Annotated in this window: 47 protein-coding genes and 1 tRNA gene (1 of these 48 cut by a window edge); 26 read left to right on the forward strand and 22 right to left on the reverse strand. The window is 75.4% G+C overall.

The window, feature by feature from the left end; all coding sequences use genetic code 11:
* Window positions 1-168: 168 nt before the first annotated feature.
* Both ispD and ispF read left to right on the forward strand, forming a co-directional pair.
* Entirely contained in the window at window positions 169-915 is a 747-nt protein-coding gene (gene ispD / locus ABIE39_RS16175) for a 2-C-methyl-D-erythritol 4-phosphate cytidylyltransferase (protein ID WP_354052579.1), read from the forward strand.
* The gene (gene ispF / locus ABIE39_RS16180) at window positions 912-1,481 is read left to right on the forward strand and encodes a 2-C-methyl-D-erythritol 2,4-cyclodiphosphate synthase (RefSeq protein ID WP_175009009.1); all 570 of its coding nucleotides are present in this window, start codon (window positions 912-914) and stop codon (window positions 1,479-1,481) included. The genes ispD and ispF overlap by 4 nt, the downstream gene beginning before the upstream one ends.
* 2 nt (window positions 1,482-1,483) lie before the next feature.
* Here ispF and ABIE39_RS16185 read toward each other — a convergent pair whose 3' ends face one another.
* Window positions 1,484-2,053 carry an LpqN/LpqT family lipoprotein gene (locus ABIE39_RS16185; protein WP_186810434.1) on the reverse strand — a complete coding sequence of 190 codons (570 nt, stop codon included), beginning with the start codon at window positions 2,051-2,053 and terminating at the stop codon, window positions 1,484-1,486.
* A 158-nt stretch (window positions 2,054-2,211) separates the two neighbouring features.
* Here ABIE39_RS16185 and ABIE39_RS16190 point away from each other — a divergent pair, with 158 nt between their 5' ends.
* A complete protein-coding gene (locus ABIE39_RS16190; protein ID WP_081599891.1) occupies window positions 2,212-2,850 on the forward strand; it encodes a TetR/AcrR family transcriptional regulator in 639 nt (212 codons plus the stop codon).
* 58 nt (window positions 2,851-2,908) lie between these two features.
* On the opposite strand, the gene ABIE39_RS16195 is transcribed toward ABIE39_RS16190, so the two are convergent.
* Window positions 2,909-4,318: a D-arabinono-1,4-lactone oxidase gene (locus ABIE39_RS16195; protein WP_354052582.1), complete on the reverse strand. Its 1,410-nt coding sequence runs from the start codon at window positions 4,316-4,318 to the stop codon at window positions 2,909-2,911.
* A gap of 44 nt (window positions 4,319-4,362) precedes the next feature.
* Here ABIE39_RS16195 and ABIE39_RS16200 point away from each other — a divergent pair, with 44 nt between their 5' ends.
* The 3 genes from ABIE39_RS16200 to rlmB all read left to right on the forward strand — a co-directional run bounded on the left by ABIE39_RS16200 (window position 4,363) and on the right by rlmB (window position 8,384).
* Window positions 4,363-5,631, forward strand: coding sequence for an alanine racemase (locus ABIE39_RS16200; protein ID WP_209829860.1), 1,269 nt, complete (start codon window positions 4,363-4,365; stop codon window positions 5,629-5,631).
* Window positions 5,632-5,705: 74 nt separating this feature from the next.
* On the forward strand, window positions 5,706-7,136 hold the full coding sequence (cysS, locus tag ABIE39_RS16205; protein WP_354052583.1) for a cysteine--tRNA ligase: 1,431 nt from the start codon (window positions 5,706-5,708) through the stop codon (window positions 7,134-7,136).
* A 228-nt stretch (window positions 7,137-7,364) separates the two neighbouring features.
* Complete coding sequence (rlmB, locus tag ABIE39_RS16210) at window positions 7,365-8,384, forward strand: 23S rRNA (guanosine(2251)-2'-O)-methyltransferase RlmB (protein WP_175009004.1); 1,020 nt, start codon at window positions 7,365-7,367, stop codon at window positions 8,382-8,384.
* A gap of 69 nt (window positions 8,385-8,453) precedes the next feature.
* Here the strand turns inward: rlmB and ABIE39_RS16215 are convergent, their stop codons facing one another.
* The 5 genes from ABIE39_RS16215 to ABIE39_RS16235 form a co-directional block, all read right to left on the reverse strand.
* On the reverse strand, window positions 8,454-9,698 hold the full coding sequence (locus ABIE39_RS16215; RefSeq protein WP_232422933.1) for a DUF4032 domain-containing protein: 1,245 nt from the start codon (window positions 9,696-9,698) through the stop codon (window positions 8,454-8,456).
* A gap of 128 nt (window positions 9,699-9,826) precedes the next feature.
* Window positions 9,827-11,503, reverse strand: a complete 1,677-nt coding sequence (locus ABIE39_RS16220) for a discoidin domain-containing protein (protein ID WP_354052585.1) — start codon at window positions 11,501-11,503, stop codon at window positions 9,827-9,829.
* Between the two features lie 229 nt (window positions 11,504-11,732).
* Window positions 11,733-12,857 carry a sn-glycerol-3-phosphate ABC transporter ATP-binding protein UgpC gene (locus ABIE39_RS16225; RefSeq protein WP_175009002.1) on the reverse strand — a complete coding sequence of 375 codons (1,125 nt, stop codon included), beginning with the start codon at window positions 12,855-12,857 and terminating at the stop codon, window positions 11,733-11,735.
* Between the two features lie 279 nt (window positions 12,858-13,136).
* Complete coding sequence (otsB, locus tag ABIE39_RS16230) at window positions 13,137-13,991, reverse strand: trehalose-phosphatase (RefSeq protein ID WP_209829863.1); 855 nt, start codon at window positions 13,989-13,991, stop codon at window positions 13,137-13,139.
* Window positions 13,988-15,502 (reverse strand): alpha,alpha-trehalose-phosphate synthase (UDP-forming), encoded by a 1,515-nt coding sequence (locus ABIE39_RS16235; protein ID WP_354052588.1) that lies wholly within the window; start codon window positions 15,500-15,502, stop codon window positions 13,988-13,990. Before ABIE39_RS16235 ends, otsB begins: the two co-directional genes overlap by 4 nt.
* Window positions 15,503-15,718: 216 nt before the next feature.
* On the opposite strand from ABIE39_RS16235, the gene ABIE39_RS16240 reads away from it, so the two are divergent.
* The 4 genes from ABIE39_RS16240 (at window position 15,719) to ABIE39_RS16255 (ending at window position 19,222) form a co-directional block, all read left to right on the forward strand.
* Window positions 15,719-17,458 carry a serine/threonine-protein kinase gene (locus ABIE39_RS16240; protein ID WP_354052589.1) on the forward strand — a complete coding sequence of 580 codons (1,740 nt, stop codon included), beginning with the start codon at window positions 15,719-15,721 and terminating at the stop codon, window positions 17,456-17,458.
* 55 nt (window positions 17,459-17,513) lie between these two features.
* Window positions 17,514-18,089, forward strand: a complete 576-nt coding sequence (locus ABIE39_RS16245) for a hypothetical protein (protein ID WP_074808210.1) — start codon at window positions 17,514-17,516, stop codon at window positions 18,087-18,089.
* An 88-nt stretch (window positions 18,090-18,177) separates the two neighbouring features.
* On the forward strand, window positions 18,178-19,029 hold the full coding sequence (locus ABIE39_RS16250; protein WP_175008998.1) for a DsbA family protein: 852 nt from the start codon (window positions 18,178-18,180) through the stop codon (window positions 19,027-19,029).
* 117 nt (window positions 19,030-19,146) lie between these two features.
* Window positions 19,147-19,222: transfer RNA gene (locus tag ABIE39_RS16255), tRNA-Thr, on the forward strand.
* A gap of 130 nt (window positions 19,223-19,352) precedes the next feature.
* On the opposite strand, the gene ABIE39_RS16260 is transcribed toward ABIE39_RS16255, so the two are convergent.
* Window positions 19,353-20,231 carry an SGNH/GDSL hydrolase family protein gene (locus ABIE39_RS16260; RefSeq protein ID WP_209829865.1) on the reverse strand — a complete coding sequence of 293 codons (879 nt, stop codon included), beginning with the start codon at window positions 20,229-20,231 and terminating at the stop codon, window positions 19,353-19,355.
* Between the two features lie 139 nt (window positions 20,232-20,370).
* On the reverse strand, window positions 20,371-21,030 hold the full coding sequence (locus tag ABIE39_RS16265) for a uracil-DNA glycosylase (protein ID WP_354052643.1): 660 nt from the start codon (window positions 21,028-21,030) through the stop codon (window positions 20,371-20,373).
* A 230-nt stretch (window positions 21,031-21,260) separates the two neighbouring features.
* Between ABIE39_RS16265 and ABIE39_RS16270 the strand changes: the two genes are divergently transcribed.
* The 4 genes from ABIE39_RS16270 (at window position 21,261) to ABIE39_RS16285 (ending at window position 24,224) form a co-directional block, all read left to right on the forward strand.
* Complete coding sequence (locus ABIE39_RS16270) at window positions 21,261-21,581, forward strand: DUF3263 domain-containing protein (protein ID WP_021482752.1); 321 nt, start codon at window positions 21,261-21,263, stop codon at window positions 21,579-21,581.
* A 79-nt stretch (window positions 21,582-21,660) separates the two neighbouring features.
* Window positions 21,661-22,311 carry a LytR C-terminal domain-containing protein gene (locus ABIE39_RS16275; protein WP_043654168.1) on the forward strand — a complete coding sequence of 217 codons (651 nt, stop codon included), beginning with the start codon at window positions 21,661-21,663 and terminating at the stop codon, window positions 22,309-22,311.
* 184 nt (window positions 22,312-22,495) lie between these two features.
* Entirely contained in the window at window positions 22,496-22,699 is a 204-nt protein-coding gene (locus ABIE39_RS16280) for a cold-shock protein (RefSeq protein WP_021482750.1), read from the forward strand.
* A 19-nt stretch (window positions 22,700-22,718) separates the two neighbouring features.
* Window positions 22,719-24,224: a phytoene desaturase family protein gene (locus tag ABIE39_RS16285; RefSeq protein ID WP_354052592.1), complete on the forward strand. Its 1,506-nt coding sequence runs from the start codon at window positions 22,719-22,721 to the stop codon at window positions 24,222-24,224.
* A gap of 41 nt (window positions 24,225-24,265) precedes the next feature.
* On the opposite strand, the gene ABIE39_RS16290 is transcribed toward ABIE39_RS16285, so the two are convergent.
* Window positions 24,266-25,726, reverse strand: coding sequence for a glycoside hydrolase family 15 protein (locus ABIE39_RS16290; RefSeq protein ID WP_502914884.1), 1,461 nt, complete (start codon window positions 25,724-25,726; stop codon window positions 24,266-24,268).
* A gap of 289 nt (window positions 25,727-26,015) precedes the next feature.
* Between ABIE39_RS16290 and groL the strand changes: the two genes are divergently transcribed.
* Window positions 26,016-27,641 carry a chaperonin GroEL gene (gene groL, locus ABIE39_RS16295; RefSeq protein WP_043654162.1) on the forward strand — a complete coding sequence of 542 codons (1,626 nt, stop codon included), beginning with the start codon at window positions 26,016-26,018 and terminating at the stop codon, window positions 27,639-27,641.
* Between the two features lie 111 nt (window positions 27,642-27,752).
* On the opposite strand, the gene ABIE39_RS16300 is transcribed toward groL, so the two are convergent.
* The 4 genes from ABIE39_RS16300 to ABIE39_RS16315 all read right to left on the reverse strand — a co-directional run bounded on the left by ABIE39_RS16300 (window position 27,753) and on the right by ABIE39_RS16315 (window position 31,576).
* The gene (locus ABIE39_RS16300) at window positions 27,753-28,046 is read right to left on the reverse strand and encodes a WXG100 family type VII secretion target (RefSeq protein WP_108049475.1); all 294 of its coding nucleotides are present in this window, start codon (window positions 28,044-28,046) and stop codon (window positions 27,753-27,755) included.
* Window positions 28,047-28,173: 127 nt separating this feature from the next.
* The gene (locus tag ABIE39_RS16305) at window positions 28,174-28,905 is read right to left on the reverse strand and encodes a hypothetical protein (protein WP_175008993.1); all 732 of its coding nucleotides are present in this window, start codon (window positions 28,903-28,905) and stop codon (window positions 28,174-28,176) included.
* A gap of 233 nt (window positions 28,906-29,138) precedes the next feature.
* On the reverse strand, window positions 29,139-30,842 hold the full coding sequence (locus ABIE39_RS16310; RefSeq protein WP_175008992.1) for an ATP-binding protein: 1,704 nt from the start codon (window positions 30,840-30,842) through the stop codon (window positions 29,139-29,141).
* Window positions 30,839-31,576: a response regulator transcription factor gene (locus ABIE39_RS16315; RefSeq protein WP_043654159.1), complete on the reverse strand. Its 738-nt coding sequence runs from the start codon at window positions 31,574-31,576 to the stop codon at window positions 30,839-30,841. The genes ABIE39_RS16310 and ABIE39_RS16315 overlap by 4 nt, the downstream gene beginning before the upstream one ends.
* A gap of 114 nt (window positions 31,577-31,690) precedes the next feature.
* Between ABIE39_RS16315 and ABIE39_RS16320 the strand changes: the two genes are divergently transcribed.
* Window positions 31,691-32,920, forward strand: a complete 1,230-nt coding sequence (locus ABIE39_RS16320; protein WP_175008991.1) for a DNA glycosylase AlkZ-like family protein — start codon at window positions 31,691-31,693, stop codon at window positions 32,918-32,920.
* A 25-nt stretch (window positions 32,921-32,945) separates the two neighbouring features.
* On the opposite strand, the gene ABIE39_RS16325 is transcribed toward ABIE39_RS16320, so the two are convergent.
* Window positions 32,946-33,545 carry an NYN domain-containing protein gene (locus ABIE39_RS16325; protein ID WP_175008990.1) on the reverse strand — a complete coding sequence of 200 codons (600 nt, stop codon included), beginning with the start codon at window positions 33,543-33,545 and terminating at the stop codon, window positions 32,946-32,948.
* Between the two features lie 121 nt (window positions 33,546-33,666).
* On the opposite strand from ABIE39_RS16325, the gene ABIE39_RS16330 reads away from it, so the two are divergent.
* Complete coding sequence (locus tag ABIE39_RS16330; RefSeq protein ID WP_175009049.1) at window positions 33,667-34,425, forward strand: glutamine amidotransferase-related protein; 759 nt, start codon at window positions 33,667-33,669, stop codon at window positions 34,423-34,425.
* A 12-nt stretch (window positions 34,426-34,437) separates the two neighbouring features.
* On the opposite strand, the gene ABIE39_RS16335 is transcribed toward ABIE39_RS16330, so the two are convergent.
* The 6 genes from ABIE39_RS16335 to ABIE39_RS16360 all read right to left on the reverse strand — a co-directional run bounded on the left by ABIE39_RS16335 (window position 34,438) and on the right by ABIE39_RS16360 (window position 44,240).
* Window positions 34,438-35,241, reverse strand: a complete 804-nt coding sequence (locus ABIE39_RS16335) for a PspA/IM30 family protein (protein ID WP_061268042.1) — start codon at window positions 35,239-35,241, stop codon at window positions 34,438-34,440.
* Window positions 35,242-35,329: 88 nt separating this feature from the next.
* Window positions 35,330-37,387: a TPM domain-containing protein gene (locus ABIE39_RS16340; RefSeq protein ID WP_354052595.1), complete on the reverse strand. Its 2,058-nt coding sequence runs from the start codon at window positions 37,385-37,387 to the stop codon at window positions 35,330-35,332.
* A gap of 402 nt (window positions 37,388-37,789) precedes the next feature.
* Entirely contained in the window at window positions 37,790-39,469 is a 1,680-nt protein-coding gene (locus ABIE39_RS16345) for a DNA repair helicase XPB (RefSeq protein WP_074808193.1), read from the reverse strand.
* Between the two features lie 91 nt (window positions 39,470-39,560).
* Window positions 39,561-42,005: a helicase-associated domain-containing protein gene (locus ABIE39_RS16350; protein WP_354052597.1), complete on the reverse strand. Its 2,445-nt coding sequence runs from the start codon at window positions 42,003-42,005 to the stop codon at window positions 39,561-39,563.
* Window positions 42,006-42,119: 114 nt separating this feature from the next.
* Window positions 42,120-43,097 (reverse strand): hypothetical protein, encoded by a 978-nt coding sequence (locus ABIE39_RS16355; RefSeq protein WP_354052599.1) that lies wholly within the window; start codon window positions 43,095-43,097, stop codon window positions 42,120-42,122.
* A 204-nt stretch (window positions 43,098-43,301) separates the two neighbouring features.
* Window positions 43,302-44,240, reverse strand: coding sequence for an NAD-dependent epimerase/dehydratase family protein (locus ABIE39_RS16360; protein WP_354052601.1), 939 nt, complete (start codon window positions 44,238-44,240; stop codon window positions 43,302-43,304).
* Between the two features lie 119 nt (window positions 44,241-44,359).
* Here ABIE39_RS16360 and ABIE39_RS16365 point away from each other — a divergent pair, with 119 nt between their 5' ends.
* From ABIE39_RS16365 to ABIE39_RS16380, 4 genes are all read left to right on the forward strand, one after another.
* Complete coding sequence (locus tag ABIE39_RS16365; RefSeq protein WP_175008986.1) at window positions 44,360-45,088, forward strand: WHG domain-containing protein; 729 nt, start codon at window positions 44,360-44,362, stop codon at window positions 45,086-45,088.
* A 131-nt stretch (window positions 45,089-45,219) separates the two neighbouring features.
* Window positions 45,220-45,603: a cold-shock protein gene (locus ABIE39_RS16370; protein WP_034651071.1), complete on the forward strand. Its 384-nt coding sequence runs from the start codon at window positions 45,220-45,222 to the stop codon at window positions 45,601-45,603.
* A 2-nt stretch (window positions 45,604-45,605) separates the two neighbouring features.
* A complete protein-coding gene (locus ABIE39_RS16375; protein WP_354052603.1) occupies window positions 45,606-46,655 on the forward strand; it encodes a DUF3027 domain-containing protein in 1,050 nt (349 codons plus the stop codon).
* Window positions 46,652-49,852, forward strand: a complete 3,201-nt coding sequence (locus ABIE39_RS16380) for a sacsin N-terminal ATP-binding-like domain-containing protein (protein ID WP_354052605.1) — start codon at window positions 46,652-46,654, stop codon at window positions 49,850-49,852. Before ABIE39_RS16375 ends, ABIE39_RS16380 begins: the two co-directional genes overlap by 4 nt.
* Here ABIE39_RS16380 and ABIE39_RS16385 read toward each other — a convergent pair.
* The gene (locus ABIE39_RS16385; RefSeq protein WP_108049455.1) at window positions 49,828-50,091 is read right to left on the reverse strand and encodes a DUF2530 domain-containing protein; all 264 of its coding nucleotides are present in this window, start codon (window positions 50,089-50,091) and stop codon (window positions 49,828-49,830) included. The genes ABIE39_RS16380 and ABIE39_RS16385 overlap by 25 nt on opposite strands.
* Window positions 50,092-50,539: 448 nt before the next feature.
* On the opposite strand from ABIE39_RS16385, the gene ABIE39_RS16390 reads away from it, so the two are divergent.
* From ABIE39_RS16390 to ABIE39_RS16410, 5 genes are all read left to right on the forward strand, one after another.
* A complete protein-coding gene (locus ABIE39_RS16390; protein ID WP_074808178.1) occupies window positions 50,540-52,054 on the forward strand; it encodes a sugar transferase in 1,515 nt (504 codons plus the stop codon).
* 41 nt (window positions 52,055-52,095) lie between these two features.
* Window positions 52,096-52,827: a hypothetical protein gene (locus ABIE39_RS16395; RefSeq protein WP_209829878.1), complete on the forward strand. Its 732-nt coding sequence runs from the start codon at window positions 52,096-52,098 to the stop codon at window positions 52,825-52,827.
* 85 nt (window positions 52,828-52,912) lie between these two features.
* Window positions 52,913-54,388, forward strand: coding sequence for an NCS2 family permease (locus ABIE39_RS16400; RefSeq protein ID WP_074808173.1), 1,476 nt, complete (start codon window positions 52,913-52,915; stop codon window positions 54,386-54,388).
* Window positions 54,389-54,397: 9 nt separating this feature from the next.
* On the forward strand, window positions 54,398-55,780 hold the full coding sequence (gene manA, locus ABIE39_RS16405; protein WP_354052607.1) for a mannose-6-phosphate isomerase, class I: 1,383 nt from the start codon (window positions 54,398-54,400) through the stop codon (window positions 55,778-55,780).
* Between the two features lie 255 nt (window positions 55,781-56,035).
* Window positions 56,036-57,223, forward strand: the 5' portion of a protein-coding gene (locus tag ABIE39_RS16410; RefSeq protein ID WP_354052609.1) for a glycosyltransferase family protein. It continues 567 nt past the right edge of the window; the window shows 1,188 of its 1,755 coding nt (coding positions 1-1,188); its start codon is at window positions 56,036-56,038; its stop codon lies beyond the right edge, outside the window.

Raw genomic sequence — 57,223 nt, forward strand, 5'->3', positions numbered from 1 at the left:
GGGGGGGGTGAACCCCGCGGAGTACATGGCGGGGGCGATCCTGGCCGTGGTGCTCGCCTCCTGCCGCCCGGGGCCGCGGCCCGCGCTGACCGCGCCACCCCCCCCGGGGGTGGGCGCCGCCCGTCCGGCGGGCCCCCTCCCCGTCGTCGTGCCCGGTAGCGTGTGCGCGTGCTGACTCTCGCCGTCCTCACCGCCGCCGGTTCCGGGACCCGGCTCGGGCTGGACCTGCCCAAGGCCCTCGTCGAGCTCGACGGGCTGCCGCTCGTGGTGCACGCCGCCCGACGGCTGTGCGCGTCCGGGGTCGTGGACGCGCTCGTCGTGACCGCGCCGCCCGGGCTGCGCGACCACGTCGCGGCGCTCCTGGCCGACGACCCCGCGGTGGACCGGGCGGTCCGGGTCGTCGAGGGCGCGGGGACCCGCCAGGCGTCCGTGGCGGCCGGTCTGAGGGCCGGCCGCGGCCTCGCGGAGGGCGGCGTGCCCGCCGACGTCGTGCTCGTCCACGACGCCGCACGACCCCTCGCGCCGCCGTCGCTGGTCCGCCGCGTCGTCGAGGCCGTGCGCGCGGGCCACGGGGCCGTCGTGCCGGGGCTTCCCGTCACGGACACGATCAAGCGCGTGGCGCCCGCGGGCGCCGACGACGCGTCCGGTGCGGAGCCCGTCGTCGAGACGGTCGACCGGAGCGTGCTGCGCGCCGTCCAGACCCCGCAGGGGTTCGACGGCGAGCTCCTGGCCCGCGCGCACGCGGCCGCCGTCCACCGCGCGGACGACGAGTCCCTCGCCGCGACCGACGACGCCGGGCTGGTCGAGGCGCTCGGCGTCCCGGTCCACGTGGTGCCCGGCGACGCCGCGGCGGCCAAGATCACCACCGCGCACGACCTGCGGGTCGCGGCGCTCACGCTCCGGGAGGACCGATGACCACCCCTGCAGGCTCCACCGGGACACCCGCCGGGACGCCCACCACCGCACCGGTCGCCGCGGGCCCCGTCCCGCTGCTCCCGCGCACGGGCGTCGGGGTGGACGTGCATGCCTTCGCGCCCGAGGGCGAGGAGCGTCCGCTCTGGCTGGGCGGCCTGCACTGGCCGGGTGAGCGCGGTCTCGCCGGGCACTCCGACGCCGACGTCGCGGCGCACGCCGCCGCCGACGCGCTGTTCTCGGCCACCGGCCTCGGCGACCTCGGCTCGAACTTCGGCACGAGCGCGCCCGAGTGGGCGGGCGCGAGCGGCGCCAGCCTGCTCGCGGAGGCGGCGCGACGGGTGCGGGCCGCCGGGTTCGAGATCGGGAACGTGGCCGTCCAGGTGATCGGCAACCGGCCGCGCCTCGGGCCGCGCCGCGCCGAGGCGGAGGCGGCGCTCGGGGCGGCCGCGGGCGCCCCGGTGACGCTCACGGCGACCACGACCGACGGGCTCGGCCTCACCGGCCGCGGCGAGGGCGTCGCGGCCGTCGCCACGGCTCTCGTGATCCGGCTCGCACCGCCCGCCTGAGGTCAGCCCGTCGGCGCGACCTGGACGCTCTCGAGGATCGCGCGCGCCTGCGCGGCCCCGTCGGCGTCGTCGACGGCGTACGACGCCGTGAGGTCGACGACCCACGCGTCGGGCCCGTCGCCCGTCCGCACGGCGACGATCTCCTGCGCGACGGCGGTCCCCGCCGCCTCGTACGTCCCGGCCACGCGGTAGGCGGGCAGCCCGGCGAGCGTCGTGGGCCCCTGCCCGTCGGGGTCGGGCACCCAGCCGGGGATCGAGGCTGCGGCCGCCGTCGTCGCGGCGCCCGCCTCGTCGACGGTCTGCGCCGACTGCTCTCCGGTGACGACGACGTTCGCGCGGAAGTCGTCGGAGCCCGTGCCGCTCGGGGCGCGCAGCAGGAACGCGCCGTCGCGCGTGCCGCGCTCCCAGCCCGCGGGCGCGGTCACCTGGACCGGGATCTCGGGGACGTCGTGCACGACCGGATCCGTGCCACCACCTGCGCCCTCGGGCCCGCCGCAGCCCGCGAGGGCGAGCGCGACGGTCGCCGTGAGGGCGAGCGTCCAGGGGGTGCGGGGCAGGCGCGGTCGGGGCACGGGAGTCCTTCGTCGGGGGTGGGGGCCGGGGCTGGTCCGGCTCGTCATTCTCGCCCGCTCCCGTCCGGCGTGCCAGGCCCGCCACCTGCCTCTACGATCGCTGGAAGCGCATCGATGTGTTTGACTTTCCCAAGAACGACACATGGGATGAATCGCACATGAACCGAATGTCCGTCGAGGAACGCCGAGCCCAGCTCGTCGACGCCGCGATGACCATCGCCGTCCGCGAGGGCGTCGAGGCCGTGACCATCCGCGGCGTCGCGGCCGAGGCCGGGGTCTCGCTCGGCGTCGTGCACTACTGCTTCGAGGACAAGGACGAGCTCCTCCAGGCGATGGGCAACAGCCTCGCGCTCGTGGCCTCCGAGCCCGTCCGGTCCGCCCTCGACGTCGAGGGCGACGTCGTGGCGCTCGCCCACGCCGCCGCCGACGGCCTGTGGAGCGGGCTGACGCCGCGTCGTCACATGCGGCTCCTCACGTTCGAGTTCGCGACGGCGGGCGTGCGCAGCCGCGCGCTGCGCTCCGTCGCGCACACGCACCTCGAGCAGACCTGGGCGATGACGCGCGGGTTCCTCGAGAACGTGGCCGAGCGGGGGAACGTCAGCTACACGATGGACATGGGGTTCCTCTCCCGGGTCGTCGCGGGGTACATCGACGGGATCGAGATCGCGTGGCTCGTCGAGCAGGACGACGAGACGGCGGTCCGCAGCTTCCACGCGCTCGCCGAGTACGTGCTCTCGATGATGGTGCGCCCCGACGGCTCGCCGGTGCGGGAGCACGGCCCCGAGCCCGTCCCCTGACGGGCCGCCGACGTCCCGTCCCTCGACGGGACACCGCCCCTGGCGGGGCGGACGCCGGTCAGCCCCGCGCGGCCGGGGCGCGGCCGAGCACGCGGTCGGTGTACCCGTTCGCGAACACGCCCTCGGGGTCCGCCGCGTCGCGGACGGCCACGGCGTCGTCGAACCGCGGGTAGAGCTCCTGGAGCCGGTCCGCCTCGAGCCCGTGCATCTTGCCCCAGTGCGGGCGGCCCCCCACCTCGGCGACGATGCGCTCGACGGCGTCGAAGTACCGCTCGTGCGGCAGGCGCGCGTACTGGTGCACGGCGACGTACGCGGTCTCGCGCCCGTGGGCCGTGGAGAGCCACACGTCGTCGGGCGCCGCGAACCGGACCTCGACGGGGAACGGCACGTGCTCGCCGGAGCGGTCCAGCCACGCGTCGATGCTCGACAGCACGTCCACGAGGCGCTCGCGCGGGACGGCGTACTCCATCTCGCGGAACCGGACCCGGCGCGACGTGACGAACACGTGGTGCGACGGCGCGACGTACGTGCGCGGCGCGAGCGCCCGCGCGGAGACGGCGTTGAGGCGCGGCGTGACGCGCGGGACCGCGGTCGCGAGCCGGTTCACCAGCTCGAACGCGCCGTTCGACAGGAGCTCCTCGTCGACCCACGTGCGCGCCCGCGCGACCGGCCCGGGACCCGTGGTGCGCAGACGCTCGAGCTCGACGGCCTCCTCGTCGGGCGCGAGGCGGTTGTTGCGCTTGGTCAGCGCCCGGCGCGTGTGGGGGAACCAGTAGAACTCGAAGTGGTCGTTGCCCCCGACGAGCCCGTCGGGGTCGTCGGGCGTCCCGAGCTGCTCGAGCACGCGGTCGAGCGGCCACGGCTCCTCCTGCGCGCGCAGGAGGAACGCCGGGACCACCTCGAGCGTCACGGCGGACAGGATGCCCGTGACCCCCAGCCCGAGCCGGCTGACCTCGAACAGGCCCGGCTCGTGCGTGGGCGACGCCTCGCGCGCCTCGCCGTCGGCCCCGACCACGCGGACGCCGCGCACTTGCGTCGCGAGACCGCCGAGGCGTGCCCCCGTGCCGTGCGTGCCCGTCGAGATCGCGCCCGCGACCGACTGCCGGTCGATGTCGCCGAGGTTGCGCATCGCGAGCCCCGCGGCGGCGAGGGCCTCGTTGAGCCGGTGCAGGCGGACGCCCGCCCCGACGGTCACGAGGATCGCGTCGCCGTCGGTGCCGTCCGCGCCGCCGCGCGCGATGCGCTCGACGAGACTCAGCCGGTCGAGGTCGAGCAGGAGGCCGTCCGTGACCGCGGCCGGGGTGAACGAGTGACCGGCACCCACCGCGCGGACGGGCATGCCCTCGGCCGCGGCGCGGGCGACGAGGCCGCCCAGCTCCGCCTCGTCGCGCGGCGAGGCCCGACGGCGCGGCGTCGCGGAGGCCGTGCGGGCCCAGTTGGTCCAGGAGAGGGCGTCGTCGCTGCTCACAGGTCGTACTGTCTCACGCCCGGCGGGTGGCGTACGTTCTCTCCATGACGACCCACACGGCACCGGGGGCGGACCGGGCCGCGGGCCCGCAGGACGGTGACGAGCGGGGCGCGACGCCCTCGCTCCTGGCCCGCCTGACCCGCGCGACCGCAGCGCTCGACGGCCCGCTCGCCGTCGTCGACCTCGACCGCTTCGACGCCAACGCCGACGAGCTGCTCGCGCGCGCGGGCGGGGTCCCCGTGCGCGTCGCGTCGAAGTCCGTGCGCGTGCGCTCGCTCGTCGCGCGCGCGGGCGAGCGCGGCTTCCGAGGCGTCATGGCGTACTCGGTGCGCGAGGCGCTGTGGCTCGTCGAGTCGGGCGTCCGCGACGTCCTCGTGGGCTACCCGTCGGTCGACCGCGGGGCGCTCACGGCGCTCGCCCGCCACGAGGAGGGCCGGCGCGAGGTCACGCTCATGGTGGACGACGCCGCGCACCTGGAGCTCGTGCGCCACGCGCTCGCCGAGACCGGTACCGGGGACGAGCCGCCCGTGCGGGTGTGCCTCGACGTGGACGCGTCGCTGCGCGTGGGACTCGGTCTCGTGACGGTCCACCTGGGCACGCGCCGCTCGCCGCTGCACGGCGCGCGCGACGTCGCCTCGCTCGCCGCCCGGGTCGTCTCGACGCCCGGCCTCGCGCTGCGGGGCCTCATGTTCTACGAGGCGCAGGTCGCCGGGATGCCGGACTCGAGCCTCGCCGTCCGCGCGGTCAAGCGGCTCTCGGTGCTCGAGCTGGGCGAGCGGCGGGGCGAGGTCGTCGCGGCGGTCCGGGACGTCGTCGGGCACGACCTCGAGCTCGTGAACTCGGGCGGGACGGGGTCGCTCGAGACGTCGTCCGCGGACGCCGTCGTGACCGAGGTGACGGCCGGGTCGGGCCTGTACGTCCCGGGGCTGTTCGACGAGTACCGCGCGTTCCGGCCGCGGCCGTCGGCGTTCTTCGGCCTCGACGTCGTGCGCGTCCCGGGCCCGGGCTGGGCGACGGCGTTCGGCGGCGGGTACGTCGCGTCCGGCCCGGCGACCCGCAGCCGCCTGCCGCGCGTCGTGACGCCCGGGTGGTCGCTCACGGGCCGCGAGGGCGCGGGCGAGGTGCAGACGCCGCTGCACCGGTCACGCGGTGCCGCCGGGGCACCGGACCTCGGTGTCGGGGACCGCGTCTGGTTCCGCCACGGCAAGGCCGGCGAGGCGATGGAGCGGTTCGACCGCGTGCACCTCGTGCGCGGCGACGAGGTGGTCGACGTGGTCCCGACGTACCGCGGCGAGGGCAAGAGCTTCGGCTGACGCGGCGAGGACGGGCCGGCCGACGCCCCGGTGCCGCTTCGGCCGCGACGGTGCGTCCCCGGTACCCTTGCGGCGTGACCCTTCGCCTGTTCGACACCGCCACGCGGGACGTGCGCGACTTCGTCCCCCTGACCCCGGGCGAGGTCGGCATCTACCTGTGCGGCGCCACCGTCCAGGCTGCCCCCCACATCGGGCACATGCGCTCGGCCGTCGCGTTCGACGTCCTCGTGCGCTGGCTCCGGCGCAGCGGCGCGCGGGTGACGCTCATCCGCAACGTCACCGACATCGACGACAAGATCCTCGCGAAGTCGGCCGACGCGGGCGAGCCCTGGTGGGCCTGGGCCGCGACGTACGAGCGCGCGTTCACCGCCGCGTACGACGCCCTGGGCGTGCTGCCCCCCACGTACGAACCGCGCGCGACGGGCCACGTCCCGGACATGGTCGAGCTCATGCAGCGCCTCGTCGAGCGCGGCCACGCCTACACCACCGGCCCCGGCGACGTGTGGTTCGACGTGCGGTCCTGGCCCGAGTACGGCGCGCTCACCAACCAGCGCCTCGAGGACCTCAACCCCGTGCCCGACGACGTCCCCGCGGACGCCGAGGAGGCCGCCGCCAAGCGCGACCCGCGCGACTTCGCGCTGTGGAAGGCCCCCAAGCCGGGCGAGCCGGAGACCGCGTCGTGGGACACGCCGTTCGGGCGCGGCCGTCCGGGCTGGCACCTCGAGTGCTCCGCCATGGCGCGCCGCTACCTCGGCGACACGTTCGACCTCCACGGGGGCGGCCTCGACCTGCGCTTCCCCCACCACGAGAACGAGCAGGCGCAGTCGCGCGCCGCGGGCTACGGGTTCGCCCAGCACTGGCTGCACAGCGCGTGGGTCACGCAGGGCGGCGCCAAGATGAGCAAGTCGCTCGGCAACGGGCTGCTCGTGCGCGAGGTCCTCGCGACCACGAGCCCCGCCGTGCTGCGCTACGCGCTCGCGTCCGTGCAGTACCGCTCGATGCTCGAGTGGACCCCCGCGACGGTCGTCGAGGCCGAGGCGACGTGGGAGCGGCTGGCGGGCTTCGTCGAGCGGGCGACCGAGCGCGTGGGCGAGGTCGACGACGTGCGCGACGCCGAGCTGCCGACCGCCTTCACCGCGGCGATGGACGACGACCTCAACGTGCCGGCGGCGCTCGCCGTCGTGCACGAGCACCTGCGCGCGGGCAACGCGGCGCTCGCGGACCGGACGACGGCCGCGGACGCCGTCGCGCGCCACCACCTCGTGGCGGTGCGCGCGATGCTCGACGTGCTCGGGCTCGACCCGGGCGACCCGCAGTGGGCCGACCGCGGCGACTCCCGCTACGCGGCGGTGCTCGACGCCGTCGTCGGCGCGGAGCTCGCGGCGCGGGCCGAGGCGCGCGCGTCGCGGGACTTCGCGGCGGCCGACGCGATCCGCGACCGGCTCGCCGCGGCGGGCGTCGCGGTCGAGGACTCGGCCGACGGCGCGCGCTGGACCCTCGCCTGACGTCCACCGGACCGACGCCCGGGAGCGGACCGGCGGCGCGCGAGGTAGAGCCCCGGTAGCGCGAGGTAGAGCTCCGGCAGCACGAGGGAGACCCTGGTGATGACCACGGTTCTCCCTCGGCGAGGTGTCTGGGGGACACTGGACCCAGGAGCGAGACACGCACGCCGGGCGCGGAACCCGACGTGGACTGACCTGAACTGACCTGAACGACGACACGATCGGTACACCATGGCTGGCAACTCACAACGACGCGGCGCGACCCGCAAGCCCGGAAGCAAGAAGGGCGCGACCGTCGGCTCCGGCGGGCAGCGGCGCAAGGGCCTCGAGGGCCGCGGGCCGACCCCGAAGGCCGAGGACCGCGTCTACCACGCGGCGCACAAGCGCAAGGTGGCCGACGAGAAGCGCGTGCCGACCGGGCGCGGCGGCGCGGCGCGCGGCACCGAGCGTGCCGGCACGTCGCGCGGCGGGGCCTCGCGCGGCGGCGGCCCCAAGGGCCGTGGGTCGGTCCAGGAGATCGTCGCGGGTCGCAACTCCGTCCTGGAGGCGCTGCGCGCGCGCATCCCCGTCGAGGTGGTCTACCTCGCGTCGCGCCTCGACGCCGACGACCGCACGCGCGAGATCGTCGACATCGTCGCGGGCCGCGGCTACGACCTCCTCGAGGTGGGCAAGCCCGAGCTCGACCGCCTCACCGACGGGGCCGTGCACCAGGGCGTCGCGATCAAGGTGCCGCCGTACGAGTACGCGGACGTCGACGACCTGCTCGACGCCGCCGAGGCGTCCGGGCGGCCGCCGCTCGTCGTCGCGCTCGACGGCGTCACGGACCCGCGCAACCTCGGCGCGGTGCTCCGCTCCGCGGGCGCGTTCGGCGCGCACGGCGTCCTCGTGCCCGAGCGCCGCGCCGCGGGCGTCACCGCGTCCGCGTGGAAGGTCTCGGCCGGCGCTGCCGCGCGCGTCCCGGTGGCCCGGGCGACCAACCTCGTGCGCGCGCTCGGCGAGCTGAAGAAGGCGGGGTGCTTCGTCGTCGGGCTCGACGCGGGCGGCACCACGGCGATCGGCGACCTCCAGCTCGCGACCGAGCCGCTCGTCGTCGTCGCGGGCTCCGAGGGCAAGGGTCTGTCCCGCCTCGTGCGCGAGGCGTGCGACGTCGTCGCGTCGATCCCCATCGGGTCGGACACGGAGTCGCTCAACGCCGCCGTCGCGACGGGCATCTCGCTCTACGAGGTCGCGCGCCTGCGGCGCGAGGTCTGACCGCCCGCCGCATCACCGTCACGAGCGTCGCCCCGCCGGTCCCTGGACCGGCGGGGCGACGGCCGTCCGTCAGCCGTAGTACTCGGGGTCCTTCTCGCCGGGGGCGAGGCCGAGGATCGCCTTCTCGTCCGGGCGGTGGCGCAGGACGTTCTCCACGTACGACTGCGTCGCCTCCGCCATCGGCACGTCGCGACCGGCACGCTCCGAGATGAACCAGCGGTGGTCGAGGATCTCGTGGAACAGCTGCGCCGGCTCGAGCTTGCGGCGCAGGTTCCGCGGCACGGCCTGGATCGTGGGCTCGAACACGCCGCTCAGCCAGTCGTGCGCGACGAACTCCTCGTCGTCGTTCTGCCGCTCGGCCGCCGCCCGGAACGAGTCCAGGTCGTTGAGCAGACGGCGGGCCTGGTTCTCCTGCACGTCGAGGCCGGTGAGGCGCAGCAGGCGTCGGGAGTGGTGCCCCGCGTCGACGACCTTCGGCTGGATCTGCACGGTCGTGCCGTCGATGTCGGTCGTGATCGCGAGCTCGTCGACGTCGAAGCCGAGGTTGTTGAGGTGCTCGATGCGGGCCGCGACGCGCCACCGCTCGTTCGCGTCGAACGACTCGGACGTCGTCAGGGCCTCCCACAGCTCTTCGTAGCGCGCGACGAGCGCGTCGCCGATCGCGACCTCGTCCACGTCCTCGTCGAGCAGCTCGCCGGCGGCGAGGTCCATGAGCTCGCCGATGATGTTCGTGCGCGCGAGGTCGACGTCGTACGAGCGCTGCCCGGGGGAGAGCTCCCGGTGCAGGTCGCCCGTCTCGGCGTCCACGAGGAAGGCGGCGAACGTCTCCGCGTCGCGCCGGAACAGCGTGTTCGACAGCGACACGTCACCCCAGTAGAACCCCACGAGGTGCAGGCGCACGAGGAGGACGGCGAGCGCGTCGATGAGGCGCGTGGCGGTGTCCGGGCGCAGCGACTGGCTGAACAGCGCGCGGTAGGGGAGCGAGAACTGGAGGTGCTCGGTGATGAGCACGGCCTCGAGCCGCTCGCCGTTCGCGTCCTGTCGCCCGGTGATGACGCCCACGGGGACGACGCTCGGCACCTCGAGCCGACGGAGCTGCCGGAGCAGCTCGTACTCGCGGTACGCGACCGTCTCGCCGATCTCCTTGATCGCGATCACCCGCCCGGAGAGGCGGACGAACCGCACGATGTGCCGCGAGATGCCGCGGGGGAGGGCGGCGAGCGTCTCCGCCGGCCACTCCTCGAGCGGGACGTCCCAGGGCAGGTCGAGGAGCGCCGGGTCGGGGGCCGACGCGGTGATCTGCAGGTTGTGCACCGTCACGGGTCCATTGTCCATGGTCGTGCGCCCGGTGGTCGCGGTGCGTCCGCCGGCGCCTGCGCGAGCGACGGGGCGGGTCCGGTTCGTGGGGTCGGACCCGCCCCGCAGCGGGGACCGGCAGGAGGTCAGGCGCAGTCGAGCGCGTCGTGGTCGACGTCGAACGCCGACGTGACGTCCTCGCCGTCGACCGTCGCGGTGCCCGTGACGGTCACGGTCCCGCTCCCGACGGAGGTGGAGCGCACCGCGAACGACTGGTACGCGTTCGCGCCCGGGGCGACGTCGGCGACCTCGCGGGTGCCGTACGGCGTCGCGAGCGTCACGTCGACGGGCTGGTCCTCGCCGTTCGTCGCCCGGACGGCGACGTACGCCTGGCCGGCGAGGCAGCGCGCCTGCACCTCGACGTCGAGGTCGAGCTGCCCGGCCGGTGCGCCGTAGACCTCGAGCTCGTAGAGGGAGAAGCCCCACTGCGTCGCGCGCTCGGTGAGGTAGAGCCGCACGTGCTGCCCGGTCCCGGTGATCGCCAGGTCGTCGAACCCGCCGTCGCCGTCCGTGACGGTGCGGACGGTGGTCCAGGTCTCGCCGTCGGGCGACGTCTGGACCTCGTAGCCCGACCCGTACGCCGTCTCCCAGTCGACGACGACGCGGCTCAGGTCGTAGCTCGCACCGAGGTCGACCGCGATCCACTCGGGCTCGCTCCACGCGCTGCTCCAGCGGGTCCCGGCATTGCCGTCGACCGCCTTCTCCGGCTCGTGGCCGGCCTCGTCGATGCTGGAGGCCGTCACGGGCCGGCCCAGGGCGAGCGAGTCCTCGTCCTCCTCGCCGCCCCCGTCGTCGGACCGGAAGCAGCGCAGGTACCGGTAGGACTCCGCGGAGGTCTCGAACGACGGCGCCCAGTCCCACTCGTAGGTGAAGTACTCGACGTAGGGCTCGGCCGCGGCGATGATCGCCGGGAGGTCGAGCTCGCCGCGGCCGAGCGCGACCTGCCGCATGTCGCCCGGCGCGTCGACGTTCACGGCGTCCTTGATGTGGAGCAGCTCGATGCGGTCCCCGTGCTCCTCGATCCACGCCGGGACGTCGAGGCCGGCGTCGGCGGCCCAGCCGACGTCGAGCTCGAACGTGACGTAGCGCGGGTCGGTGTTCTCCTCGATGACCTCCCACGCGCTCACCGTCTCGCCCGTCTCCGGGTGGGTGTACCGCGTGGTGAACTCGCTCTGGTGGTTGTGCAGCACGATCTTGTTCGCGCCGTTCTCGTGCGCGTACCGCCCGAGCTCGTTCACGTACGCCGCGGTCGCGACGGCCTCGTCGTAGGTGCCGTAGCCGCCCGCCATGCCGCCGGTCCCGATGTAGTCCTGGCCCAGCGCGACGGCGTACGCGACCGTCTCGGGCCACGAGGCCCGGTCCGTGCTGCCGTGGCTCGACGACACCTGGAGGCCGTGCCGGTCGAGGATCGCCCGGTAGTCGGCGACCGGCATCGCGTAGGGCTGGTTGTACGGCTCCACGTTGGTGAACCCCGCAGCGGCCACCTCGCCGAGGACGCGGTCGAGCGTCTCGGGGGACGGCGTCCCCGAGCCGCCGAGCTCGCCCACGTGCGTGTAGAGCTGGATCGAGATCTTGGAGTCGGGGAGGCCGTCGTCGGCGTCGCACGTGACGGGCGCCGCGGTGGCCGACGGTCCGGCGGACGACGGCGCGACGGCGGGGACCGCCACGGCCGGCGCAGCGGCGAGCGCGGTCGCGACGAGGGCGCCGCCCGCCAGCGCCGCGCCGAGGCGCCGGGCGCGCGAGGAGAGGTGCGGGATCTGCATGAGGCTCCAATTGACAGCGTTGTCTATTTGGGTGACGAACAGGCGACTTCTGACGTCGCGTGTGCAAAAGCAGTCTTCGGGTCACCCATGGCGGTGTCAAGAGCAGGCGCGCCGTCGGTCGCGCACGACGGCGGTCCCCGGGAACGTCGCGCCCGACGGCGGTCCCCGGGACGCCGCAGGGCGGGCCCTCCCGTGGGGAGGACCCGCCCTGCGGTGGTGGTGCGGGGTGTCAGCTGAGGCGCTGACCCGAGTTCGCACCGAAGACGTGCGACTGGCCCGGGCGGATCGTCACGTAGATGCGCTCGCCCTTGGCCGGGACGTTGCGCGGGTCCACGCGGACGATGACCTGGTTGTCGCCGGCGCCCGAGTGGACGTCGGCCTGCGAGGCCAGGTCGCCCTTGAGGGTGCCGTAGACGAACGCGTCGGAGCCGAGCTCCTCGACGATGTTGACCTCGACCGGGAACGCGGCCTCGTTAGCCTGCGACACGACGTCGAGGGCCTCGGGACGGAAGCCGATCGTCACCTTGCCGTTGTCGGCCTCGGTGATCTTGGCGGCCGTCTCGCGCTCGAGCGCGATGCGCGCGGGGCCGACCTCGGCCACGCCGTTGTTGACCGCGAACGTGCCGATGTTCATCGCCGGCGAGCCGATGAAGCCCGCGACGAAGACGTTGGCCGGCGTGTCGTACATCTCGCGCGGCGTGCCGACCTGCTGGAGCAGACCGTCCTTGAGGACCGCGATGCGGTCGCCCATCGTGAGGGCCTCGGTCTGGTCGTGCGTGACGTAGACCGTCGTGACGCCGAGGCGGCGCTGGAGCGACGCGATCTGGGTGCGCGTCTGGACGCGGAGCTTGGCGTCGAGGTTCGACAGCGGCTCGTCCATGAGGAACACCTGCGGCTGACGGACGATCGCACGGCCCATCGCGACGCGCTGGCGCTGACCACCGGAGAGCGCCTTCGGCTTGCGGTCGAGGTACTCGGTGAGGTCGAGGATCTTCGCGGCCTCCTCGACGCGCTGGCGGATCTCCGCCTTCGGCGTGCCGGCGATCTTCAGCGCGAAGCCCATGTTGTCCGCGACGGACATGTGCGGGTACAGCGCGTAGTTCTGGAAGACCATCGCGATGTCGCGGTCCTTCGGCTGGACGTCCGTGACGTCGCGGTCGCCGATGTAGATGTGTCCGCCGTTGACGTCCTCGAGGCCCGCGAGCATGCGGAGCGAGGTCGACTTGCCGCAGCCCGAGGGGCCGACGAGGACGAGGAACTCGCCGTCCTCGATGTGCAGGTTGAGCTGGTCCACGGCGGGACGCTCGGTCCCGGGGTAGACGCGGGTTGCGTGGTCGTAGGTGACCGTAGCCATGACTGGTACATCCCTCCACCGGCAGGTACGTGCCGGACGATCCGTTGTGCAGTGACGTGCCACGTCGACGTAGCTGTTCGCGATGGCGGACGAGCGTGTCTTCGACGACACAGAAGAAGTCGGACCCCCTCCGGTACGGGCAGGGGACCCGACGTCATCGTGGACCCGATCCTACTCCCGGTCCTGAGTGCTTCGTCACAGCGTCGGTCACGATCCGGTAGCGGTTCGGTGCGGGCGGCGGGGTCCGCCGGGCGAGCGCCCGGCGGACCCCGTCCGGGGTCAGGCCTCCCGGCGCTCCAGGAGGTCGGCGAGGAGGTCGAGCACCGCGGCGAGCCCGTCGGCGTCGGGCACGCGCTGCGCGGCGAGCGTGTCGCCGTCGCCCACCTTGACGCCCAGGTCGCCCGGGCCGAGCACGGCGAACGCGGTCTCGTCGGTCGTGTCGTCGCCCGCGTAGAGCACGCGCGTGCGCGCGTCGGGGCGCCCGGCGTCCTGCCCGACGACGTCGCGCAGCCGGTCCACCGCCTCGCCCTTCGACGTCTCGACGACCGCGACCTCGACGACGTCCTTCCCGTGCATCGCGTGCAGCCCGAGCCGCTCGGCCACCGCGTCGGCCAGGTCCTCCGCGGCCTGCGTGTCCGCCGCCGAGGCGAGCCGCGTGTGCAGGACGGCGGCGCTCGGCTTCTCCTGCACCCACGCGCCCTCGCGCCCCGCGACGGCGTCGGCCAGGCCCGCGCGCAGGGCGGCGAGGTGGTCGGCCTGCTCCGGCGTGAGGTCGAGCGGGACGGCGTCGAGCCCGTCCTCGGTCACGTGCCCCGTCTCGGCACCGTGGCTGCCCACGAGGTACGTGCCGACGGGCGGCTCGCTGCGCTCGGCGAGGTCCGCGAGGTTGCGGCCCGAGACGAGCGCGAGGCGCGTCGTCGTACCGACGAGCGCGGCGGCCAGCCGGTCGACGGCGGCCCGGGCGGACGGCGCCATGCGCGCGGTGAGGGGGTCGTCGACGAGCGGCGAGAGCGTGCCGTCGAAGTCGAGCGCGACGAGCCGGGCGGCCGGTGCGCCGTGCGGGTCCGCCGCGAACGCGCGCACGGCCTCGGCGACGGGTCCGGGCAGGGGTGCCGGGTGGTGCGACGCGGTCACGCGCCCTGCTCCACCGCTGCGTCGGTGTCCTGTCGCTCGTCCTGCCGCTCGTCCCGCCGCTCGCCCTGGCGGGCGTGCTGCGGCGCACCCGGCTCGTCGTCCTCGGGGCGGCGCCGCGGGACGCGCGACGGCATGGCGGTGAGGACGCCGAGGAACGACTCGGACCACCGCGCGACGTCGTCGGTGAGGACCTTGCGGCGCAGCCGGCGCATGCGCTTGCGCTGCTCGCGGTGGTCCATGTGCGCGGCCGCGACGATGATGTCCTTCATCCCGTCGATGTCGTGCGGGTTGACGAGGAGCGCGCCGGACGAGAGCTCGTCGGCGGCGCCGGTGAACTCGGAGAGCACGAGCACCCCGCGGTCGTCGGAGCGGGCCGCGACGTACTCCTTCGCGACGAGGTTCATGCCGTCGCGCAGCGCCGTGACGAGCATGACGTCCGCCGCCAGGTACAGGGCGGCCATCTCCTCGGGCGGGTAGGAGTGGTGCAGGTAGTGGATCGCGGCGTGCCCGATCTCCGCGTACTCGCCGTTGATGCGGCCCACCGCGCCCTCGACGTGCTCGCGCAGCTCCTGGTAGGCGTCCACGTTCTCGCGGCTCGGGCTCGCGACCTGCACGAGCGTGGCGTGCTCGACGTCGAGGCGGCCGTCCTGCAGCAGCTCGCCGTACGCCTTGATGCGGTGCCGGATGCCCTTGGTGTAGTCCAGGCGGTCGACGCCGAGCATCATGATGTCCGGGTCGCCCAGGTCGGCGCGGATCTCGCGCGAGCGCTGCTGGACCTCGGGCGTGCGGGCGAGCTCGTCGAACCGGCGCGAGTCGATCGAGATGGGGAACGCGGCGGCGCGGACGTGGCGGTCGCGCCCGTCCTCGCCCGGGACGGTGATGATCGGCCCGCGCGTCGTGTGGGCGCGCAGCCGCCGCACCGCGCGGATGAAGTTCGCGGCGTCGCCCGCGCGCTGGAAGCCCACGAGGTCCGCGCCCAGCAGGCCGTCGATCACCTGGCGGCGCCACGGCAGCTGCTGGAACAGCTCGAGCGGGGGGAACGGGATGTGGTTGAAGAACCCGATCCGCACGTCCGGGCGCTGGGCGCGGATCATCTGCGGCACGAGCTGGAGCTGGTAGTCGTGCACCCAGACGACGGCGCCCGGGGCTGCCTGCGCGACGGCGGCGTCGGCGAAGCGCTGGTTGACGCGGCGGTACGCGTCCCACCACGTGCGGTGGTACGTGGGCGGGGAGATGACGTCGTGGTAGAGCGGCCAGAGCGTGTCGTTCGAGAAGCCCTCGTAGTACCGCTCGATCTCGTCGGCCGAGAGCGTCACGGGCACGAGGCGCATCTCGTCGGCGTCGAACGGCTCGCTCGCCAGGTCGGGCGCGCCGGACCAGCCGACCCAGGCACCGTCGGACGCCTGCATGACGGGCTCGAGCGCCGTGACCAGGCCTCCGGGCGACCGCTTCCACTCGATCTCACCGCCGGGGCCGACCGTGAAGTCCACGGGCAGCCGGTTGGCCACCACGACGAGATCGAATCCCTCTTTGCCTGTCAATGGACCTCTCCTTGAGCTTCGATGAATCGCGCCTGGGCGGCCCAGGGTAGTCCGCTCGTCGGGCGCATGGACGGGTCGTCCGGTGCCGGTCGGGTGCCGGACGCCGCCCCGGGCCGGGTCGCCCACCGGGCCCGTCGGGGCGGCACCCTCCAGCGCCGGCCCGTCCACTGCCGCTACCTTGTCACCATGGAGGAGCCCACGCAGCGCGTCGAGGCGCGGAACGTCGCCGGGGGGCCGTCGCGCGGACCCGCCCCCGGCAGCGAGGTCGGGGGCTACCACATCGGCGCGCGGCTCGGGTCCGGAGCCATGGGCACCGTCCACAGCGCCCACGACGGCGGTGGCAACCTCGTGGCGATCAAGCTCCTCCACGCGCACGTCGACCTCGACGCCGCCGCGCAGGGCCGCGAGCGGCTGCGCCGGGAGGCCCGCGCCCTCCAGCGCCTGCGGCACCCCGCGGTCGCGCAGATCCTCGACGTCGAGCTCGACGGCCCGGACGCGTTCATCGTCACCGAGCTCGTCGACGGCCCCACGCTCGAGGACGAGATCGCCGAGGGCGGACCGCTCGACGCGTGGGACCTCTACGAGCTCGCCGACCAGCTCGCCGCCGCCCTCGAGGCCGTGCACGCGGCCGGCGTCGTGCACCGCGACCTCAAGCCGAGCAACGTCATGGTGTCCTCGCGGGGCCCGGTGCTCATCGACTTCGGCATCGCCCAGGGGCTCGAGGACGCGCGCGTCACGTCCACGGGCCTCGTCATGGGCACCCCGGGGTACCTGGCGCCCGAGCTGCTCGAGGGCGCCGCCCCCAGCGTCGACACCGACTGGTGGGGGTGGGCGGCCCTGCTCGCCTACGCCGCGACCGGGCGGGCGCCGTTCGGCGTGCGCCCGACGGACGTCGTGCTCGCCCGCGCGCGCAGCGGACGCCCCGACCTCGCCGGACTCGGGCCCGTCACCGCGCACGCGATCGGTCGGGCGCTGCACGCCGACCCGGCGCAGCGCCTCGGGCCGACGGAGGTCGTGGCCGCCCTGCGGCACGCGGCCGACACCGGCGACGCCGCACCCGCGACCCAGGTGGTCGCACCGCCCACCGGACCGACGCAGGTGATGCCGCCCGTCGCCGTCGTGCCCGGCGGCACGGGGGCCCAGGCGTGGACCGGCGCGTCCGCGTGGACCGGCCAGGCCCAGGTCGTGCCGCCGCCCCTGCCCACGTCGCAGGCGCAGGTCAACGACGGCCGCACGATGGCCGTCCCGGTCGGCCACGACCTCATGGACGACCTCGGCGCCCCGCCCCTCGGCGAGGACGGTGAACCGCTCTACGTGCGCCCCGTGCCCGCCGCGCGGCGCACCGCGCTGCTCCTGCTCGCCGTGCCGCTCGTGCTGCTCGGCGCGACGTACCCCGGCGTGGCGTTCGTCGTGCTGTCGGTGCTCGTCGTGCTCGCGCGCGTCGTCGGCGTGACGACCGAGTCGCTGCACGCGCGGCGCGAGCGCCGCGGCGTCTCGTCCCGGGACACGGTGCGCGCGGTCGCGGCGTCGCCCTGGTACGTCGTGCGCGCGCTCGCCGGCGCGCTCCCGTCCCTCCTCGTCGCGGCGTGCGCCGCGGTGCTCGTCGTCGTGGCCGGCTGGTGGCTCCTCGAGTCCGACCGCTGGGTCGTCGTCGAGGGCCCCGACGGCGGCAACGCGCCCGTCGTGACGACCGTCCTGCTGTGCCTCGCGGCGGTCGCGGCGGTGACCCTGGCCTGGGTCGGGCCGCTGACCCACCTCACGCGGTACGGGACCCGGACCGCCCTGGCGCGGCTCGCGCCCGGACGCACCGGGACGCTCGTCCTCGTCGGCCTCGGTCTCGTGCTCACGGTCGTGTCCCTCGTGCTCCTCGCGGGGGACCCGGGCGTGACCTGGTGGCCGTTCCCCGGCCCGCCGTCGCTCCGCTGAGACGGCACCGGCCCTTCCCAGCCCCCTACCAGCCCGCACGCGTAGGATGGGCGCCGTGCTCCGGACGACGGTGCCGCGCGCCCTGTCGCGCGGCGTGACGCGCACGTCCGTCGTGCCCGCAGCCGGCCGTCTGCTCGGCCCCGCGCTCCTGCTCCTCACCCTCCTCGCCGCCGTCGTGACGCACCTCGCCGACCGCGGGTACGCCGTCGTGCACCAGTGCGTGACGGTGCCGGGGGTCTGGGGCGCCGCCGGTATGCATCTCGCGCTCGTCCACGAGGCGCCGGACTGCCCGTCGGGCACCGCGCTCGGGGGCGACCCGGCCGCCATGGTCACCGTCGTGGGCGCGCTCGCGCTGCCCGTCGTCGTGGCCCACGTGGCAGCGGCCGCCGTCGCGTGGGGCCTGTCGGCTTGGGCGCGGCGCGCGCACGAGCGCTCCCGCGCCGTCGTGACCGTGGCCGGGCGCTCGCTGCGTGCCGTGCTCCGGGGGGCGCTGCGCCCCGTGGGGTCGCTCGTCGGGGCCGCGCGCCGCGTCGTGCGCCCGGTGCCCGACGCCGTCCCCACCGCGCTGCACCACCTCGCCGACGCGGTGGTGCGCACCCGGCGCGGGCCTCCGCAGGTCGCGCTCGTCTGACGACGTCGTCGGACGCACGGCCCGCGCGACCCCGTCGGCGCGCACCCTGACACATCCCCAGCTCTCGGCACTCCCTCGGAGGACGACCATGCCCAGCAACGAAACCCAGACCAAGGCCCAGCGCCGCGAGGCCGCGCGCGCGGAGGCGCTCGCGCTGCGCGAGGCGCAGGCCAAGCGCGACAAGCGCAACCGTCTCATCACGATCGGAGCGCTCGTCGCGGGCGTCCTCGTCCTCGTCGGCGTGTTCCTCGCCGTGTGGATCCCGGCCATGAACGACCGGAACAAGACGATCGACGCGGTCGCGGCGGGCAACCTCGCCGACGTCACGAGCCCGGCCACGAGCGACGCCGAGGACGGCGGCATCCCGATCGGCGCGGACGGCGCTGCCGGGACCCAGAACGAGGGCGCCGTCGAGGTCGGGGTCTACCTCGACTACATGTGCCCCATCTGCGGCCAGTTCGAGGAGACGAACGGCGCGACGCTCGACCAGCTCCGCGAGTCCGGTGACGTGACCGTCGTGCTGCACCCGATCTCGATCCTCGACCGCGTCGCGCAGTCGCAGCAGTTCTCGACCCGCTCCGCCGCCGCGGCGGCCTGGGTCGCCGACCGTGCGCCCGAGTCGATGAACGACTTCAACACCGCGATGTTCCAGAACCAGCCCGCCGAGGGCAGCGAGACGCTGACCGACGCGCAGATCGCCGACATCGCCGAGCAGGCGGGCGTGCCGGCCGACGTCGCCGCCGGCATCGAGGACGGGACCGCCGTCGAGACGTTCGGCGACTGGGTCGCGACGGCGTCGAGCCTCGTGAACCAGGACACGTCGCTGCACGGCGAGCGCGGGTTCGGCACGCCGACGATCACGATCGACGGTGAGCGGTGGGACGGCAACTGGAGCGACCCGAACGCGCTCCCGCAGGCCGTCACCGCCGCCCAGGGCTGACCGGCACGGGGTCCGAGTCCTGACCCGCGCCGCCCGTGCCCTGACCGGCGCGGGCCGCCGACCGGGGCGCGCCGGGCGAGCAGGTAGTCTGTTCGCTCGCCCGGCAGCCCCGGGAACGCCGCCTTAGCTCAGCCGGTAGAGCACTCGCCTTGTAAGCGAACGGTCGTCGGTTCGAATCCGACAGGCGGCTCCACCATGACGCCCCCGGCTCCACGGAGCCGGGGGCGTCGTCGTGCCGGCGCGCTGCGCGAGGTCGGCAGTCGCTGCCCGGATCGGTGGTCGCGCGCGCCGATCTCGGCAGGCGCTGCCGAAGTCGTCCGCGCTCAGCGGTCGGCGAGCGGGACGGGCAGCAGCTCGGGCGCCTTGGGGAGCCGCCCGTCGCCCGACGACGTCCCGCGCAGCCGCCGCTGCGCCCACGGCACGACGTGCGTGCGCACCCACTGCGCGTTCTGCCGCGCGCGGTCCAGGGCCGGTGCGGGCGGGAGGGGAGCCAGCGGGTCGTCCCACGCGGCGTCGTCGGGCGCCTGGCCGAGCGCGACGAGCGCCGCCTGCGCGACCCGGGCGTGCCCCGCGGGGGTCAGGTGGATGCGGTCCTCCGACCACACGCGCCAGTCGTGCAGCGCGCGCATGCCCCACAGGTCCAGCACGTACGCGCCCTGGCGGCGCGCGATCGACCAGATGTGGGCGTTGTACACGCCGACGCGCGGCCGCGTCAGGCCGACGAGCGGCGACTGCGACGCGTCGAAGCCCGTCGCCATGAGCACGTCGATCCCCGCGCCGCGCAGTCGCGAGACCGCGTGCTCGAGGTTGCGCGCGAGGCGGTCGACGTCGGCGTTCGGCCGCAGGATGTCGTTGCCGCCGCCGATGACGCTCACCAGGTCCGGCCGGAGCTCCAGCGCCGCCGGCACCTGCTCGGTGAGGATCGAGCGCAGCTTGCGCCCCCGGATCGCGAGGTTCGCGTACCGCAGCGGCTCCTCGCCGGCGGCGACGCGCCGGGTCGCGAGGTGCTGGGCGAGGAGGTCGGCCCACCCCCGCTGGTGGTCCTCCTCGCCGGGGTACGGGTCCCACAGGCCCTCGGTGAACGAGTCGCCGATCGCGACGTAGCTCGACCAGCGGGGAGCGGGGTCGTCGGGTCGGCGTGCGTCGGCGGTGTCGCCGGCCAGGGGAGTGGTCGTCGGGTTCTGCGTCGTCACCCGCCCCATTGTGCTCCTGCGGGGCGGCGCGCCGTCGACGCGGCGTTCCTGGCGGGTCGAGCAGGTGATCGTGGCGCGTCACACGACGCGGACGAGCCAGGACCGCCTGCTCGGCGGAGGCGGGGGGAGGGGGGAGGGCGGGCGGAGGTCAGGTGGTGGGGAGGGTCCAGTCGACGGGGTCGGCGCCCTGGGCGACGAGGAGCTCGTTGACGCGGGAGAACGGGCGCGACCCGAAGAACCCGCGACGCGCGGAGAGCGGGCTCGGGTGGGCGCTCGCGACGACGGGGGTGTCGCCGAGCATCGGGCGCAGGGTCGCGGCGTCGCGGCCCCAGAGGATCGCGACCAGCGGGGCGTCGCGCGCGACGAGCGCGCGGATCGCCGCCTCGGTGACGGCCTCCCAGCCCTGGCCGCGGTGCGACCCGGGCTCGCCCGGCCGGACCGTGAGCACCCGGTTGAGGAGCATGACGCCCTGGTCGCTCCACGCGGACAGGTCGCCGTTCGCGGGGGTCGGGGCGCCGACGTCGTCCGCGAGCTCGGCGAAGATGTTCTGGAGCGAGCGGGGCACGGGGCGCACGTGCGGCTGCACGGAGAACGACAGCCCCATCGGGTGCCCGGGCGTGGGGTACGGGTCCTGCCCGACGACGAGCACCCGCACCTCGGCCAGGGGGCGCGAGAACGCGTTGAGGATGGCCGACGGCGCGGGGAGGTACTCCCGTCCGGCCGCCACCTCGGCGCGCAGGAAGTCGCCGAGCGCGTGCAGCTGCGGCTCGACGGGGGCGAGGGCCTCGGCCCAGTCGGGCGCCATGATGCTCGCGAGGGCCGGTCGGGGGTCGGCCGTCGAGGCGGTCGCGACCGGGTCGACGGCGACGGGCTGGGCGGGTGCGCTCTCCACGGCCCCGAGCCTAACCGGCGTCCTCGGCACGTCCGCAGCGTGCGGCGAGGACGAATGACACGGGTGTGGTTCGTGCGTAGGCTGAGAGGCGGCCGCGCGCACGGGAGTGCGCAGGTCCGGTGACGAGAGAGTGCAGGGAGGGAACGATGAGCGAGGCGGCGTACGTGCTCGACGGACCCGACGCGGTCGGCGACCCGACCACCTCGGAGGCGCCGGCGTCGGGCCTGAGCGAGCGGGACCAGGAGATCCTGGCGTTCGAGCGGCAGTGGTGGAAGTACTCGGGCGCCAAGGAGCAGGCGGTGCGCGAGCTGTTCGACATGTCCGCGACGCGCTACTACCAGGTGCTCAACGCGCTCATCGACTCCCCGGCCGCGCTCGCGCACGACCCCATGCTCGTCAAGCGCCTGCGGCGGATGCGGTCCACCCGGCAGCGGGCGCGCACGGCGCGCCGGCTCGAGGGTCTCTGACCCGGGACGACGGGCCGCGCGTGAAGTCCGGGCGAACAGGGCGTTTAGCCGAGAGCCCCGACCGGGCTACCCTGTCGCCGTGACGAAGAGCCGCTACCCCTACGCGCCCGACGAGTTCGACGCGCCCGCGCCGCAGGGTGCGCCCGTGGGGGTGCACCGCACGCCGCGCAGCGGGTGGAGCAAGACGTGGCCGTTCCTGCTGGTCGCCGTCGTCTTCGCCGGCCTCGCGTACGGGGGCGTCGCGCTGCTGTCCGACAACGGGGCCACGGACGACCCGCCGCAGGCGCAGTCCACGGAGCCGCCGCCCGCGGAGACCGAGGAGCCGCCCGCGGCGGAGGAGCCTCCGGCGACCGAGGAGCCCCCGGCCACGGAGGAGCCGCCCGCGACCGAGGAGACCCCCGAGACCCCGGACCTCGCGACGCTCATGGCGGCGGCCGACCCGAGTGCCTACGTCCGCGTGCTGAACGACAGCGGCATCGGAGGCGAGGCGGCCAAGGGCAAGGATGCCCTCGACGCGCAGGGCTTCAGCAACACCGTCGCCACGGACTACACGAACGGGCCGGCGCCGGTCGACGCCACCACGGTCTGGTACGTGCCCGACCGGAGCGACACCGCCGCCGCCGTCGCCGCGACGCTGGGGATCCCCGCGGAGAACGTCGTCCAGGTCGACAGCCTGCGCGAGGGCGACGTCGCGGTGATCATCAAGTCCGAGCTGGCACCGGTCGGCTGACCGGTCCACCCCGACCGGGGTGCTCGACCCGAGCGCACTACCCGCGTGACCTGCTCGTTCGGCCCTGGAACCCGAGCTGTCGCCACGTGCCGTTCGACCTTCCGTGCACGCCGCCCGCGGGCTAGGCTCGGGCTACCACGGGGCGGCGGTCGCCTCGCGGGCGACGATGCACGAGGAGACGTACATGGCTCAGGGGACCGTGAAGTGGTTCAACGCCGAGAAGGGCTACGGGTTCATCACGCCCGCAGCGGGTGGACAGGACCTCTTCGTGCACTTCAGCGCGATCCAGACGGACGGCTACCGCACGCTCGACGAGGGCCAGGAGGTCGAGTTCGAGCTCGGCCAGGGCAGCAAGGGCCCGCAGGCCGAGCAGGTGCGGCCGCTCTGAGCCCGGCTCCGAGGGTCGCGTGACGGAGGACCTCGACGCCGTCGTCGTCGGTTCGGGCCCCAACGGCCTGGCCGCCGCCGTGACCCTCGCACGCGCCGGTCTCTCCGTGCGCGTGCTGGAGGCGCAGCCGACGTCGGGCGGCGGGGCCCGCACGCTCGACCTCGGGCTGGCCGACGGCGTCGTGCACGACGTCTGCTCGGCGGTGCACCCGATGGCGTGGGCCTCGCCGTTCTTCGAGGCGTTCGACCTCGGCGCGCGCGGTGTCGAGCTGCTCGCGCCCGAGGTCTCGTACGCCCACCCCCTCGACGGGGGTCGTGCAGGCGTGGCCTATCACGACGTCGAGCGCACGGTCGAGCGGCTCGGGGTCGACGGCGCCGCCTGGCGCGCCCTGCTCGGCCCGCTCGCCGAGGGGTGGCGCGACGTCGTCGCGGTCGCCCTCGGCGACAAGCGGTCGGTGCCGGGGCGTGTGCTGACGCCGGGCGGCGCTGGTGTGACGGCCCGCTTCGGCGCGGCGGTGCTCGAGCAGGGGAGCCCCGCGTGGACGCGGCGCTTCCGCACCGACGAGGCCGGCGCGCTCCTCACGGGCGTCGCGGCGCACGCGATCTCCCGCCTCCCGTCCCTCGCCGCGGCCGGGACGGCGGTGCTGCTGGCGTCGCTCGGCCACGCGCCGGGCGGCTGGCCGCTGCCGCGCGGCGGCTCCGGCGCGATCGTCGCCGCGCTCGAGGACGACCTGCGCGCGCACGGGGGCGACGTCGTCACGGGCCACCGGGTCGGCTCGCTCGAGGACCTGCCGCGGGCCCGCGCCTACGTGTTCGACACGGCGCCGCGCGTCGTCGCCGACGTGTTCGCGGACCGGCTCCCGCCGCGCGCCGAGGGCGCGCTGCGCCGGTTCCGGCACGGCGACGCGGCCGCGAAGGTCGACCTCGTGCTCTCCGGGCCCGTCCCCTGGGCCGACCCCGAGGTGGGGCGCGCGGGGACCGTGCACCTCGGCGGGACGCGCGCCGAGATGGCGCGCAGCGAGGCCGACGTCGCGGCGGGCCGCCACGCGGCCCGGCCCGTGGTGCTCGTGAGCGACCCGACCGTCGCCGACCCCGGGCGCGGGGCGGGCGGGCTGCGTCCGCTGTGGACCTACGCGCACGTGCCCGCAGGGTCGACGCGCGACGTGACGGAGGACGTCGTCGCGCAGGTCGAACGGTTCGCACCGGGGTTCCGGGACGTCGTCGTGGCGTCGCGCTGCGTCCCCGCGGCCGAGATGGCGGCGCACGACGAGAGCTACGTGGGCGGCGACATCGCGGGCGGCGCCGTGAGCATGTGGCAGATGGTCGCGCGGCCCACGCCCCGGTTCGACCCCTACGCCGTCGGGCTGGAGGGCGTCTACCTCTGCTCGGCGTCCACGCCGCCCGGTCCGGGGGTGCACGGCCTCGGCGGCTGGTACGCCGCGCGACGGGTGCTGCGACGCGAGTTCGACGTGCGGGAGGCGCCGCAGCTGGGACCGGTCACGGCGACCGGCGTCGGCACGCGGTAGGGCGCGCGCCTCGTCGCACCGTGCGGGTGCCTCGGCGGTCGTCAGCCCGCGGTGCCGTGGGTGTCGAGCTCGACGAGCGCGAGCACGACGAGCGCGGAGCTCCACGACAGCGGCGCGACCGCGGCGGGCGAGCCGTCGGCCAGGACCTTCTCCGGGATCGCGCCGGACGCGGTGCGGTGGTCGTCGACCCACCGGAGCCACTCCTCGGCGTCGGCGCGGTCCTCGGGGTCGGACGACGAGGCCGCGGCCAGCGCGTACAGCGTCGTCTGCGGCGTCCACGAGATGCCGTCCGCGCGCCAGCCGGCGCCCGGCGCGAGCCCGCCCGCCGGGCGCAGCATCTCCGTCACGGACGCGCGCCAGGCCTCGTCCGCCCCGGCGAGCGGCTCCGGCTGGAACGGGGGCAGCACGAACGCGGTCGAGGCGTCGCGCGCGCCCCCGGTGACGTGGCGCGGGTAGCCCTGGGACCCGAACGAGCGCTCGACCGCCATGCGCAGGCGGGCGGCGGCCAGCGTCGCCTCGTGCGCGCGCCGCGCGTCGCCCGCGGCCGCGTACACGTCCGCCGCGGCCTCCAGACCGGCGAGCAGCGGACCGGCGGTGCCGAGCGTGAGGGACGTGGGCTCGACCTCCCAGTAGTCGCTCGACGGCGGCGGCAGCGGGTCCTCGCCGTCGACGAGCTCGAGCGCGTGGCTCGTCGCGGCGTCGACGAGCGGCCGCAGCTCGGCGGCCACCTCGGGGCGGTCCGCGGCGGGCGTCTCCTCCAGGACGACGTCCGCGGCCCACAGGACCCAGCCGACGCCGTCGGACTGGAGGCCGCGGTCGTCGGGAACCCCCGAGCCGTCGGGGAGGTAGCGCGCGTGGAACGAGCCGTCGTCCTCCTGGACCCGCGCGAGGAAGCCGAGGACGTCGCGCGCGTCGTCGACGTGGCCGGTGCGGGCGAACGCCGCCGCGGTGAACGAGGCGTCGCGCGGCCAGACGTAGCGCCACTTGGGTGACGGCGCGGCGAGGGCGGCGCCGTCGTCGAGCGTGAGGGCCCGCAGGTCGAGGAGGGCCGCCTCGCCGAGCGCGGCGAACGGCCCGCCCGCGCCCGGCACGACGCCGGACGCGAGCCACGCCCGCGACGCGGTGGCGGTCTCCTGGGCGAGGGCGGGGTCGAGGAGCGCCGTCGCGTCGAGCGGGGCCCCGGCGACCTGGGCGAGCCGGTCCGCCTCGCCGTCCGCGGGGTCGACGCCCGCGGCGAGCGCGACGGGGTCGAGCGACGCCGGGTCGAGCACGCGGCTGCCCTCGAGATAGGTCGCGCCCACGCCGGGTGCGAGACGCAGCACCGCGGCGCCTCCGTCGGGCCCGGTCGTCACCGCGACGCCGTCCTGGTAGAGGTCGATGTGCTCGCCCGAGGGCGCGGCGACCGCGGTCGCGGCGGTCAGGCCGAGGGCAGGGACCAGCACGAAGCCGGCCAGGGCTGCGAGGGGGCGCCACGACGGTGTTGCGCGGATCACACCGCGCATCCTAGGGCGCGTCGCGGGGTGCGCGGTTTCGCCCCTCGCGATACGCGGCGGCGCGGCGTACCGCTGTCTTGCACTCGCACCGTGCGAGTGCCAATAATGGCGTTAGCACTCTCGTCACGAGAGTGACAGAAGTGACCAGCGCAGGCAGCCGCTCACGCGGGTGCGGCGCAACCCACCAGGTCGACAGGTGAGGCCCGCCCTGGCGGCGTGACATGAACGCCGCCGTCGCGGGTCGTCCGTCGCGGGCGCCGGCCGACCGCCATACGCCACCAGCGGAGGATCATTCCCCATGGCCAAGATCATCGCCTTCGACGAGGAGGCTCGTCGGAGCATGGAGCGAGGGCTCAACGTCCTCGCCGACACCGTCAAGGTCACCCTCGGCCCCAAGGGCCGCAACGTCGTGCTCGACAAGAAGTGGGGCGCGCCGACCATCACGAACGACGGCGTCTCCATCGCCAAGGAGATCGAGCTCGAGGACCCGTACGAGAAGATCGGTGCGGAGCTCGTCAAGGAGGTCGCCAAGAAGACCGACGACGTCGCGGGTGACGGCACGACCACCGCGACCGTGCTCGCCCAGGCGCTCGTGCGCGAGGGCCTGCGCGTCGTCGCGGCCGGCGCCAACCCGATCGCCGTCAAGCGCGGCATCGAGAAGGCCGTCGACGCGGTGACCGAGCAGCTGCTCAACGCCGCGAAGGACATCGAGACCAAGGAGGAGATCGCCGCCACGGCCGCCATCTCCGCCGGCGACCCCGCGATCGGCGAGCTCATCGCCGAGGCCCTCGACAAGGTGGGCAAGGAGGGCGTCATCACGGTCGAGGAGTCGAACACGTTCGGCCTCGAGCTCGAGCTCACCGAGGGCATGCGCTTCGACAAGGGCTTCCTCGCGCGCTACTTCGAGACGGACCCCGAGCGCCAGGAGGCCGTGCTCGAGGACCCGTACGTCCTCATCGTCGAGTCCAAGATCTCGAACGTGAAGGACCTGCTCCCGGTCCTCGACCAGGTCATGAAGGCCGGCCGCTCGCTCCTCATCATCGCCGAGGACGTCGAGGGCGAGGCGCTCGCGACCCTGGTGCTCAACAAGATCCGTGGCACGTTCAAGTCCGTCGCCGTCAAGGCCCCGGGCTTCGGCGACCGCCGCAAGGCCATGCTCCAGGACATCGCGATCCTCACCGGCGGCCAGGTCATCACCGAGACGGTGGGCCTCAAGCTCGAGAACGCGACGCTGGACCTGCTCGGCCAGGCGCGCAAGGTCGTCGTCACGAAGGACGAGACCACGATCGTCGAGGGCGCGGGCGACGCCGACCTGATCCAGGGTCGCGTCAACCAGATCCGTGGCGAGATCGAGAAGTCGGACTCCGACTACGACCGCGAGAAGCTCCAGGAGCGCCTCGCCAAGCTCGCCGGCGGCGTGGCCGTCATCAAGGCGGGTGCCGCGACGGAGGTCGAGCTCAAGGAGCGCAAGCACCGCATCGAGGACGCCGTCCGCAACGCGAAGGCTGCCGTCGAGGAGGGCATCGTCGCCGGTGGTGGCGTCGCGCTCATCCAGGCCGGTGCCGTGGCGTTCGAGAAGCTCGAGCTCGAGGGTGACGAGGCGACCGGTGCGCAGATCGTGCGCGCCGCGATCGACGCCCCGCTCAAGCAGATCGCGATCAACGCGGGCCTCGAGGGTGGCGTCGTGGCGGAGAAGGTGCGCAACCTCCCGTCCGGCCAGGGCCTCAACGCCGCGACCGGTGTGTACGAGGACCTCCTCGCTGCCGGCGTGAACGACCCGGTCAAGGTCACGCGCTCCGCGCTGCAGAACGCCGCCTCCATCGCGGCGCTGTTCCTCACGACCGAGGCCGTCGTGGCCGACAAGCCGGAGAAGGCCGCCCCCGCGGGCGACCCGACCGGTGGCATGGGCGGCATGGACTTCTGACCTGCCCCGGCTCCCGTCACCGGGAGCCGTCGGACACCGAAGGCCGTCGGCCGGGTTCGCCCGGTCGGCGGCCTTCGTCGTGCCTGCCAGGAGGTCCCGGCCGGGCGGGGTCTACCGTGCCGTGAACAGGCGCGCGGCCTGCGACTCGGCGTCGGCGTAGGTCTGCGCGGCGGCGCCGAGCGCGGCGGTGATGTCGTCGAGCGCGACCTCGACCTGGGTCTGCGTCGTCTGCCACTGCGCCATGACACCCGTGAACGACGACGCCGCCCCACCGCGCCACGACGCCTGCAGGTCCGTGAGGTGCCGCATCATGGCGCCGACCTCCGCACGGATCGCCGTGACCGACCCGTTCACCGCGGCGCTCGCCTGCGCGACGCGCGCGCTGTCCACCTCGTACCGGCTCATCCGAACCTCCGTCGTCCCTCGGCCCGGGGGCCGTTCCTCGCCCTGGTGGGTACCGGGGCGTGGCGACGACGGTAGGCCGACCTCCCGGGTGCCGGAGGGAGCGGAGGCCAGGCCTGTGGACGGCGGCTCAGGCGCCGGAGGCTGGGGACGCCGTCGACGCCTCCGCGAGCTTGGCCTGCTCCTTGCGCAGGCGCTGGAGCTCCGCGTCGAGGTTCTGTCGCGCGGCCTCCTCCCAGGCCGCGCCGAGCGGGCTCGAGAAGAGCGTGCGCCGGTCCAGCAGCTTCGTGAGGATCGCGATGCGGGCGCGCACGTAGTCGGGCTTGGGGATGTGCGCGTACTCGTCGCGCACGTCCTTGAGGTACTCCTTGTAGCGCTGCGGCTCGGCCGCGAGCATCGCGAGGTCGGCGTCGCACAGGACCGCGCAGTCGAAGTCGGAGGCGTCCGGGGCGTGGCGCACGAGCGCGTTGACGAGGTGCGCGACGCGCCGCACCGCGGGCTCGGGGACGCCGAGCCGCGTGAGCTCGGCGTCGGCGAGCGCGGCGCTCGCGGTCTCGTCCTCGCCGCCCTTGTTGGCGTAGGTCGCGCCGCCCTTCGCGTCGAAGATCGCGCCGTGGTACCAGGCCGCGAGCCGGACGAGGTCGGGGTCGTGCGTCTCCTGCGAGAGCTCGTCGACCCGGCCCAGGACGTCGGCCAGGTGGCGCAGGTTGTGGAAGTGGCGTCCCGGCTGGTCCCAGCGGTCGAGCAGCCCCTGCCCGACGGCGCGGATCTCGTCGTCCGGGGCGGTCGCCCCGGCGCCCCGGGCGCTGCGGACGAACGAGGAGAGGAACCACTGCGGTGCGTCGGCGCTGTTGACGCCCATGAACTTCAGCCTTCTTCGACGGAGACGAGCAGGACGGAGGTCGTCGTCGCCGGGCGTGCTGCCCGGCGCGGAGGCCCCCGCGTCGCCGCGCGGCCTCGTCTTCAGCCTAGGTCTCGCGGGACGACCCGCCATCGTAGCCGCAGTCGGCGGCGCGTCGGGACGCCCGGGGAGCGTTTGGCGCGACGTCGCGGGCGGGGGCCGGCGAACCCGCAGGTCGGGCGGGGTGCGGGCCGTCAGGACCCGAGGGGGAGGTCCACGCGGACGGTGAGCCCGCCGCCCGGCGTCTCACGGACCGACACGCGCCCGCGGTGCGCACCGACGATCGCGGCGACGATCGCCAGCCCGAGCCCGGACCCGCCGGACGAGCGGTTGCGCGACGTGTCCGCGCGGTAGAACCGCTCGAACAGGCGCCCCCGCTGCGTCGTCGGGACGCCGGGGCCGTGGTCGCGGACCTCGAGCACCGCGACGTCGCCGCGCGCGACGTCCCCCCGCGCGAGGTCGCCGCGCGGAGCGTCGCCGCCCCGGGTGTCGCCCGACGGCGCGTCGTCCGACGGGGGAGCGGGTGCCGCCCCGAGCGCGATCTCCACCGGCGTGCCCGACGGCGTGTGGCGCGCGACGTTGCCGACGAGGTTCGCGAGCACCTGCCGCAGCCGGTCCTCGTCGCCCACGACGCGCAACGACGCCGGAGCGTCCGCGCCCGGCGCGAGCCCGACGACCCGCACGTCGCGGGCCGGGTCGAGCGCGTGCAGGTCCTGCGCGGAGTCCCGTGCGAGCGAGACGAGGTCGACCGGCTCGTGGCGCAGCGGCCGACCCTCGTCGAGCCGCGCCAGGGCGAGCAGGTCGTTGACGAGCGTGCCCATGCGGGTCGCCGAGTCCTCGATGCGGCCCATCGTGTCGTCGACCTTGTCCGGGGTGTCGAGCGCGCCCATCCGGTACAGCTCCCCGTACCCGCGGATCGTCGCGAGCGGCGTGCGCAGCTCGTGGCTCGCGTCCGACACGAAGCGCCGCATCCGTTCCTCCGACGCCTCCTGGACGGCGAACGCCTCCTCGATCTGGGTGAGCATCGCGTTGAGCGACGCCGCGAGCGAGCCGACCTCCGTCGTCGTCGGTGCCGGGCGCACGCGTCGCGACAGGTCGCCCGCGGCGATGTCGGCCGCGGTCTCCTCGATCTCGCGCAGCGGGCGCAGCGCACGGTGGACCGCGAGGTAGGCGACCGCGCCGCCGACGAGCGCGATGCCCAGCGCGGACAGCGCCAGCGCCCGGCCGAGCACCTTGACCGTCTCGTGGATGCCCGTCAGCGGGAGGGCGACGAACGCGGTCCCCTCGCGCGCGCTGGACACGTTCGACCCGTAGAAGAAGGGGACGACGCGCCACTTCGCGGGCTCGGCGCCACCCTCGGAGCTCACGGTGAACGGCTCGCCGAGGCTTGCCTCGACCTCGGGGTCGGACATCGCGGGGATCTCGGGCACTCCGTACAGCGACACGGTCTGCGGCCAGCGCAGCGGGACCTCTTCGCCGTTGGTGGGCCGCACGAGGACGAAGTAGTCGCTCGGCAGCTGAGAGCTCGCCCCCACGCGCTCGTTGAGGGTGATGTTCGCGACCGCGGCTGCGGAGCGTTCCAGCTGCGCGTCCACCTGGCGCACGAGGTAGTTCGACACGACGGTCGTCGTGACCGCCGACGCCAGCCCGAGCCCTGCCGCCAGCAGGAGCACGGTGATCGCGACGAGCCGAGCCCGCAGCGGCACGCGCGCGAACCAGCCCCACCCCTCGGTGGGGACGGGCCGGCCGAAGGGGCGCTCCGCCGTCGGGCCGCCGGGGGCGGGTGCGCCGGACTCGCCCGACGCCGCACGGCCGGGCTGCGACGTCGCCCCGGGGGGCGGGGGAGGGGGCGGGACGGGCGGGGACCCGGCCGTCGTGCGGTCGGGGCCGGCCGTCATGACGCCGCGGGCGGCTGGCGCAGCAGGTAGCCGACGCCGCGCTTGGTGTGGATGAGCGGCGGCAGTGCCACGGGCTCGCCGTCCGGGCCGGGCACGGTGAGGTTGTCGATCTTGCGGCGCAGGTAGGAGATGTAGGACTCGACGATGTTCGCGTCGCCGCCCCAGTCGTACTGCCACACGTGGTCGAGGATCTGTGCCTTGGACAGCACGCGCCCGGCGTTGAGCATGAGGTAGCGCAGCAGCTTGAACTCGGTGGGGGACAGGTCGATGTCGACGCCGGCGCGCCGCACCTCGTGCGAGTCCTCGTCCATCTCGAGGTCGGCGAAGCGCAGGACGGCGTCGTCGACCGGCTCGGCGTGCGTGCGGCGCAGCACGGCCCGGATGCGCGCCACGACCTCCTCCAGGCTGAAGGGCTTCGTCACGTAGTCGTCGCCGCCCACGGTGAGCCCCGTGACCTTGTCGCGCGTGTCGTCCTTCGCGGTGAGGAAGACGACGGGCGTGTGCTGGCCCTTCTCGCGCAGGCGGCGGGTCACGGTGAACCCGTCCATGTCGGGGAGCATCACGTCGAGCACGACGAGGTCGGGCTCGACGTCGCGCACGAGCCGCAGGGCGCTCTGCCCGTCCGCGGCGGCGTGCACCTCGAACCCGGCGAAGCGCAGGGACGTGGCCAGCAGCTCGCGGATGTTCGGCTCGTCGTCGACGACGACGAGACGTGCCTCGGGGGTGGTGCTCATGCGTCCAGTGTGCTCCCGCGGTCTGGGAGGCGCCTGGGAACGTGCTCGACCGCACGTGGCACCCGGGCGGCACCGGCCGGGCGCCCGTGGGTGGTCCGGGGCAGGATGGCCGCCGTGCGGATCACGGTGGACCAGAGGCGGCGTCGGCTCGTCGCGCAGCAGCTCGCTCTCGCCACGGACCTGCCGGGCAGGCCGGCGGCCCGGAGCCCGGAGGACGTCGTGGACCGGCTCTTCGCGCTGCACGCGACCGACGCCCCGAGCGTCTACCTGTCGGTGCTCGCGCGCGTCCCCGGCCTCGGGCTCGACGACGTCCGGGACGCCGTCTTCCGGCGGCGCTCGCTCGTCAAGGTGCTCGCCATGCGCCGCACGATGTTCGTCGTGCGCCGCGAGGCGGTGCCCGTCGTGCACGCCGCGGCGGCCCTCGCCGTCGCGCGGCGGCTGCGCACCCGCCTGCTCAAGGAGCTCGCGACCCTGCCCACGGACCCGCCGGTCGAGGACGCCGCGACCTTCCTCGCCGCGGTCGAGGCCCAGGTCCACGCCGCGCTCGCCGAGCACGGCCCGCTCGACGGCGCGCGCCTGTCGCGGGCCGCGCCGCTGCTGCGCACGGCGTTCCTGCCCACGACCACCAAGACGTGGGACGTGCGCCGCACCATGACGTCCCAGCTCCTCGCCCTGTTGTCGGCCGAGGGCGCGGTGGTGCGCGGCGAGCCGCGGGGCACGTGGTCGTCCAACCGGCACGTCTGGTCGCCCGTCGACGACTGGTTCCCCGGCGGCATCCCCGTGCTCGACGAGGCCGCGGCGCGCACCGCGCTGGCGCGGGCCTGGCTCGACGTGTTCGGTCCCGCGACGGTCGAGGACCTCGTGTGGTGGACCGGCTGGAACCGGCGCGACACGGTCGCGGCGCTCGCGGGCCTCGACGTCGTCGAGGTGGAGGTCGAGGTCGGTGCGCGGGACGGCGAGGCGACCCGCCCCGGCGTCATGCTGCGCGGCACGGACCTGCCCGGCCCCGACGAGGTGCCCATCGAGGGCCACGTCGCGCTCCTGCCGTCGCTCGACCCGACGACGATGGGCTGGACCGCGCGCGACTGGTACCTGGGAGCGCACAAGGCGGCCGTCTTCGACACGATCGGCAACGCGGGCGCGACCGTCTGGTGGGAGGGTCGGATCGTCGGGGCCTGGGTCGTGCGCCCGGGCGGCGAGCCCGCGTGGCGTCTCCTCGACGACGTCGGCTCCGACGGCGAGCGGGCCGTCGCGGCCGAGGCCGAGCGGATCGCAGGGCTCCTCGGGGGCGACGGCGTGACGGCGTCGTTCCCGACGCCGCTGTACCGCGAGCTCCACGCCTGAGCGACGGAGCCCGCGGCACGGGCGGTCAGAGGTAGCGCATCGGGTCGAACTCGTCGAGCGGGATGATCCGCACGCGCGGCAGCACGGCCGTGAACGCGCCCGCGTGGTCCTCGAGGTCGAAGATCTCGAGACCGCGGCCCGTGAGCTCGGTGAGGCGCACGTTGACGAACTCGCGGAACGCGAGCACGCCCACGCGCCGGTCGGGGTCGTCGAGGAGCGTCTCGACCTGGGGCAGGAAGTCGCCGTCGTGGCTCGCGAGGAGCACGTCGCCCGGCTGGCCGGCGATCGCGTCCAGCATGCGCTGGATACCGATGTCGACGACCTTCTCGGTGCTCGACCCCGACAGCGGGATCGGGCGGTAGCCCATCGCGAGCAGCGCCTGCACGAACGACATCGGCATCTGGCCCGACGACGCGTTGAGGAAGAACAGGGGCGTGACGTCCTGGCCCCAGGCCTGGCGCGCGAAGTCCACGATGCGGTCCCAGCGCGGCCGCTCCTCCGGGGCGGGCCGGTGCCCGAGGACGTTCATGCCGAGCGTCGCGTCGATGTTCTCGCCGTCGACGACGAGGTAGGTGCGGCGCGGCGTCGTCAGCGCTCGGCCGTCGGAGGTCTGGAGGTCGGACATGCCGGTCAGCCTATCGGCGCGCGACCCGCCGCGCTCCGTCCGGGTGAGCCCGGGGCGCTGTCCACGACGTGGGTGTTTGCGTCGCCCCACCCCCGAGTGGGTACCGTCAGGGTTCGTGACCATGCACGACACCGACGCCACGACCGGGACCGGGACCGTCCGGCTCACGGTCGTCCAGAACTCCCCGGACGTGACGCTCGACGCCTACGCCGACCTCCTCGACGCGGAGCTCCGCGTCGTCCGGGCGCACGACGGCGAGCCCGTCCCCGCCGCGGACCGGCTCGACGAGCTCGGCGACGGTCTCGTCGTCCTCGGCGGCCACATGTCCGCGTACGACGACGCGCGCACCCCCTGGCTGCCAGCGCTGCGCGAGACCCTCGTCGCCGCCGCGACGCAGGGCGTCCCGACGCTCGGGATCTGCCTCGGCGCACAGCTCCTCGCCGTCGCCGGCGGGGGACAGGTGGCGGTCGCCGCACCGCCCGGACGCGAGGTCGGCGCGACGCGCCTGTTCTGGCGTGCCGAGGCGGACACCGACCCGGTGCTGGCGCCGCTCGCGACGGGCGACGACCCGGTGCGCTGCGTGACGAGCATGCACGGCGACGCGATCGTCGAGCTCCCGTCCGGGGCCGTCTGGCTCGCGTCGTCGAACATGTACCCCTACCAGGCGTTCCGCCTCGGGTCCGCGCTCGGCGTCCAGTTCCACCCCGAGGCGTCGCGCGCCGGGTTCGCGGCCTGGTGCGCCGGGTACGACGACGTCGACACCGCGGCGGCGCTCGCCGGGTTCGACGAGCACGCCCCCGCGCTGCTCGACGGCGGGCGCCGGCTCGCGGAGTCGTTCGTCACCGCGGTCCGGGTCAGCCGACGACGCGTCCCCGCCTGACCCGGGCCGAGGTCACCAGTCGGTCGAGGGGGCGTCCTGGGTGGTCGTCCCGGAACCGATCGCGGGCGTGACCTGGGTGGGCGACACCTGCGCGGCGGGCGCGGAGCCCTGCTTGAGCGCGGCGAGGCGGGCCTCGATCTCGACGGCCTCGCCCGACGTCTCGAGCTCGGCGAACTGCGCGTCGATGCTCGACGCCGCGACCTCCGCCTGGCCGAGCGCCTGCGCCTCCTCGCGGCGGACGATCTCCTCGTAGCGGGAGATCTCGCTCGTCGGGTCGAGCACGTTGATCGAGCTGAGCGCGCCCTGCACGGTCTGCTGCGCCTGCGCGCTCTTCTGCCGCGCGACGAGCGAGTCACGCTTGGACTTCAGCTGACCGAGCTTGTCCTTCATCATCGCGAGACCGGACTTGAGCTTCTCGACCGACTCGCGCTGCGACGCGATGAGCGGCTCGGCCTGGCGGACCTCGCTCTCGGCGGCGATCTGCTTGCCGAGCGCGATCTTCGCGAGGTTGTCGAACTTGTCGGCGTTCGCGGCGTCGCCCTGCTGGCGGTACCGGTCGGCCTGCGCCGACGCGGCCGCGGCCTTCTGTCCCCACTCCTGGACGGCGGCGACGTCCTCGTTGTAGTCCTGCTCGGCGAGGCGCAGGTTGCCGATGGTCTGCGCGACGGCCTGCTCCGCCTCGGCGATGTTGTTCGTGTAGTCCCGCACGAGCTGGTCCAGCATCTTCTGCGGGTCCTCGGCGCTGTCCAGGAGCGCGTTGATGTTCGCGCGCGCGAGCTGCGCGATCCGTCCGAAGATGCTCTGCTTCTCCGCCATGGTCGTCCCTCTCTGGTGAGCCGTCTCGTGCTGGTCGTGTGCGTCGTGCCGTCGTGCCGTGGTGCGGCGCGTCAGGTGCCGCCCGCCCTCAGAAGCGTCCGCCGCGGCCGGAGCGCCCGCCCGAGGACCGGCCGCCCGACCGTCCGCCCGACCGTCCGCCGGAGCGTCCGCCGCCGAACCCGCCACCCCCGTAGCCGCCGCCGAAGCTGCCGCCGCCGAACCCGCCGGAGCGTCCGCCGCCGCCCCCGCCGCGGAGGATGGAGTCGAGGAGGATCCCGCCGAGGACCATGCCCCCGACGTTGCTGCCGCCACCCCCGCCGAACCCGCCACCCTGGGACGACTGCCAGCTCGACGCGTCCTGCTGCGCGCGCTGGGCCGCGGACTGCGCCTGCGCGTCGGCCTGCTGCGCGCGCTGGAGCGCGGAGACCGGGTCGGTCGGTTGGAGCGCGCGCGCCTCGCCGAGGAGGCGGATCGCCTCCGCGAGCCGGGTCCGTGCCTCCGGGCCGACGGCGCCGCGCCGGGTCTCGATGAAGTCGTTCGTCGCGCGGACCTGCGAGTCGACGCGCGCGAGGGTCTCGCGCAGCAGCGCGTTCGCACGCGCCGCCTGCTCTGCCCGCTCGCGGAACGGGGCGAGGACGGCGTCGAGCGCCGCCTCCGCGTCCGTGAGGCGACGGAGCGCGGCGAGCGGGTCGCCGCCGTCGCGCGCGGCCCCGGCCGCCGCCACGGCGGCCTGCGCCTCCGCGAGCGCCGGCGCGACCGCGGGGTCCCCGGGGGCGAGCCGCCCGGCGTCCGCGATGTCGGACGTGATCGACGCGACGCCCCGGTCGAGGCGCGGACCGGACTCGGCGAGGTCGGTGCCCGCGCGGTCGACGGCGTCGAGCAGCGTCACCGCCTGCCCGACGGCGTTCTGCGCGGCCCGCGCGAGCGCGACGGCCGTCGCCCGGTCCTTGCCGGCGAGCGCCTCCCGACCGCGCGCCACCGACTCGCGCGCGCCCGTGAGGAGCGCCTGCGCCTGCTCGGGGTTCTGCGCGACGGACGCGAGCGCCGTCGACGGGTACGTGCGCCCGAGCGCCTCGAGCGTCGCGCGCGCGGGCTCCACGCGGCCGAGCACCTCGGTCGCGCGCTGGTCGGTCTCGTCGAGCACCTGCGGCGCGCGGGCCTGCAGGTCGCGCAGCTCGTCGAACGTGCGGGACTGGGCGTCGAGCGAGTCCGCGACCTCGTCGCACAGGGCGACGATGCGCGCCATCAGCTGCCGCGCCTGGGGCTCCGTCTCGGGCTGGTCGTCGTCGAGCCGCTGGCGCAGTGCGAACGCCTCCGCGACCCGCTGCCTGCCCTCGGCGAGCGCGGCGGAGAACTGCTGCGTCGCCTCGATCCCGAACTGCGCCTGCGCGAAGCCGAGCTCCTGCTCGGACGTCTTCACGGCGTCGTCGATCGCCACGAGGGCGGCGCTCGCGCGACGGTCCAGCTCGGCCGTGGGCAGCGCCGCGAGCGGGTCGTCCGCAGGCCCGACGGCGGTCGCGGCCCGGCGACGTCGTCCCGCCGCGCGGGCGACCACCACGACCACGATCACGAGCACGCCGCCGACGAGCAGGACCCAGAACCACGACACGCCGCCCGAGCCCTGGCTCGCCCCGCGCGCCACCTCGGCCGCCGCGATGGCCGCACCCGCCCAGTCGTCGGCGCGCAGCTCGTCCTCCACCGCGGACGTGATCCGGTCCAGCTCGGCGTCCGACAGCGGGACGTTGTTGTCGTACGACAGCCCGTACCGCCGGTCCTGCGTCCCGACTGCCAGCAGCAGGTCGTCGACCCCCAGCCCCGACTGGTTCGCCGTCGCGTTCGCCCAGTCGACGCCGTCCATGCCGTCGAGGTCGTCCACGTACACGACGAAGAGCTGGAGGTCCGTGGCCTGGGCCAGGCGGTCCAGCGCCGCGCGCACCTCGTCCGTGCGGTCCCCGAGGACGCCGGACGGGTCGGTGATCTCGTCCGTCACGTCCATCGGCGGGACGGCGTGCACGAGGCCCGCCGGGGCGACGAGGGCGACGCACGTCAGCAGCCCGACGAGCGTCGAGACGACGAGGGCGAGGAACGCGCGGGCGCCGCGGCCCCCGGCCGCGCGGGGGTGCCAGGGACGATCGGCCGTGCTCACGGCCCGATCCTTTCCCAGCCGCCCAGGACCCGCAATCGGTGCGGCGGGCCCATACCCGTCGCCGCACGACGGGCGATCCCCACCTGCCATCGCACGGGAGGTGGTCCCCACCCGTCACTACACGACGCCGAGGTCCCGGTGCTCGTGGTCGGCCCTGGGCGTCGTTCCGTGCCGGCCGGGTACCTTGCTGCGCTGCGGTCCCCACCCGTCACTGCACGACGCCGAGGTCCTCCGCGTTCTTGGTCGGTCCCCGGCGTCGTTCCGTGCCGGGCGGGTGCCGCGCTCCTGCGTCGCGGGAGCCCCACCCGTCACTGCACGACGCCGAGGTCCCGGTGTTTTCGGTCGGACCCGGGCATCGTTCCGTGCCGGGCGGGTACCTTGCTGCGCTGCGGTCCCCACCCGTCACTGCACGACGCCGAGGTCCTCCGCGTCGACGATGCGATAGGCGTACCCCTGCTCCGCCAGGAACCGCTGGCGGTGGGCCGCGAAGTCCTGGTCCACCGTGTCGCGCGCGACGACGGCGTAGAAGTGGGCGGTGCGGCCGTCGGCCTTGGGGCGCATGACGCGACCGAGGCGCTGGGCCTCCTCCTGGCGCGACCCGAACGACCCGGAGACCTGGATCGCGACCGACGCCTCGGGCAGGTCGATGGAGAAGTTCGCGACCTTCGACACGACGAGCCGCGAGATCTCGCCCGTGCGGAACGCGTCGAACAGGCGCTGGCGCTCGCGGACCGTCGTCGCGCCCGTGATGAGCGGCGCGTCGAGGTGCTGCGACAGCTCCTCGAGCTGGTCGAGGTACTGGCCGATCACGAGCACCTGGTCGTCCGGGTGCTGCGCGACGATCTGCTCCACGACCCGGTTCTTGCCCGTGGCGGTCGCGGCGAGCCGGTACTTGTCCTCGGGCTCGGCGACGGCGTACGTCATGCGGTCGGACTCGGGCAGCGTGAGGCGCACCTCGACGCAGTCCGCGGGCGCGATGTAGCCCTGCGCCTCGATGTCCTTCCACGGGGCGTCGTACCGCTTGGGCCCGATGAGCGAGAACACCTCGTCCTCCCGGCCGTCCTCGCGCACGAGCGTCGCGGTGAGCCCGAGGCGGCGGCGCGCCTGCAGGTCCGCCGTCATGCGGAAGATCGGCGCGGGCAGCAGGTGCACCTCGTCGTACACGACGAGCCCCCAGTCGCGGGCGTCGAGCAGCTCGAGGTGCGTGTACACGCCCTTCCGCTTCGTCGTCAGCACCTGGTACGTCGCGATCGTGACGGGCTTGATCTCCTTGCGCGCGCCGGAGTACTCGCCGATCTCGTCCTCGGTGAGCGTCGTGCGCCGCACGAGCTCGTCGCGCCACTGGCGCGCGCTGACCGTGTTCGTCACGAGGATGAGCGTCGTCGTCCCGGACCTCGCCATCGCACCCGCGCCGACGATCGTCTTGCCCGCGCCGCACGGCAGCACGACGACGCCGCTCCCGCCGTGCCAGAACCCGTCCACCGCCTGCGCCTGGTACGGGCGCATCTCCCAGGGCTTCGGCTCCTCGCCCTCGGTGCGCGGCGGCGTCGTCGGGCTGAGCGCGATGGCGTGCTTCTCGCCGTCGACGTACCCGGCGAGGTCCTCGGCGGGCCAGCCGAGCTTCACCAGCACCTGCTTGAGGTGGCCGCGCTCGGACGGGTGCACGACGACGGTCGTGTCGTCGATCCGGTCGCCCACCAGCCCGGCGGTGCGCTTGGACTTGAGCACCTCGGCGAGGACGGCGCGGTCCGTCGCCTCGAGCACGAGCCCGTGCGTCGGGTGCTGCGCGAGCGTGAGCCGCCCGTACCGGGACATCGTCTCCGCGACGTCGATGAGCAGCGCGTGCGGCACCGGGTAGCGCGAGTACTCGATGAGCGTGTTGACGACCTGCTCGGCGTCGTGCCCGGCCGCGCGCGCGTTCCACAGGCCGAGCGGCGTGAGCCGGTAGGTGTGGACGTGCTCGGGGGCGCGCTCGAGCTCGGCGAACGGCGCGATCGCCCGGCGCGCGTCGTCGGCACGGGGGTGGTCGACCTCGAGCAGGAGCGACTTGTCGCTCTGGACGATGAGAGGTCCGTCGGTCATGCGTTCTCCTTGCCGTGGGTGGCCGAGGGTCGAGCGGTCCGTGGTCGGTCCGGGGGCGGTGTCGATGGCGGGCGCGGGGTGTGGTCCGGGGTCAGTCCGGCGTCACGGAGGCGATGCGGTGGACCGCGACCGTGAGCTCGGCGTCGCGCGCCGGGTCCTGCGCGCGCAACCGACCGGCGTCGAGCGTGAGAGGCCGCACCCGGCGGCGGTCCGGCGCGCCCGTCGACCCGACGACCTCGAGCCACACCATGGCGCCGTCCGCGATCGCCTCGCGCAGGAGCCCCAACGCCGCCACCGGGTCGCTTGTTCCCTCGGGTCCGTCGTCCCCGCGTCCCGCCCTGCCCGACGCCGTCCCCCCGCCCCGGCGCGACCCGTCGCCGTCGGCGCGTGCACCGCCGGCCGCGCGGGTCTGGGCCTCCTCCGCCGAGCGCGTGTCGGCGGCGCGCAGCCGGGCGACGAGGTCGGCGAACCGCTGCGCGTCGCTCCCGGCCGCGTCCCGCGCCTCGTCGACGCGCGCCCCGGAACCCGGCACGACGCCGGTCCGGGCGCGGTTCCCGCGCCGTCCGACGACCGTCCCGGCCCGTCCTCGCCGGGCCGGGCCCGCGGCGTCGGGCAGGTCGCGACGGCCCGCACGGTCCGCGACGAGCACGCGCCCGTCCGGGCCCTCCACGACCGACGGCACTCCGCGCGCCCGCAGCGCGTCCTGCAGCTCCCCGGCCGGTGCGCCGGACGCGAGCACGGTCGGCGCGAGGAGCACCAGGCCGAGGCCGCGCAGCGCGGGGTCCTCCGCGATGCCCGCGAGGAGCACCGGGTCCTCGGCGCGCACGTACGACGACGCCGTCCCGACCCGCACCCTCCCGTGGCGGCGCGCGGTGTCGCGCACCAGGTACTCCAGCGGCTGAGGCACGGGCGTGCGGGAGTGCGACGCGAGCTCGGCGAGCAGCTCGTCCGCCGTCGCGCCCCGGTCGAGCGCGCGCAGCACCGACTCCGGCGTGAACCGGACCGTGGTCGCGGCACCGCGCGACTCGACGTCGGCCGCGACCTCCACGAGCCGCTCGAGCGTGCGCGACGGCCGGCCCGGCACGATGCCCGTGAGGTCTCCCTGGAGCAGGAGGTCGTCCACCTCGGGCGGGAGCACGGCCTCGAACGCGGCGCCCAGGTCCACGGGCTCCGCCGACGCCGCGGGGTCGTCGCCCGCGACGAGCGCCCGACCCGGGGGCGCGAGCGCGCCCGCGCCCGTCACCCCGAGCAGCGCGGCCTCGCGCAGCAGCCCCGCGACGGCCTGCTCCGGCGGCACCGCGCGCGGCGTGCGCCAGCGCAGGACCGCGACGACGTCGGACGCGTCGAGCGGCCGGTCGGGCGCGAGGGCGAGCACGTCGAGGACCGAGCGGCGCAGCCGCGGGACCCAGGGCCGCCACAGCTCGGGGTCGAGCGCGGCGCGCAGGGCGCCCTTCTCGTCGCGGCTCCCGACGAGCCACGGCGTGCGGCGCGACCGCCACCACCCGCGCGCCAGCGTCGCCCATCGGTCGCCCAGGTCGTCGTCGAGCCAGTCCTCGGCCGTCGGGGTCGGGGCGAACGTGGGCGGGTCGTCGCCGTCGTCGGCCACGAGGCCCGCCGCCGCGGCGACCTCGACGACCGCGGCCGCCGTCGCGTCGTCGACCTCGAGCGCGAGGGCCGCACGGCGCAGGTCGCGCACCCCGAGGCCCCCCGCGCGCAGGACGCCCGGCGGGTGCTCGGTCCAGTGCGTGACGAGACGCGCGACGAGGCGCACCGCCTCCAGACCGGCGCTCGCGGACTCCGCCTCGACCGTCGCCGCGGGGAGCTCGCGCACCTCGGGCACGGGCGGCGTCGTGCGCACGTCGCGGTGGGTGCGGCCGCCGCGCAGCGCGAGCCCCACCTCGCGCGGCAGGACGACGTGCCGCTCGTCGGTCGCGCGGAGGTAGCCGCGCTCGACCAGCCAGGCCGTCGCCCGGCGTGCGGACGGGTCGGAGCGCGGGGCGACGCCGACGGGCGGCCCCCACGCGAGCGCGTCGAGGATGGCGCGCGCGCCCGGCGGTGCGTCGTCGGGCAGGTCGACGGACGGCGCCGGGGCGCCGCCCGTGTCGCCGGAGACCGGGCCCAGGCCCGCGGGGTGCGGTCCGAGCACCTCGGCCGTCCCGGGCGCCGGGCGGAACCCGGCCGAGCGCGTACCGGGCGACCAGACGAGCGCGAGCTCGTCGAGGCGCGCGAGCGCTGCAGTGACCGACGCGCGGTCCACGCCCGTCGCGCGGGCCACCGCGGCCGCCGTCGCGGGCGTGCCCACCGAGTCGAGCACGAGCACCGACTCGAGCACGTGCAGCGTCAGCTCGTCGAGGCCGGCGAGCGCGCGCTCGAGGCTCGTGCGGTTCATCGCGCGCGCGGCGAGCGAGAGCAGCGTCGAGGGGGAGGGGGTGGCGAGGTCGGGACGCCCCGCGAGCAGGGCGACCAGCGCGTCGTCGTCGCGCTGGCGCAGCGACTCGCTGTACGTCGGAGCCCGCTCGGGCCGGGAGGTGGCCATCCGTACGATGCTACGCGGGTTGTGCTGACGGTTCGGTACCTCCTGTCGTTCTTCGGCACCTCGAGGTGCCGAAGAGTGCTGCGAGTGCCGAACCGCCGCCGGGGTGCCGACCGGTCAGCGCAGCGGGGGAAGGTGACGGTCAGGGCGCAGCGACGCCACGACGTCCGGCGGCACCCAGCGCAGGACCCGTTCGCGGACGGCGTCGGGTGCGTCCCGCGCGGTGAACCGCAGCACGCGACGTCCGGTCGCCTCGATCGCCTCGTGCCGTCGCTTCTCCGCGACGAGGACGCGGCCCGGGTCCTCACGGGGAGCGAGGCCGTCGCCCGTCGTGCGGTACTTCACCAGCCCGTCGAACTCCAGCAGCAGCCGCCACGGCTCCCACCCGAGGTCCGCGCGGACCCGACCGACCGAGGTACGGACCGGGACCTGCGTCGACGGGCGGGGCAGGCCGAGCCGGAGGACGAGGTACCGCAACCACGTCTCCCAGGCCGACTCGGCGCCGGCGTCCGCGAGCCGGAGGACGTGCCGGGCGCGAGGTGCCCCGGCAGCCCGGGGCTGTCGCGCGAGGCAGGCCGCGACGTCCTCGCGGGAGAGACCCCGCGCGAGCGCCGCGTCCGCGACGACCAGCCCCTCGAGCGGGCTCAGGGTGCGCAGGCAGTCGGCGACGGTGCGGGCAGGTGTCGTCACCGGCAGGCCGCCGACGACGCACCGGTCGACGGCGTCGACGAGTCCGAGGTGCCTCGCGACCGTGGGGTCCGCGCGCCCGGACCGCCGGTAGGGCTGCACCACGTGCACGTCGCGGGGCGCCGTCCACAGACGCAGGCCGTGGACGAGGGCGGCGGTGGTGTGGCTGAGGACGTGATCCGCGCGGAGGGTGCGATGGAGCGCGGTCGCCCGGACCAGCACGAGGTCGCGCTCGTCGGCGGGCCCGATCCTCCTGGTGGTGCCGGTCTCGCGGTAGACGCCCCGGCGCACCCGCTCCCAGGACCCGGAGGACGCGGCCTGTCGCACGAGCTGGGGCGGGTGCTCCGCCGCGAGCAGCAACGCGGGTCGTCGAGGTCCGCCGGGGGCGAGAGGGTCGTCGTCGTGCATCGGGCGAGCGTGCCCGGTCCGGGAGCGCGAGCGGGTCGTCCGGACCGGTCCTGTGGACGGTCTCCGGTCGACGGCGCCTGTGCGCGACGGTCAGACGCTTCGGCAGGGCGGACGCGGGTCGGCACCGCATGCGGGACGTCGGCAGCCTCAGGTGCCGAACAGCGCATGGCGTGTCGAATCGCGCGTCTTGTCACCCGCCACCGGTCAGCCGCGGGCGGTCCGGCGGCAGGCCTCGTCCCAGGGCGTGGGCTCGATGCCGAAGCGGGCGCGGGCCGCGGTGTCGTCGAGGACGTAGGGCCTCTCCCACTGGTAGGCGAGGTCGCGCAGCTCGCGCAGCAGCGGCGAGAACAGCCCGGCGACCGCGAGCCCGGGGCCGCGCAGCGAGCGCACCGGGACCGGCGGGCGCCCGACGCTCGCGAGGACGTCGGCCAGCGCCTCGCGCTGGGTGCGCGGCGGGTTGCTCGGGGTGTGCCACGTGCGACCGAGCGCGCTCGGGTCGGCGGCCGCCGCGACGAGCGTGCGCGCCGCGTCCTGCACGTCGGTGAACGAGTGCGGCAGGTCGGTGCGGCCGATCATCGTGACGGCCCGGCCGCGCAGCGCGGCGGGGACCACGCGCGACACGTGGCCGTTGGTGCCGACCCCGGGCCCGACGAAGTCGGAGCTGCGCACCTCGACGACGCGCGCACGGCCGGCGCGGTGCGCGGCGAGGGCGTCGGCCCACAACCGGGCGCGCAGGACGCCCTTGTGGTCGGTCGCGGCGTCGGGCAGGTCCTCGGTCATGGGTCCGTCGACCGGGCCGTAGGGGTAGAGGTTGCCGGTGATCGCGTAGACGGCGCCGGTCCGCTCGGCCGTGGTGAGCAGCGCGGCGGCGAGCGGCGGCCAGACCCGCTCCCACTGCGTGTAGTCGCCGGGGTTGGCGCAGTTGTAGAGCACGGCGGCGCCGTCCGCGGCGCGGCTCAGCGCGTCGGCGTCGGACGCGTCGAGGGCGAGGTGCGTGACGCCGGCGATCCCGGTGTCGCGTCCGCTGCGGGTCACGACGGTGACGTGGGACCCGCGGGCCGCGAGCTCGGCGGCGACGTGGCGGCCGACCGGGCCGGCGCCGATGACGACGTGCCGGCCGGGGGAGGACGAGGCGCTGGACATGAGGGCTCCTTTCCGAGAGCAGTGCTCTCGTGTCGACAGCAGCCTGGCACGGCGGCCACGACAAAGCAAGAGCACCGCTCTCGTTGGTGGTCAGCGCTCTCGTCTGCGACCCTGACGGGATGACGGCACCTCGGACGGCGCGCGCCCTGGCGCGCGAGACCCTCACGCGCGAGATCCTCGACGCCGCCCGCGCGCGGCTCGTCGCCGACGGGCCCGCCGCGCTCTCGCTGCGGGCCGTCGCGCGCGACGTCGGCATGGTGTCGTCCGCCGTCTACCGGTACTTCCCGAGCCGGGACGCGCTGCTCACCGCGCTCCTCGTCGAGTGCTACGACGAGCTCGGGGCCGCCGTCGAGGCCGCGGAGGCCGTCGTCGCGCGCGACGACCTGCCCGGTCGCTGGCTCGCCGCGTGCCGTGCGCTCCGCACGTGGTGCGTCGCGCGTCCCGGGGAGTTCGGGCTGCTCTACGGCACCCCCGTCCCGGGGTACGCGGCGCCGCAGGACACGGTCGAGCCCGCGACGCGCGTCGTGCGGGCGCTCGTCCGGGTCGTCGCCGACTCCTGGGCGGACGGCGAGGGCCCGGTGCCCGCACCGCCGTCGGGCGGGGAGGCGGCCGCGCTCGTCGCCCCCGCCGTCGCGTACGTGAGCGCGCGCGGGCTGACCACGCCCGACGTCCCGCCCGAGGCCGTCGTGCGCACGCTCATGGCCTGGACGACCCTGTTCGGCACGGTGTCGTTCGAGCTCTTCGGCCACCTCCACCGCACGGTCGCCGACTACGCCGACTGGTTCGACGCCGTCGCGCTGCGGGTCGGGGCGGACGCCGGCGTGGTCCCGCGGTCGCCTGCGCGCTGACCGGGCCGACGACGTGCCGCGCCCGGTCGTCGGGGCTCGCCCGGAGCGTGCCCACGGTATGGATGCGGCTTTGCCGCCGCGTGGCCGGTAACCTGGGGGTTCTGGTTCCTACGAGCACGAACGAGGTTCACGTGCCCACCGGCAAGGTCAAGTGGTTCGACACCGAACGCGGGTTCGGCTTCATCGCCAACGACGACGGCGGCGAGGTCTTCCTGCACGCCTCCGCCCTGCCCGCGGACGCCCCCGCGCCCAAGCCGGGCGCTCGCGTCGACTTCGGCGTCGCGGACGGGCGCCGTGGCCCGCAGGCGCTCGCCGTCACGTTCCTCGACCCGGCGCCCTCGGTCGTCAAGGCGAAGCGTCGCTCGGCGGACGAGATGGCGGTCATCGTGGAGGACCTCATCAAGGAGCTCGACGGGATCGGCAACGGCCTGCGCCGTGGCCGCTACCCGGAGAAGGGCAAGGCCACCAAGGTCGCCGCGGTCCTGCGCGCGGTCGCGGACGAGATCGAGGCCTGACGATGTCCGCCGTGGCAGCCGCAGAGGAGCGCGTCCGAGGAGTCTCCGCGCGCGCGGCGCGGGACGCCGTGCTCACGGGCGCGGTCGAGCTCGCGCGCGCCGCGGCGCAGGAGGTGGCCGAGAGCCCGGAGGACGTGGGGGAGCACCTCGGCACCGTCGCCGAGGCGGACCGCCTCATCTCCCACCGGTTCGCGTGCACGATGCGCGGCTACCGCGGCTGGCACTGGACGGTCACGCTCGCGCGCGTGCCGCGCGGCCGGACGGCCACGGTGTGCGAGGTCGAGCTGCTGCCCGGTGACGGTGCGCTGCTCGCGCCGTCGTGGCTCCCGTGGTCCGAGCGCCTGCGCCCGGGCGACGTCGGCCCGGGCGACGTGCTGCCCTTCCGCGCGGACGACCCCCGCCTCGAGCCGGGCTACGTGCCGACGGGAGACGAGGACCAGGACGTCGTCGCGATCGAGGAGCTCGCGCTCGCCCGCGCCCGCGTCCTGTCGCCGCAGGGCCGCGACGAGGCCGCGGAGCGCTGGTACCGCGGGTCGCGCGGCCCGACGACGCGCGGCGCCGTGGCCGCCGCGGCCGACTGCGGGTCGTGCGGCTTCCTCGTGCCGCTCCAGGGCAGCCTCGGCCAGGTCTTCGGCGTGTGCGCGAACGAGTGGTCGCCGGACGACGGCAAGGTCGTGAGCCTCGACCACGGCTGCGGCGCGCACTCGGAGACGGACGTCGAGCCGCAGCGCAGCGAGTGGCCTGACCCGGACCCGCTCGTCGACGAGCTGCACGTCGAGATCGTCACGCTCCTCGAGTCCGCGGTCGCCCGGAAGGAGGCGGCCCGGGACGGGGCCGCGCCGACGGAGACCGCCCCGGACGAGACCGCCCAGGAGGCGACGGTTCCGGCGGCGCAGGACGAGCCGACGCCGGTGACCGACGTCCCGACGTCGGTCACCACCGCGCCGGAGGCCGCCGTGGCCGGTGAGCCGGCCGACGGGGAGACCGCGCCCGATCCCGACGCCGCGCCGGACGCCGTCGTCGACGCCGCGCCGGACGAGCCGCGGGAGTGACGCGGGACGTCTTCGGGACGGCCGCGCTGCGTCGTGCGGTCCTGGAGGCGTGGCGGTCCTCGCCGACGCGCCTGCGTGAGGACGCGAACACCGAGGAGGACCACGCCCACGGGTCGTACCGGGGGCGGGTCGTCGTCGAGCTCGCGCAGAACGCGGCCGACGCCGCCGCCCGCGCGGGCGTCCCCGGTCGGCTCCGGCTGAGCCTCCACGCGCCGTCCGACCTCGGCGGGCGCTGGGTGCTGCGCGCGGCCAACACCGGCGAGCCGCTCGACGCGGCGGGCGTCGCGTCGCTCGTCGCGATGCGGGCCTCGGCCACGGGCCGGGGCGCGGGTGCAGCCGGTGGCCCGCGCACGGTCGGGCGTTTCGGGGTCGGCTTCGCGGCGGTCCGCTCGGTCGCGGACCGCGTACGCGTCGGCGCGGGAGACCGTGCCGTCGAGCTCTCGCTCGACCGCACGCGCGCCGCGCTCGACGACGTGCTGTCGGACCGCCCGGACCTCGCCGCCGAGGTCGCGGGCCGCGGAGACCGGCTCCCGGTGCTGCGGCTGCCCTTCCCGGCACGCGTCGAGGTGCCGCCGGGGTACGACACGGTGGTCGAGGTCGAGCTGCGCGACGACGCGGCGCTCGACGCCGTGCGGGCCGAGCTCGCGGACGTCGGCGACCCGCTGCTGCTCGCGCTGCCCGCGCTCACGGAGGTCGTCGTGGCCGGCGACGGCGTCGTGGAGCGCCGGGTCGCGGACGTCGACGAGCGCTGGACGGTGCTGCGACGCGAGGGGACGCTCGACCCCGCGCTCCTCGCGGACCGTCCCGTCGAGGAGCGTGGCGCCGACCGCTGGTCCGTCACCTGGGCGCTGCCCCACGACGCGGCGGCTCCGACCGTGCTGCACGCCCCCACCCCGACGGACGAGCGGCTCACGTTCCCGGCGCTGCTCCTCGCGACGTTCCCGCTCGACCCGGCGCGCCGGCACGTCCCGCGGGGCGCCGTGACCGACCACGTCGCGCACGAGGCGGGTCGCGCGTACGCGGCGCTCCTCGGGTCGCTCGCGGCCGACCGCGGCGCCGACGTGCTCGGGCTCGTGCCGACCGGGCTGCCGACGAGCGCGGTCGACGAGGCGGTCCGCGCGGCGGCGACGACGGCCCTGGCCCGCACGCCGCTCCTCCCGCTCGACCTGCCGCCCGATCAGCCCGACCCCACGCGGGACGATCCGTGGGGGGACCTGCCGAGCCTCGCGGAGCACGACGAGCCCGACGAGCACGGCGCGCCGCACCGGGACGGGCGGCGGCTCCTCGCGCCCGCCGAGGCGCGCGTCCTCGCCGGGGACGTGGGCGACGCGCGCGTGCGTGCCGAGCTCGGGGCGGCGCACCTCGTCGACGTGCCGGGACCGCTGCGCGCGGTCGCGCGGTCGCTCGGGGCGCAGGTCGTCGATCTCGCCGACGTCCTGGACGACCTCCCGCTCGTCGCCGACCCCGCGCGCTGGCGGGCGCTGTACGACGCCCTCGCGCCGCACGCAGGGGACCGGTCGGTGCTCGAGGCGCTGGGCGCGCTCCCGGTCCCGCTGCTCGGCGGGCAGGTCGTGCGCGGGGCGCGCGGCCTGCTGCTCCTCGACGACGACCCGGACGACGGCACGGACGGCGGCACGGACGACGGCACGGACGACGGCACGGACGGCGGGACGCTCGACGCGCGGGACGCCGCCGACCTCGGTCTCCGCGTCGTCGACCCGCGGGCGGCGCACCCGCTGCTCGAACGGCTGGGCGCGCGGGCGACGGACCTGCGCGCGGTGCTCGCCGACGGCGCGGTGCGCGAGCGCGTGCTGGCCGCCGCCGCCGCCGCGGAGGCGGACGACGACCCCGCCCCCGAGGTCGAGCGGCTGCTCGCGCTGGTCGCCGCCGCGCTGCGCGACGTGCGGGACCCCGACGACGCGCTGCCGTTCTGGTGGGGCGAGCTCCCGGTCCCGACGACGGACGGCGGCTGGTCGCCCGCGCGTGGCTGCGCACTGCCGGCCACCTGGGCGGCGGACGCGCTCGACGGGCTCGACGTCGTCGACCCGGGGGTCGTCGCGCGCTGGGGCGAGCCGGTGCTGCGCGCGGTGGGCGCGGCGGCGGGGCCGACCGTGCTGCGGGTGCGCGACGTCCTCACGCCCACGTCGGACGACGACGAGCCCGACCTGGACCCGCACGCGCCCGAGGGCTGGCTCTCCGACTGGGCCGGGTACCTCGAGCACCTCGCGGCGACGCTCGGCCCCGAGGCGTACGTGGGGGACGTGCTCGCCGTCGCGGACCTCGACGCGGTGGCCGAACACGCGTGGCCCGACGTGCTCGCCCGGCTCGCGGGCGACCCCGCGGCGCGGGAGGCGCTGCTCACGCCTGTGCGCGCGGAGGGCGGGCGCACGACGGCGGCGCGCTCGTACACGGCGTGGTGGCTGCGCGAGGAGCTCGGCGGGCCGTTCGCGCTCGACGGCGGCCCGGCCGCCGCGTTCCTGCGTCCGGCACCGCCCGAGGTGGCGGGGCTCGACGACGCGTCGCTCGCCGCCGTCGGGGGTGTGCACGACCTCGCCGAGCTCGACCCGGAGGAGTGGGCCGACCTGCTCGACGGGCTGCCCCCGGTCGGATCACGGGTCGACGCCCGGGCGGCGCTGGCCCTGTGGCGCGCCCTGGAGACGCTGGCCGGGCGCGGGGTACGGCTCGACCCGCCCCCCGGGCGGGTGCCCGCGCTGCACGGCGGGGCGGTCGTCGTCGCGCCGGCCGACGACGTCGCGGTGGCCCCGGACCCGATGTGGGCCCCGCTGCGCCCGCTCGTGCCCGCCGGACGGGACCTGGTCGAGGACGTCGCGGACCTGCTCGACGTCGCGACGGTCACCGGTACCGCTCCGGCGCCGGACGCCGCCGGGCACCGCGAGGACGTCCCGGCCGAGGTGGTGGCCGTCGTCGGTGCGCCCCTGCCACGCACCTGGGAACGGCACGACGACCTCCGCGTCGACGGGGTCGCGGTCCCGTGGTGGGTCGAGGGTCGTGGGGGAGCGGGCGTCGTCGTGCACGCGACCGGCCCGGCAGGGCTCGCGGCGGCACTCGCCGTGGTCGCGGGACGTCACGGCGCACGGCACGTGCTCGAAGAGGTGCTCCGCGACCCGCGCGGGGCGCAGGGCACGGTGGCGCGGACGGCCTGGGACGCCCCTCAGTCGTCGGCGGACGCGCGGTAGCGGGTCCGGTTCCGCCGCTCCCAGACGAGGCCGAGAGCGCCGAGCGCGAGGCCGACGGCGCACGTCGCGACCGCGCGGGGCGCGAGCGTCCCGGTGGCGAGCAGGACGGCGCACACGACGAGCGCAACCGTCCAGAGCGCCATGCCGGCGAGGATGACGACGCGCAGGTCGACCCGCCAGGGCGCCGGGTCGGGGCGCCGGCGTTCGGGGTGGAGGAGGAGGGTCACGACCGAGGGCACCCGAGCATCGTAGCGACGGGCCGCTCTTTTCACCCCCACGGCGCGTCACACGCGTGACCTGCGTCTCTTCTCCTTCTGGTGTGAGCACACGTCCGGAGCACCCGCAACCGCGCGCTACGATGCAAGCGGCCCGCCACGCTCTCCCGCTCGTGGTCGCCCGTCCAGCTCGAACCGCCCCGGTCTGTGGGTGGGAACTCCCTCACGCCTTCTCCGTACGCTGCGTCGCGTGCTGCGGAACGCCAGACCTGGACACCTGTCCAGTGAATTCCTCCGCGACATGCAGTCGACGTGAGAACCGCAGGATCCTGCGGCTCGGGACCTTCCGGACAGCGGTCGTCCGGAACGCCTTCTCACCCGGGTGAAAGCCCTCGTTAACCCTCGTTATCGCACTTTCTCGAACCTAGGATGAGTCGCCATGCAGGGTGTGGAGCCGACCGGAGGTGGACGCATGTCCCACAGCGTCACCGACGACACGAGACGAGGTCTGCGCACCCTTCTCACCGCGTCGCCCGCGGCACGCATCCGTGCAGCACGGGCCGCGTTCGCCGCGCAGGGCTGGGAGGTCGCGTACCGCCGTCGGCTGCTCGTCACCGACACGGTCGTGATCGTCGTGGCCGTGCTGGTCGCCTACTTCCTGCGCTGGGACGCCGTGATCGACGAGCCCGTGAGCCGGGCCCGTGTCCCCTACGTGGTGCTGTCCGTGCTCGTGGGCGTGGCCTGGTCGGTGTCCCTCGTGGCCAGCCGGACGCGCGACCCTCGCGTCATGGGCAGCGGGCCCACGGAGTACCACCGGGTTTTCGACGCGTCGTGGCGCCTCTTCGCGGTGCTCGCCGTTCTCGCCTTCCTGCTCCGCTTCCCGGAGACGCGGGGCTACCTCGCGTTCGCCTTCCCGCTCGGTCTCGCCGGGCTGCTCGCGGGCCGGTACGCCTGGCGCCAGTGGCTGCACCGTCAGCGCGCCCACGGCGGCATGCGGTCCGCGGTGCTCGCGATCGGGCACCGCGACCAGGCCGAGCGCCTCATCCGCGACCTCAACTCCCGCGACGAGTCGGGCTACCGCGTCGTCGGCGTGTGCGTCCCGTCGGGCGGGTTCGGCGCGGGGGAGGAGATCCACGGCGTGCCGGTCCTCGGCGAGCTCCGGCACGCGGGCGAGGTCGCGACCCGTGTGGGCGCGGACGTCGTCGCGGTCTCCGGCTCGGACGCCATCACGGCCGAGGTGGTGCGCCGCCTGGGCTGGGAGCTCGAGCCGTACGGCGTCGACCTCATGCTCACGGCGGAGCTCGCGGACGTCGCAGGTCCCCGCATCACCATCACGCCCGCCGAGAGCGTCTCGCTCCTGCACGTGGACGCGCCCCGCTTCACGGGGCCCAAGTTCGCCGTGAAGTCGGTCGTGGACTGGACGGGCGCGGCCCTCATCACGCTCGTCGCGCTGCCCGTGCTCGTCGCGGTCGCGCTCGCCGTCCGGCTCACGAGCCGCGGTCCCGTCCTCTATCGCCAGGAGCGCGTCGGGCGCAACGGCCGCACGTTCTCGATGTTCAAGTTCCGCTCCATGCGCGTCGGCGCCGACCGCGAGGTCGAGCAGCTCGAGGAGCAGAACGACGGCTCCGGCCTGCTGTTCAAGATGCGTGACGACCCGCGCGTGACGCCCGTCGGCCGGGTGCTGCGCCGTTACTCGCTCGACGAGCTGCCGCAGCTCTTCAACGTCCTGCGCGGCGACATGAGCCTCGTCGGCCCGCGGCCCCCGCTGCCGCGCGAGGTGCAGAAGTACGAGAAGAAGGTCCGTCGTCGGCTCCTGGTCAAGCCCGGTCTCACGGGTCTGTGGCAGGTCGGTGGCCGGTCGGACCTGTCGTGGGAGGAGAGCGTCCGCCTCGACGTGTACTACGTGGAGAACTGGACGATGTTCGGCGACTTCCTCATCCTCGCGCGCACGGCGCGCGCGGTGTTCTCCGGCTCCGGGGCCTACTGAGGCCCGGCCGGGATGTCGGGGCGGGCAGGAGGAGGTGCGTCGTGCGGGTCTCGGTCTCGGGAGGCGGTCGGCGCGGCGTCCTGCACGCGGCCTGCCTCGCCGCCGCCGGGCACGAGGTCGTGCTCCTCGACCCGGACCCGCGCGCGCTCGCCGCGCTCCGCGCTGGGCCCAGGGCCGCTGAGCCGCGGCTGCCCCGGCTCCTCGCGCTCGGCCTCGTGAGCGGGCGCCTGCGCCCGACGACCGACCGCACGGCCGTGGCCGGGGCGCGTGTGCACCTGCTCTGCGTCGGCGCCGGGTCCGCGCCCGACGCCGGGGGTGCGGCGCGCGTCGCGACGCTGCGGGACGCGCTCGACGGCCTCGCCCCGCACCTCGGCCCGGGCGACCTCGTCGTCGGGCGCGCCCGCGTCCCCGCGGGCACCGCCGAGCTGCTCGCCGCGTGCCTCGCCGCGGACGGCGTCCCCGCCACGGTCGCCTGGGTGCCGGACGAGCACCGGCCGGGCCACGCCGTCGTCGACCTGCTGCACCCGGCCCGGGTCGTGCACGGCGTCCCCGCCGGCCCGGCCGGGGAGCGGGCGAGCGCGATCCTCGACGTGCTGCACGCGGTCCAGCTCGCCTCGGGCGCGCCGCGCAGCGTCACCGACCTCGCGACGGCGGAGTCCCTCGGGCACGGTCACGGCGCACCCCGCGCGCACGACGACGGCGCGGCACCCGGGGCGGCGGACGTGGCGTCGAGCACACCCCGGGCGGCGCTCGACGCCGTCGGCGCGGCCTGACGTGCGCGGACGACCCCGACGGGCGATGCCCGACCGTGTCCGGCGCGTTACCGCGCGGTCACACGGTTCTGGCAGCATTCTCCCCATGTCCACCCCCACCTCCGTCCGTGAGGACGAGCACGCCCCCGCGCCTGCGCGCGGCGCGATCGACCGCTTCTTCAAGATCACCGAGCGCGGCTCGACGATCGGCACCGAGATCCGCGGCGGTCTCGTGACGTTCTTCGCGATGGCCTACATCATCGTGCTGAACCCGCTGATCATCGGGACCGTCCAGGACGGCACGGGCCAGTTCCTCGGCGGGGGTGCCGAGCCCGACTTCGGCAAGATCGCCGCGGCCACCGCGCTCGTCGCGGGCGTCATGACGCTCGCCATGGGCGTCTTCGCGAACTTCCCGCTCGGTCTCGCGGCCGGTCTCGGCCTCAACGCGGTGGTCGCGTACTCGATCGCGTCGCTGCCCGGGGTCACGTGGGCGGACGCGATGGGCCTCGTCGTCATCGAGGGCCTCATCATCCTCGTGCTCGTGCTGACCGGGTTCCGCGAGGCCGTCTTCCGGGCGGTGCCGCTCGAGCTGAAGACCGCCATCAGCGTCGGCATCGGCCTGTTCATCGCGCTCATCGGCCTCGTCAACGCGGGCTTCGTCACCGCGGGCAGCGGCACGCTCCTCGCGCTCGGCAACCTCGGCACGTGGCCGATCCTCGTGTTCGTCGTGGGCCTCGTGCTGACGATCGTGCTGTGGGTCCGCAAGGTCAAGGGCGCCCTGCTCGTCGCGATCCTCACGGCGACCGTGCTCGCCGTCGTGCTGGAGAACACGCTCCACATCGGCGCGAAGGCCCCCGACGGCTCGAACCCGGACGGCTTCAACCTCAACGCGCCCACGTTCGACGGCGTCGTGCAGGTCCCGGACTTCGGCCTCCTCGGCCAGTTCTCTCTCCTGGGCTCGTTCCAGAACATCGCGACCGTCACCGTGATCCTGCTGGTGTTCTCGCTCCTGCTCGCGGACTTCTTCGACTCGATGGGCACGATGGTCGCCGTCGGCGCCGAGGCGCGCCTCAACGACGCCGAGGGCGTCCCGCCGCGCTCGCGCGCGATCCTCGTCGTCGACTCGATCGCCGCCGCGGCCGGTGGTGCCGGGTCCGTGTCGTCGAACACGAGCTTCGTCGAGTCGACGACGGGCGCCGGCGAGGGTGCCCGCACGGGCCTCGCGTCGGTCGTCACGGGGATCGCGTTCCTGCTCGCGACCTTCCTGTCGCCGCTCGTCGCGCTCGTGCCGTACGAGGCCGCGGCGCCCGCGCTCGTCTTCGTCGGGTTCCTCATGATGACGCAGATCGCCGGCATCTCCTGGAAGAACGTCGAGATCGGCATCCCCGCGTTCCTCACGATCATCGTCATGCCGTTCACGTACTCGATCGCGGACGGCATCGGGGCGGGCTTCCTCGCTTTCGTGCTCATCAAGCTCGCGCTCGGCAAGGTCCGGGCGATCCACCCGCTGATGTGGGTCGCGGCGGCGATGTTCGTCGTGTACTTCCTCCTCGGCCCCATCCGGGACGCCCTGGGCCTCTAGGCTCGGCCCATGACGAGCGCGGCGGACGAGCGGTCGGGGGAGGCGTCGGTGGACGACGCCCTCCCCGGCGCTCGTCCGCCCGCGTTCTACCGCCTGGAGAACACCGTCCAGCGGTACGACTGGGGCTCGACGTCGGCGATCCAGGACCTCCTGGGGGTGGCACCGGACGGTCGTCCGGCGGCCGAGCTGTGGATGGGGGCGCACCCGCTCGCGCCGTCGCGCGTCGTGCCCGACGGCGCCGCCCGCCCGGGCGGGACGGCGGACCCGGGCGCGGCGACGGCGACGGGCACGACGCTCGCGGACCTGGTGCGCGCGGACCCGGCGGGGGTGCTGGGCCAGCGCGTGCTCGACCAGTACGGGCCCCGGCTGCCGTACCTCCTCAAGGTGCTCGCGGCCGAGCGCGCGCTCTCGCTCCAGGTCCACCCGCACCCGCACCGCGCCCGCGAGGGGTTCAACCGCGAGAACCGGGAGGGCGTGGCGCGCGACTCGCCGCTGCGCAGCTTCCACGACGACCAGCACAAGCCCGAGATGGTCGTGGCGGTCTCCCGCTTCGAGGGCCTCTCCGGATTCCGCCGGCCCGCGCGCATCCTCGAGCTGCTCGACGGGCTCGACGGCGCGCTCGCCGGACGGATGCGTGACACCCTGCGCGCCCGCCCCACCGAGGCGGGCGTCCGCGAGGCGTTCACCCTCGCGCTCCACGCCCGCGCGGAGCCCGACGTCGCGGACGACCTCGCGCTGACCGTCGCGTCCGTGCGGGCCCGCGCCGAGCGCGAGCCGGCGGTGCCCGCGCCGGGCGGCCGACGCACGTCGCGCCGCGCCGACGCGACCGTCCTCGCGCTCGCGGAGCAGCACCCGGGCGACCCGGGCGCCGTCGTGTCGCTCATGCTCAACCGCGTCACGCTGGAGCCCGGGGAGTCGATGTTCGTCCCCTCGGGGCACGTGCACGCGTACCTGTCGGGGTGCGCCGTCGAGATCATGGCGAGCTCCGACAACGTCCTGCGGGCCGGGCTGACGAGCAAGCTCGTCGACGTCGACGCCCTGCTCGAGTGCGCCACGTGCACACCGGGCCCCGCCGCGCGCCCGCGCCTGGTCGACGACGGCAGCGGCCTCGTCGCCTACCGCCCGCCCGTCGCGGAGTTCGCGCTCCGGGCAGGCCGCGTCGCCGGAGCGGTGGCCCTGCCCGCCGCCGGCCCGCGCGTCGTGCTGTGCCTCGACGGCGCGGTGGCGCTCACGGCCGCGCCCCGGGCGGACGCCGGTGCCGAGCGCCGCGCGGACGCCGAGGCCGAGCCCGGGACGCGGCTCGTGCGGGGGGAGTCCGTGTTCGTCCCGCACGGCACCGGGGCCGTCGTCGTGGACGGGGAGGGCGACGTCGTCGTCGCGTACGTGCCCTGACCGGCGCCTCGGACCGGTGCTCCCGCAGTACCGGCACAGCGGTACTATGTGCGCGGCCGGAGTACGACGTGAGCGCCGGCTGCGAACGGACGAGACGGTGGCATGGACGCACGGGGGGGCTCTCGCCTCGATGACGCACGCAGAGCCTTCTGGCACCTTCGTCGGGGCGGTTTGTCCCAGTTCCGCACCTATGTTCGTCGACGCGGCGTGCCGCGGCTCGCGGGTTCCTCGGGGGCGAGCCGTTCCGACCACGGGGTGACCTTCGAGCCCTGGACGGTCTCGGACCGTCCGGCTGCCCGCCCCGACCTGCGCGTCGGTGTCGTCCTCGACGACTTCTCCCGGCTCGCCCTCGGGTTCGAGTGGGACCAGGTCGTCCTCACCCCGACGTCGTGGCGCGACGAGCTCGACCGCGAGCGCGACGGTCGTCCCGGGCTGGACCTGCTGTTCGTCGAGTCCGCGTGGAACGGGAACGGGGGCGCCTGGCAGTACCACCTCACCGGGACGTCGGCCCCGCGTCCGGCGTTCGTCGAGCTCGTCGCCGCGTGCCGCGAGCGCGGCGTGCCCACGGTCTTCTGGAACAAGGAGGACCCGGCGCACTTCGAGGACTTCCTCGACGCGGCGGCGCTGTTCGACCACGTGTACACGACCGACGTCGGGCGGGTGGACGCGTACCGCGAGCGGCTGGGCCACGACCGCGTGGGGGTCCTGGCGTTCGGGGCGCAGCCCGCGATCCACAACCCCGCGCGCGCGCACGGCGACGGGCCCTCGGGCGACGTCGCGTTCGGCGGCATGTACTTCGCGCACAAGTACCCGGAGCGTCGGGCGCAGATGGACCTGCTGCTCGGCGCGGCCGTCGACGTCTCGCCGCGCATGCAGCACGGTCTCGAGATCTTCTCCCGGTTCCGGGGCGGGGACGAGCGGTACCAGTTCCCGGAGCCGTTCGGGTCGTGCGTCGTCGGGTCGCTCGACTACGACCGCATGCTCACCGCGTACCGCGAGTACAAGGTGTTCCTCAACGTGAGCTCGGTCGTCGACTCGCCGAGCATGTGCGCGCGCCGCGTCTTCGAGATCACGGCATGCGGCACGCCCGTGGTGACGACGCCGAGCGCGGCCATCCGCGAGTTCTTCCCGCCCGACGAGGTGTTCGTCGTCGGGGAGCGCGCCGAGGCGGCGCACACGATCCGTGCGCTCGTCCGCTCGCGCGAGCTGCGCGACCGCGCCACGCACCGGGGGCAGCGGCGGATCTGGCGCGAGCACACGTACGGGGCGCGGGTCCAGCGCGTGCTGCACGACGTCGGGCTGGCCGGCTCGGCGACGGTCGCTCGCCCGAGCGTCTCTGCCCTGGTCTCGACCAACCGCCCGGGCCAGCTGGACCACGTGCTGCGAACCGTGGGCGCGCAGCGCGACGTCGACGTGCAGCTCGCGCTCCTCACGCACGGGTTC

The organism is Cellulosimicrobium sp. 4261 (assembly GCF_040546915.1).
Lineage (GTDB): Bacteria > Actinomycetota > Actinomycetes > Actinomycetales > Cellulomonadaceae > Cellulosimicrobium > Cellulosimicrobium cinnabarinum.

Coding starts and splice junctions, on each gene's coding strand:
- ABIE39_RS16345 (WP_074808193.1), bottom strand. CDS start 39,469: ATGACCGACGGACCTCTCATCGTCCAGAGCGACAAGTCGCTCCTGCTC.
- ABIE39_RS16305 (WP_175008993.1), bottom strand. CDS start 28,905: ATGGGCGTCAACAGCGCCGACGCACCGCAGTGGTTCCTCTCCTCGTTC.
- ABIE39_RS16360 (WP_354052601.1), bottom strand. CDS start 44,240: ATGTCCAGCGCCTCGTCCTCCCCCGGCCGGCACGTCGTCATCGGCGCC.
- ispF (WP_175009009.1), top strand. CDS start 912: ATGACCACCCCTGCAGGCTCCACCGGGACACCCGCCGGGACGCCCACC.
- ABIE39_RS16240 (WP_354052589.1), top strand. CDS start 15,719: ATGGAGGAGCCCACGCAGCGCGTCGAGGCGCGGAACGTCGCCGGGGGG.
- ABIE39_RS16400 (WP_074808173.1), top strand. CDS start 52,913: ATGTCCACCCCCACCTCCGTCCGTGAGGACGAGCACGCCCCCGCGCCT.
- ABIE39_RS16310 (WP_175008992.1), bottom strand. CDS start 30,842: ATGACGGCCGGCCCCGACCGCACGACGGCCGGGTCCCCGCCCGTCCCG.
- ABIE39_RS16200 (WP_209829860.1), top strand. CDS start 4,363: ATGACGACCCACACGGCACCGGGGGCGGACCGGGCCGCGGGCCCGCAG.
- ABIE39_RS16365 (WP_175008986.1), top strand. CDS start 44,360: ATGACGGCACCTCGGACGGCGCGCGCCCTGGCGCGCGAGACCCTCACG.
- rlmB (WP_175009004.1), top strand. CDS start 7,365: ATGGCTGGCAACTCACAACGACGCGGCGCGACCCGCAAGCCCGGAAGC.
- ABIE39_RS16260 (WP_209829865.1), bottom strand. CDS start 20,231: ATGGGGCGGGTGACGACGCAGAACCCGACGACCACTCCCCTGGCCGGC.
- ABIE39_RS16335 (WP_061268042.1), bottom strand. CDS start 35,241: ATGGCGGAGAAGCAGAGCATCTTCGGACGGATCGCGCAGCTCGCGCGC.
- ABIE39_RS16290 (WP_502914884.1), bottom strand. CDS start 25,726: ATGCGCGGTGTGATCCGCGCAACACCGTCGTGGCGCCCCCTCGCAGCC.
- manA (WP_354052607.1), top strand. CDS start 54,398: ATGACGAGCGCGGCGGACGAGCGGTCGGGGGAGGCGTCGGTGGACGAC.
- groL (WP_043654162.1), top strand. CDS start 26,016: ATGGCCAAGATCATCGCCTTCGACGAGGAGGCTCGTCGGAGCATGGAG.
- ABIE39_RS16330 (WP_175009049.1), top strand. CDS start 33,667: ATGCACGACACCGACGCCACGACCGGGACCGGGACCGTCCGGCTCACG.
- ABIE39_RS16280 (WP_021482750.1), top strand. CDS start 22,496: ATGGCTCAGGGGACCGTGAAGTGGTTCAACGCCGAGAAGGGCTACGGG.
- ABIE39_RS16225 (WP_175009002.1), bottom strand. CDS start 12,857: ATGGCTACGGTCACCTACGACCACGCAACCCGCGTCTACCCCGGGACC.
- ABIE39_RS16350 (WP_354052597.1), bottom strand. CDS start 42,005: ATGGCCACCTCCCGGCCCGAGCGGGCTCCGACGTACAGCGAGTCGCTG.
- ABIE39_RS16315 (WP_043654159.1), bottom strand. CDS start 31,576: ATGAGCACCACCCCCGAGGCACGTCTCGTCGTCGTCGACGACGAGCCG.
- ABIE39_RS16250 (WP_175008998.1), top strand. CDS start 18,178: ATGCCCAGCAACGAAACCCAGACCAAGGCCCAGCGCCGCGAGGCCGCG.
- ABIE39_RS16375 (WP_354052603.1), top strand. CDS start 45,606: ATGTCCGCCGTGGCAGCCGCAGAGGAGCGCGTCCGAGGAGTCTCCGCG.
- ABIE39_RS16355 (WP_354052599.1), bottom strand. CDS start 43,097: ATGCACGACGACGACCCTCTCGCCCCCGGCGGACCTCGACGACCCGCG.
- ABIE39_RS16325 (WP_175008990.1), bottom strand. CDS start 33,545: ATGTCCGACCTCCAGACCTCCGACGGCCGAGCGCTGACGACGCCGCGC.
- ABIE39_RS16300 (WP_108049475.1), bottom strand. CDS start 28,046: ATGAGCCGGTACGAGGTGGACAGCGCGCGCGTCGCGCAGGCGAGCGCC.
- ABIE39_RS16220 (WP_354052585.1), bottom strand. CDS start 11,503: ATGCAGATCCCGCACCTCTCCTCGCGCGCCCGGCGCCTCGGCGCGGCG.
- ABIE39_RS16270 (WP_021482752.1), top strand. CDS start 21,261: ATGAGCGAGGCGGCGTACGTGCTCGACGGACCCGACGCGGTCGGCGAC.
- ABIE39_RS16390 (WP_074808178.1), top strand. CDS start 50,540: ATGTCCCACAGCGTCACCGACGACACGAGACGAGGTCTGCGCACCCTT.
- ABIE39_RS16190 (WP_081599891.1), top strand. CDS start 2,212: ATGAACCGAATGTCCGTCGAGGAACGCCGAGCCCAGCTCGTCGACGCC.